Origin of the sequence: Exiguobacterium abrahamii (assembly GCF_015645365.1) — a bacterium.
Classification (GTDB): Bacteria; Bacillota; Bacilli; order Exiguobacteriales; family Exiguobacteriaceae; genus Exiguobacterium_A; species Exiguobacterium_A abrahamii.
The window spans coordinates 1,255,602-1,311,629 of sequence record NZ_JADOYC010000001.1; the positions used below are offsets into that span (position 1 = coordinate 1,255,602).

At 50.3% G+C, this 56,028-nt stretch carries 63 protein-coding genes and 1 riboswitch (2 of these 64 running past the window's edge); of the genes, 28 read left to right on the forward strand and 35 right to left on the reverse strand.

Annotated features, from left to right (window positions below; all coding sequences use genetic code 11):
- Positions 1-402, forward strand: partial view of a hypothetical protein gene (locus ITJ88_RS06415; RefSeq protein WP_195865021.1) — the 3' portion only. Its footprint begins 126 nt before the window's first position; 402 of the gene's 528 nt are visible here — the last part of the coding sequence; its start codon lies off the left edge, out of view; its stop codon occupies positions 400-402.
- A gap of 17 nt (positions 403-419) precedes the next feature.
- Here the strand turns inward: ITJ88_RS06415 and ITJ88_RS06420 are convergent, their stop codons facing one another.
- Entirely contained in the window at positions 420-803 is a 384-nt protein-coding gene (locus ITJ88_RS06420) for a hypothetical protein (protein WP_195865022.1), read from the reverse strand.
- Between the two features lie 145 nt (positions 804-948).
- Here ITJ88_RS06420 and ITJ88_RS06425 point away from each other — a divergent pair, with 145 nt between their 5' ends.
- Entirely contained in the window at positions 949-1,356 is a 408-nt protein-coding gene (locus ITJ88_RS06425; protein ID WP_195865023.1) for a hypothetical protein, read from the forward strand.
- A 25-nt stretch (positions 1,357-1,381) separates the two neighbouring features.
- On the opposite strand, the gene ITJ88_RS06430 is transcribed toward ITJ88_RS06425, so the two are convergent.
- Entirely contained in the window at positions 1,382-1,948 is a 567-nt protein-coding gene (locus ITJ88_RS06430) for a recombinase family protein (RefSeq protein ID WP_195865024.1), read from the reverse strand.
- 199 nt (positions 1,949-2,147) lie between these two features.
- Between ITJ88_RS06430 and ITJ88_RS06435 the strand changes: the two genes are divergently transcribed.
- Together ITJ88_RS06435 and ITJ88_RS06440 are read left to right on the forward strand one after the other, a co-directional pair.
- A complete protein-coding gene (locus ITJ88_RS06435) occupies positions 2,148-2,621 on the forward strand; it encodes a hypothetical protein (protein ID WP_195865025.1) in 474 nt (157 codons plus the stop codon).
- Complete coding sequence (locus ITJ88_RS06440; RefSeq protein ID WP_370567768.1) at positions 2,542-3,333, forward strand: nucleotidyltransferase domain-containing protein; 792 nt, start codon at positions 2,542-2,544, stop codon at positions 3,331-3,333. The genes ITJ88_RS06435 and ITJ88_RS06440 overlap by 80 nt, the downstream gene beginning before the upstream one ends.
- 67 nt (positions 3,334-3,400) lie before the next feature.
- Here ITJ88_RS06440 and ITJ88_RS16460 read toward each other — a convergent pair whose 3' ends face one another.
- Together ITJ88_RS16460 and ITJ88_RS06450 are read right to left on the reverse strand one after the other, a co-directional pair.
- Positions 3,401-3,703, reverse strand: coding sequence for a pentapeptide repeat-containing protein (locus ITJ88_RS16460; protein WP_195865026.1), 303 nt, complete (start codon positions 3,701-3,703; stop codon positions 3,401-3,403).
- Entirely contained in the window at positions 3,627-4,187 is a 561-nt protein-coding gene (locus ITJ88_RS06450; RefSeq protein ID WP_195865027.1) for a hypothetical protein, read from the reverse strand. Before ITJ88_RS06450 ends, ITJ88_RS16460 begins: the two co-directional genes overlap by 77 nt.
- Positions 4,188-4,232: 45 nt before the next feature.
- Here ITJ88_RS06450 and ITJ88_RS06455 point away from each other — a divergent pair, with 45 nt between their 5' ends.
- The 4 genes from ITJ88_RS06455 (at position 4,233) to ITJ88_RS06470 (ending at position 5,999) form a co-directional block, all read left to right on the forward strand.
- Complete coding sequence (locus tag ITJ88_RS06455; protein ID WP_195865028.1) at positions 4,233-4,661, forward strand: GNAT family N-acetyltransferase; 429 nt, start codon at positions 4,233-4,235, stop codon at positions 4,659-4,661.
- Entirely contained in the window at positions 4,661-5,284 is a 624-nt protein-coding gene (locus ITJ88_RS06460; protein ID WP_195865029.1) for a hypothetical protein, read from the forward strand. Before ITJ88_RS06455 ends, ITJ88_RS06460 begins: the two co-directional genes overlap by 1 nt.
- 32 nt (positions 5,285-5,316) lie before the next feature.
- On the forward strand, positions 5,317-5,646 hold the full coding sequence (locus tag ITJ88_RS06465) for an antibiotic biosynthesis monooxygenase (RefSeq protein WP_058703391.1): 330 nt from the start codon (positions 5,317-5,319) through the stop codon (positions 5,644-5,646).
- 116 nt (positions 5,647-5,762) lie between these two features.
- The gene (locus ITJ88_RS06470; protein WP_195865030.1) at positions 5,763-5,999 is read left to right on the forward strand and encodes a hypothetical protein; all 237 of its coding nucleotides are present in this window, start codon (positions 5,763-5,765) and stop codon (positions 5,997-5,999) included.
- Between the two features lies 1 nt (position 6,000).
- Here ITJ88_RS06470 and ITJ88_RS06475 read toward each other — a convergent pair whose 3' ends face one another.
- Both ITJ88_RS06475 and ITJ88_RS06480 read right to left on the reverse strand, forming a co-directional pair.
- Complete coding sequence (locus ITJ88_RS06475) at positions 6,001-7,266, reverse strand: hypothetical protein (RefSeq protein WP_195865031.1); 1,266 nt, start codon at positions 7,264-7,266, stop codon at positions 6,001-6,003.
- Positions 7,263-8,525, reverse strand: coding sequence for a hypothetical protein (locus tag ITJ88_RS06480; RefSeq protein ID WP_195865032.1), 1,263 nt, complete (start codon positions 8,523-8,525; stop codon positions 7,263-7,265). The genes ITJ88_RS06475 and ITJ88_RS06480 overlap by 4 nt, the downstream gene beginning before the upstream one ends.
- Before the next feature lie 154 nt (positions 8,526-8,679).
- On the opposite strand from ITJ88_RS06480, the gene ITJ88_RS06485 reads away from it, so the two are divergent.
- Positions 8,680-9,498, forward strand: coding sequence for an alpha/beta fold hydrolase (locus tag ITJ88_RS06485; protein ID WP_064299866.1), 819 nt, complete (start codon positions 8,680-8,682; stop codon positions 9,496-9,498).
- Between the two features lie 71 nt (positions 9,499-9,569).
- On the opposite strand, the gene ITJ88_RS06490 is transcribed toward ITJ88_RS06485, so the two are convergent.
- The 9 genes from ITJ88_RS06490 to ITJ88_RS06530 form a co-directional block, all read right to left on the reverse strand.
- Positions 9,570-10,601, reverse strand: coding sequence for an NAD(P)/FAD-dependent oxidoreductase (locus tag ITJ88_RS06490; RefSeq protein WP_195865033.1), 1,032 nt, complete (start codon positions 10,599-10,601; stop codon positions 9,570-9,572).
- A gap of 55 nt (positions 10,602-10,656) precedes the next feature.
- On the reverse strand, positions 10,657-11,379 hold the full coding sequence (locus tag ITJ88_RS06495) for an energy-coupling factor transporter transmembrane component T family protein (RefSeq protein ID WP_195865034.1): 723 nt from the start codon (positions 11,377-11,379) through the stop codon (positions 10,657-10,659).
- Positions 11,351-12,880: an ABC transporter ATP-binding protein gene (locus ITJ88_RS06500; protein ID WP_230088537.1), complete on the reverse strand. Its 1,530-nt coding sequence runs from the start codon at positions 12,878-12,880 to the stop codon at positions 11,351-11,353. Before ITJ88_RS06500 ends, ITJ88_RS06495 begins: the two co-directional genes overlap by 29 nt.
- Positions 12,877-13,449: an ECF transporter S component gene (locus ITJ88_RS06505; protein WP_195865035.1), complete on the reverse strand. Its 573-nt coding sequence runs from the start codon at positions 13,447-13,449 to the stop codon at positions 12,877-12,879. The genes ITJ88_RS06500 and ITJ88_RS06505 overlap by 4 nt, the downstream gene beginning before the upstream one ends.
- 99 nt (positions 13,450-13,548) lie before the next feature.
- Positions 13,549-13,648: riboswitch (TPP riboswitch) on the reverse strand.
- Positions 13,649-13,744: 96 nt separating this feature from the next.
- Positions 13,745-14,422, reverse strand: coding sequence for a 50S ribosomal protein L25/general stress protein Ctc (locus tag ITJ88_RS06510; RefSeq protein ID WP_195865036.1), 678 nt, complete (start codon positions 14,420-14,422; stop codon positions 13,745-13,747).
- Between the two features lie 317 nt (positions 14,423-14,739).
- The gene (locus ITJ88_RS06515) at positions 14,740-16,263 is read right to left on the reverse strand and encodes a GNAT family N-acetyltransferase (RefSeq protein WP_195865037.1); all 1,524 of its coding nucleotides are present in this window, start codon (positions 16,261-16,263) and stop codon (positions 14,740-14,742) included.
- A gap of 12 nt (positions 16,264-16,275) precedes the next feature.
- A complete protein-coding gene (locus ITJ88_RS06520; RefSeq protein WP_195865038.1) occupies positions 16,276-16,806 on the reverse strand; it encodes a glycerol-3-phosphate acyltransferase in 531 nt (176 codons plus the stop codon).
- Positions 16,803-19,412: a DEAD/DEAH box helicase gene (locus tag ITJ88_RS06525; protein WP_195865039.1), complete on the reverse strand. Its 2,610-nt coding sequence runs from the start codon at positions 19,410-19,412 to the stop codon at positions 16,803-16,805. The genes ITJ88_RS06520 and ITJ88_RS06525 overlap by 4 nt, the downstream gene beginning before the upstream one ends.
- A 30-nt stretch (positions 19,413-19,442) precedes the next feature.
- Positions 19,443-20,483, reverse strand: a complete 1,041-nt coding sequence (locus tag ITJ88_RS06530; RefSeq protein ID WP_195865040.1) for a tyrosine-type recombinase/integrase — start codon at positions 20,481-20,483, stop codon at positions 19,443-19,445.
- 429 nt (positions 20,484-20,912) lie between these two features.
- On the opposite strand from ITJ88_RS06530, the gene ITJ88_RS06535 reads away from it, so the two are divergent.
- The 9 genes from ITJ88_RS06535 (at position 20,913) to ITJ88_RS06575 (ending at position 30,047) form a co-directional block, all read left to right on the forward strand.
- Positions 20,913-21,314, forward strand: coding sequence for a CoA-binding protein (locus ITJ88_RS06535; protein ID WP_195865041.1), 402 nt, complete (start codon positions 20,913-20,915; stop codon positions 21,312-21,314).
- Between the two features lie 178 nt (positions 21,315-21,492).
- A complete protein-coding gene (gene parE, locus ITJ88_RS06540; RefSeq protein WP_023468335.1) occupies positions 21,493-23,463 on the forward strand; it encodes a DNA topoisomerase IV subunit B in 1,971 nt (656 codons plus the stop codon).
- Complete coding sequence (gene parC / locus ITJ88_RS06545; protein ID WP_195865042.1) at positions 23,456-25,861, forward strand: DNA topoisomerase IV subunit A; 2,406 nt, start codon at positions 23,456-23,458, stop codon at positions 25,859-25,861. Before parE ends, parC begins: the two co-directional genes overlap by 8 nt.
- A gap of 298 nt (positions 25,862-26,159) precedes the next feature.
- Positions 26,160-26,630, forward strand: a complete 471-nt coding sequence (locus tag ITJ88_RS06550; protein ID WP_230088538.1) for an NUDIX domain-containing protein — start codon at positions 26,160-26,162, stop codon at positions 26,628-26,630.
- Positions 26,631-26,916: 286 nt separating this feature from the next.
- A complete protein-coding gene (locus ITJ88_RS06555; protein WP_195865043.1) occupies positions 26,917-27,564 on the forward strand; it encodes a hypothetical protein in 648 nt (215 codons plus the stop codon).
- On the forward strand, positions 27,561-28,355 hold the full coding sequence (locus tag ITJ88_RS06560) for a DUF3307 domain-containing protein (RefSeq protein ID WP_195865044.1): 795 nt from the start codon (positions 27,561-27,563) through the stop codon (positions 28,353-28,355). Before ITJ88_RS06555 ends, ITJ88_RS06560 begins: the two co-directional genes overlap by 4 nt.
- A gap of 46 nt (positions 28,356-28,401) precedes the next feature.
- Entirely contained in the window at positions 28,402-28,953 is a 552-nt protein-coding gene (locus tag ITJ88_RS06565) for a histidine phosphatase family protein (protein ID WP_195865045.1), read from the forward strand.
- Positions 28,947-29,810 (forward strand): ComEC/Rec2 family competence protein, encoded by an 864-nt coding sequence (locus ITJ88_RS06570; RefSeq protein WP_230088539.1) that lies wholly within the window; start codon positions 28,947-28,949, stop codon positions 29,808-29,810. The genes ITJ88_RS06565 and ITJ88_RS06570 overlap by 7 nt, the downstream gene beginning before the upstream one ends.
- A gap of 21 nt (positions 29,811-29,831) precedes the next feature.
- On the forward strand, positions 29,832-30,047 hold the full coding sequence (locus tag ITJ88_RS06575) for a DUF3006 domain-containing protein (RefSeq protein WP_195865046.1): 216 nt from the start codon (positions 29,832-29,834) through the stop codon (positions 30,045-30,047).
- A gap of 34 nt (positions 30,048-30,081) precedes the next feature.
- Here ITJ88_RS06575 and ITJ88_RS06580 read toward each other — a convergent pair whose 3' ends face one another.
- The gene (locus ITJ88_RS06580; protein ID WP_195865047.1) at positions 30,082-30,309 is read right to left on the reverse strand and encodes a hypothetical protein; all 228 of its coding nucleotides are present in this window, start codon (positions 30,307-30,309) and stop codon (positions 30,082-30,084) included.
- 225 nt (positions 30,310-30,534) lie between these two features.
- Between ITJ88_RS06580 and ITJ88_RS06585 the strand changes: the two genes are divergently transcribed.
- From ITJ88_RS06585 to ITJ88_RS06595, 3 genes are read left to right on the forward strand one after another with little or no spacing between them, the layout of a single operon-like run.
- Positions 30,535-31,443 (forward strand): AAA family ATPase, encoded by a 909-nt coding sequence (locus tag ITJ88_RS06585; protein ID WP_195865048.1) that lies wholly within the window; start codon positions 30,535-30,537, stop codon positions 31,441-31,443.
- A gap of 2 nt (positions 31,444-31,445) precedes the next feature.
- Complete coding sequence (locus tag ITJ88_RS06590; RefSeq protein ID WP_195865049.1) at positions 31,446-32,492, forward strand: DUF58 domain-containing protein; 1,047 nt, start codon at positions 31,446-31,448, stop codon at positions 32,490-32,492.
- On the forward strand, positions 32,489-33,463 hold the full coding sequence (locus ITJ88_RS06595) for a hypothetical protein (protein ID WP_195865050.1): 975 nt from the start codon (positions 32,489-32,491) through the stop codon (positions 33,461-33,463). The genes ITJ88_RS06590 and ITJ88_RS06595 overlap by 4 nt, the downstream gene beginning before the upstream one ends.
- 14 nt (positions 33,464-33,477) lie before the next feature.
- Here the strand turns inward: ITJ88_RS06595 and ITJ88_RS06600 are convergent, their stop codons facing one another.
- Positions 33,478-33,831 carry a winged helix-turn-helix transcriptional regulator gene (locus ITJ88_RS06600; protein WP_195865051.1) on the reverse strand — a complete coding sequence of 118 codons (354 nt, stop codon included), beginning with the start codon at positions 33,829-33,831 and terminating at the stop codon, positions 33,478-33,480.
- A gap of 114 nt (positions 33,832-33,945) precedes the next feature.
- Between ITJ88_RS06600 and ITJ88_RS06605 the strand changes: the two genes are divergently transcribed.
- Complete coding sequence (locus ITJ88_RS06605) at positions 33,946-34,668, forward strand: SDR family oxidoreductase (protein WP_195865052.1); 723 nt, start codon at positions 33,946-33,948, stop codon at positions 34,666-34,668.
- A 70-nt stretch (positions 34,669-34,738) separates the two neighbouring features.
- On the opposite strand, the gene ITJ88_RS06610 is transcribed toward ITJ88_RS06605, so the two are convergent.
- The 3 genes from ITJ88_RS06610 to ITJ88_RS16465 all read right to left on the reverse strand — a co-directional run bounded on the left by ITJ88_RS06610 (position 34,739) and on the right by ITJ88_RS16465 (position 37,074).
- Positions 34,739-35,257: a hypothetical protein gene (locus ITJ88_RS06610; RefSeq protein ID WP_195865053.1), complete on the reverse strand. Its 519-nt coding sequence runs from the start codon at positions 35,255-35,257 to the stop codon at positions 34,739-34,741.
- A 326-nt stretch (positions 35,258-35,583) separates the two neighbouring features.
- Complete coding sequence (locus ITJ88_RS06615; protein ID WP_195865054.1) at positions 35,584-35,910, reverse strand: hypothetical protein; 327 nt, start codon at positions 35,908-35,910, stop codon at positions 35,584-35,586.
- A 159-nt stretch (positions 35,911-36,069) separates the two neighbouring features.
- On the reverse strand, positions 36,070-37,074 hold the full coding sequence (locus ITJ88_RS16465) for a helix-turn-helix transcriptional regulator (RefSeq protein ID WP_069940698.1): 1,005 nt from the start codon (positions 37,072-37,074) through the stop codon (positions 36,070-36,072).
- A 113-nt stretch (positions 37,075-37,187) separates the two neighbouring features.
- Here ITJ88_RS16465 and ITJ88_RS06625 point away from each other — a divergent pair, with 113 nt between their 5' ends.
- Entirely contained in the window at positions 37,188-38,039 is an 852-nt protein-coding gene (locus ITJ88_RS06625) for an alpha/beta fold hydrolase (protein WP_195865055.1), read from the forward strand.
- Here the strand turns inward: ITJ88_RS06625 and ITJ88_RS06630 are convergent.
- Positions 38,027-38,695 (reverse strand): hypothetical protein, encoded by a 669-nt coding sequence (locus ITJ88_RS06630; protein ID WP_029341707.1) that lies wholly within the window; start codon positions 38,693-38,695, stop codon positions 38,027-38,029. The two genes, ITJ88_RS06625 and ITJ88_RS06630, sit on opposite strands and share 13 nt — an antisense overlap.
- A gap of 145 nt (positions 38,696-38,840) precedes the next feature.
- Between ITJ88_RS06630 and ITJ88_RS06635 the strand changes: the two genes are divergently transcribed.
- Positions 38,841-39,377 (forward strand): flavodoxin family protein, encoded by a 537-nt coding sequence (locus tag ITJ88_RS06635; RefSeq protein ID WP_195865056.1) that lies wholly within the window; start codon positions 38,841-38,843, stop codon positions 39,375-39,377.
- A 79-nt stretch (positions 39,378-39,456) separates the two neighbouring features.
- Positions 39,457-39,774, forward strand: a complete 318-nt coding sequence (locus ITJ88_RS06640) for a hypothetical protein (protein ID WP_050677938.1) — start codon at positions 39,457-39,459, stop codon at positions 39,772-39,774.
- Between the two features lie 112 nt (positions 39,775-39,886).
- Here ITJ88_RS06640 and ITJ88_RS06645 read toward each other — a convergent pair whose 3' ends face one another.
- The 10 genes from ITJ88_RS06645 to ITJ88_RS06690 all read right to left on the reverse strand — a co-directional run bounded on the left by ITJ88_RS06645 (position 39,887) and on the right by ITJ88_RS06690 (position 50,546).
- A complete protein-coding gene (locus tag ITJ88_RS06645) occupies positions 39,887-40,252 on the reverse strand; it encodes a YciI family protein (protein ID WP_195865057.1) in 366 nt (121 codons plus the stop codon).
- 93 nt (positions 40,253-40,345) lie between these two features.
- On the reverse strand, positions 40,346-40,807 hold the full coding sequence (locus ITJ88_RS06650; RefSeq protein WP_023468312.1) for a YflT domain-containing protein: 462 nt from the start codon (positions 40,805-40,807) through the stop codon (positions 40,346-40,348).
- 86 nt (positions 40,808-40,893) lie between these two features.
- Positions 40,894-42,567, reverse strand: coding sequence for an FTR1 family protein (locus ITJ88_RS06655; RefSeq protein WP_195865524.1), 1,674 nt, complete (start codon positions 42,565-42,567; stop codon positions 40,894-40,896).
- The gene (gene efeB / locus ITJ88_RS06660) at positions 42,551-43,783 is read right to left on the reverse strand and encodes an iron uptake transporter deferrochelatase/peroxidase subunit (protein WP_230088541.1); all 1,233 of its coding nucleotides are present in this window, start codon (positions 43,781-43,783) and stop codon (positions 42,551-42,553) included. Before efeB ends, ITJ88_RS06655 begins: the two co-directional genes overlap by 17 nt.
- A gap of 2 nt (positions 43,784-43,785) precedes the next feature.
- Entirely contained in the window at positions 43,786-44,604 is an 819-nt protein-coding gene (gene efeO / locus ITJ88_RS06665) for an iron uptake system protein EfeO (RefSeq protein WP_195865058.1), read from the reverse strand.
- A gap of 134 nt (positions 44,605-44,738) precedes the next feature.
- Positions 44,739-46,460, reverse strand: a complete 1,722-nt coding sequence (locus ITJ88_RS06670) for a DUF2339 domain-containing protein (RefSeq protein ID WP_230088543.1) — start codon at positions 46,458-46,460, stop codon at positions 44,739-44,741.
- A gap of 121 nt (positions 46,461-46,581) precedes the next feature.
- On the reverse strand, positions 46,582-47,658 hold the full coding sequence (locus tag ITJ88_RS06675; protein WP_058703424.1) for a C39 family peptidase: 1,077 nt from the start codon (positions 47,656-47,658) through the stop codon (positions 46,582-46,584).
- A gap of 184 nt (positions 47,659-47,842) precedes the next feature.
- On the reverse strand, positions 47,843-48,892 hold the full coding sequence (locus ITJ88_RS06680; RefSeq protein ID WP_195865059.1) for an oxidoreductase: 1,050 nt from the start codon (positions 48,890-48,892) through the stop codon (positions 47,843-47,845).
- A gap of 73 nt (positions 48,893-48,965) precedes the next feature.
- Positions 48,966-49,451: a GNAT family N-acetyltransferase gene (locus ITJ88_RS06685; RefSeq protein ID WP_195865060.1), complete on the reverse strand. Its 486-nt coding sequence runs from the start codon at positions 49,449-49,451 to the stop codon at positions 48,966-48,968.
- 222 nt (positions 49,452-49,673) lie between these two features.
- A complete protein-coding gene (locus ITJ88_RS06690; protein WP_195865061.1) occupies positions 49,674-50,546 on the reverse strand; it encodes an SDR family NAD(P)-dependent oxidoreductase in 873 nt (290 codons plus the stop codon).
- Between the two features lie 160 nt (positions 50,547-50,706).
- Here ITJ88_RS06690 and ITJ88_RS06695 point away from each other — a divergent pair, with 160 nt between their 5' ends.
- Both ITJ88_RS06695 and ITJ88_RS06700 read left to right on the forward strand, forming a co-directional pair.
- On the forward strand, positions 50,707-52,170 hold the full coding sequence (locus ITJ88_RS06695) for a potassium/proton antiporter (protein ID WP_195865062.1): 1,464 nt from the start codon (positions 50,707-50,709) through the stop codon (positions 52,168-52,170).
- An 84-nt stretch (positions 52,171-52,254) separates the two neighbouring features.
- Positions 52,255-52,665 carry a hypothetical protein gene (locus ITJ88_RS06700; RefSeq protein WP_195865063.1) on the forward strand — a complete coding sequence of 137 codons (411 nt, stop codon included), beginning with the start codon at positions 52,255-52,257 and terminating at the stop codon, positions 52,663-52,665.
- 46 nt (positions 52,666-52,711) lie between these two features.
- Here the strand turns inward: ITJ88_RS06700 and ITJ88_RS06705 are convergent, their stop codons facing one another.
- Positions 52,712-53,896, reverse strand: a complete 1,185-nt coding sequence (locus ITJ88_RS06705) for a hypothetical protein (RefSeq protein ID WP_195865064.1) — start codon at positions 53,894-53,896, stop codon at positions 52,712-52,714.
- 21 nt (positions 53,897-53,917) lie between these two features.
- Positions 53,918-54,514, reverse strand: coding sequence for a DUF1129 family protein (locus ITJ88_RS06710; protein ID WP_029341691.1), 597 nt, complete (start codon positions 54,512-54,514; stop codon positions 53,918-53,920).
- A gap of 148 nt (positions 54,515-54,662) precedes the next feature.
- Between ITJ88_RS06710 and ITJ88_RS06715 the strand changes: the two genes are divergently transcribed.
- Entirely contained in the window at positions 54,663-54,809 is a 147-nt protein-coding gene (locus ITJ88_RS06715; protein ID WP_195865065.1) for a hypothetical protein, read from the forward strand.
- 35 nt (positions 54,810-54,844) lie between these two features.
- Here ITJ88_RS06715 and ITJ88_RS06720 read toward each other — a convergent pair whose 3' ends face one another.
- Together ITJ88_RS06720 and ITJ88_RS06725 are read right to left on the reverse strand one after the other, a co-directional pair.
- Positions 54,845-55,636, reverse strand: coding sequence for a PP2C family serine/threonine-protein phosphatase (locus ITJ88_RS06720; RefSeq protein ID WP_195865066.1), 792 nt, complete (start codon positions 55,634-55,636; stop codon positions 54,845-54,847).
- 18 nt (positions 55,637-55,654) lie between these two features.
- Positions 55,655-56,028: the 3' end of an alpha/beta hydrolase gene (locus tag ITJ88_RS06725; protein ID WP_195865067.1), read on the reverse strand. The gene runs 547 nt beyond the window's last position; the window shows 374 of its 921 coding nt (coding positions 548-921); its start codon lies off the right edge, out of view; the stop codon is at positions 55,655-55,657.

Below are 56,028 nucleotides of genomic sequence, written 5' to 3' on the forward strand. Positions count from 1 at the left end.
CCGGTCATTGATATCGTCTTACTGCTCTTAACAGTGTTTGATTTAAGTCGCGGCAGTACTGCAACGCTCGCGCACGGACTTGCTGCGATCTATATCGGTGTCTCACTCGCTTTCGGGAAGCAGATGATTGCCTGGGCGGACGGGATGTATCGCCGGTTCATCCTGAGAGAACAAGTATCACGGGAGCGAATTTCAAAGGCACGTAAAGAGCGCAACGGGTTCTATCGGCACGTGCTGGCCTTTTTGATTGGTGGGGCGTTACTCGGAGCGATGATTTTGTGGCTGGGAGATGCTGAGCAGACGGAGAGTCTCTTACGGACGTTACAATTGTGGGGACTCGTCCTCGTGATCGATGGGGTCATCTCAATGAGTTATACAGTTTTTCCGGCACGATCCAAATGAAAAACGAACCTTGTCTGTCAGCGGTCGACAGTGAAGGTTCGTTCCCGAATCGTATTCGTATGGACTTGTTTGCGGGCGTCGATCGAATCCCGAATGTGGATGATGTAGCGGCGTCCTTTTTTGTATCCCGTGCGAGGCGGTTTGATTCGGATCTCTTTGCCGTCAAGGACTTCAATCTCCGTTTGCATCCGCTCACCGTTCGAATCCGTCACGGTGACTGTTCGGTTCGAGACTTGCTCCTTCCGTAATCCTTTCGCATATTCAATGTCGAAGGTATGATACGAGGAAATGGAGCGGGCACGCGATTTGAAGTGTGGCTCGTCCGTTTGTTCGTCGAGGGTGCAGTAGCAACCCGTGAACAAAAGACTCGCCGAGAGGAGTATTGAAAATAGATGTTTCACGAAAACGCTCCTTTATGTATTTGGTAATTTTAGTATAAGACAAATTTTAGGTTACGACAATCCTTCTTGAGACCGAGTCGTTGACAGCTATTAAAATCGAGCAGGTCCATGCTATAATCGACCGAGAGAAAGGAAGCGATACACCATGTCAGTACAACCAGACCAACGCGAGATCATCGTCTCGATCCGGACGAGTTATGATTTTAAAGCGGATACCGGTCGCGCGATCCGCGTCATCGAGTTTCACGGACGCCGGACGACACTGTTCGATACGTTTGAAGCGTCATCACCGAAACGGATGATCTTAATCGAGATGATTCGTGCCGTCCAATCGTTCAAGGAACCGTTCCACATCATCTTCAACGTCGAATGTAACTTCGGTTTCAAGTATTTGACGGATCAGCGGAAATGGGAAAACCGGGACGTCGGGAATACGTTCCTCGACTTGATCGAACAAGGCGGTCATACGTATGAATTACGAGATTGCTCGTTCTATGAAGGCGGAAAAGCCCTCCAAAAATGGCTCGGCAACACCTTAAAGCAAAATAGCTGAAAAAAAGGCTGACTCCATCATGGAATCAGCCTTTATCTGTATCGATTGTCTCGCTTTCGAGATATCGGTACAACGTACTTTTACTAATACCGGTCTGTTCGCGGATATCAGCGAGCGAATAGTTTTTACTTTGATACATCGCGATCGCGCGGCGGACATTTTCATCCGGCTTCCGCGGTCGACCGGTCTGCTTTCCTTGTTCTTTTGCTTTTGAGAGTCCGGCACGCGTCGACATGCTGATGACATCACTTTGCAACTGAACGAGGTGGCGTGCCGTCTCAAGAAACGACAACGAGGCACGCTCGCTCGTCCGAATCTGTTCGCGGAGTGACCACAGCGTCGCACCGCGTGTCTCCATCTGCTCGAGCATCTCGATCAAGTGCCGCGTTGAGTCGGCTAAGACATAAAGGTGCGTGACGATGACTTCGTCTCCCGCCTGAAGGGTTTCGAGCATCTGTTCTAATTCCGTCCGTCGTTTCGCTGAATCATGCGTCTCGATGACACGTGTCGTTACATTCATCTGGTCGGCTTCCGCTTGTTGCATAGAACAGTCTGGATCATCCGGATAGGGTCTCATGTAGAAATATTGCATGGATGGAGCTCCTCTCTGTCGATCACGATCGACGTCAGTTCCTCATCAGTATACCGTATTCTCACCTCCGTGCCGCAGAAAACCGAAAACATGCCTTTCTTCTCATGTTCGTATCGACTAATTTGTGGTAAATTGAGTGGAAGTAAGTTTCTCGGACTCATCCCGATACCATTCATTCTTTTTAAATGAGGTGCTCATCATGAACAAAGAAGATCATCAACTCGCCCGTCAGCTTTTGACGACCTATTTCATCGGCACACAGTTAGCGACGGTCCATGTCGCAGGCTACGTCACACTCGAATTCATCAATTTGTTCGATACGACTGCGCCTGAACTACGACTTCGGATCGAGACGGATCGTCTGTTTTACGGCGATGTCGAGACGACACAGGACTGGGTCGTCCGCCATGCGACGAAGGAAGAGATGTTACACTTGATCGTCTCACTTCACGCAGAACGCATCACCGGTGTCCGGATCGGAAAGACGGCACCCCACTTATTCCTAACGTTTAGCAACGGACAAACGCTCGTCTTGAACGGATCGGATACATATTATGAATCGTGGGCGATCGATATTGGTCTCGCGCCACACCGTGCCGACGCAACAATCGTTGCTGTACCGGGTGACGAACTGGCTGTTTTCTCCGGAATTGGTGAACAAATTGAAGACTGAGTGGACTCGCCTTGAGTGGTGCGACTGGATCATGCCGCTCGTTGCGTCACGTTACCCGGATCACTGTGCCATTTTACTTGCCGGCAGTCATACGCGAGGGCAAGCGACCGCTCAATCAGATGTCGATGTGATCATCTTTGAAGTGAGTCGAGGTCAGGCATACCGGGAATCGTTCATTCATGATGGAGTCCCGGTCGAAGCATTCGTCCATTCCTTTGAGACGATTCAGTCGTTTTTCGAGAGTGACCGGGAACGTGGTCGCCCGTCCCTGCAACGAATGATTGCTGACAGCTGGACGATCGAGGATCATCCGCGACTTGCATCTATCCGTCAGGAAGCCGTTCAACAATTGGCGGACGGACCTGTCGCGTGGACGACTTCGGAACAAGAGCGCGCACGTTATTTTTTAAGTCATGTGCTCGACGACTTCGAGAGTGTGACGAACCGCGCGGAAGGTTTAGCGATTGCGTCACGTTTATATGAACAGAGCATCGAGTTCGTCCTTCGTGCCAATCGTCGCTATATCGGACAAGGGAAGTGGGCGATTCGTGCTCTTGCGGAGTTTGACGAAGACTATGCCAGTCGACACACAACGGCATTCGAGTCGTATTATCAATCAGATGACCGACGAGAAGTGATCGCATTAGTCGACGATTATCTCGCACCATTCGGCGGGCGTTATTTTGACGGGTTTACGCTCGGTAAACGATAACAAGCAAAAGGAGGTACGCTTTCGGATCAATCGACCGAAAACGTACCTCCTTATCGTTCGCTTCTGTTTAACGCCAATGGGACGGACGGAGTAAGCGACGCGGTAACTGTGTCGCGGCATTACCGATTGCCGCATTGATTTGTGCCTGTGTCAAAAAGAGCGCGTCCGTCAGATCGGCGTCCTTGACGTTACAGTCTCGCAAATCAGCCCCAAGAAAGTTGACCCCGCGCAGGTTACTGTGTGACAAGTTCGTCGCGAGCAACCACTGATTCTGAACACTGGCACCTGAGAAATTACGTCCTTGTAGCTGTTTTTCCGACCCAGTCGCGTGGTGTCTGATCGCGTCTTCCGCTATACTGAGCTTGAACACGCGATGCAATCATTTCAAGGAGTGGTCGGACGGTTTGACGAACCGGTATCAAGTCAAGTCGTTCAAATTGATCGGCTGGTAATGCCGCGTACCGAGTCAGTGCGGCAAGCGTCTCATCGAGTTGATCGTGAATGTCACGCGTGACATCACGTTTCCCGTCGGTTATGTACCACATCATTTCAAACAAATGAACCATCTTCGGGAAGGCAGCATAGATCGCTTGGCGTCGCTTAGGTGCATCATCGCCTTCGAATGTCCGCTGTGACAGATGCTGTCCGGCACCGAAACAATCATAGACGGTACAGCCTTTGTAGCCGCTATCGCGTAACCGGTCATGGATGCGACAGCTGTAATCGGCGTCAAGATTACGACACGGTGTTGCTTCCGGTTTGTCATGACCAAAATCACTGGATTTCGAAAAAGCGAGTGCGGTACAACATAAACCAAAACACTTCGTACAATCAATCTGGAACGTAGGTTCCATCGGATTCACCTCCACTACTACTATAACAAGAAAGGGGATTCGTAAATGTTGAAATTTCAACTCAAGGAAAATGAGGACGGACAAGACTGGATTCGACAACAAGTGCGTCAATATAATGTCGAGCGTTCACCGCTTCATGCGACGAAACGCTCCGATGGTACACAAGCCGTCACATTACTTGCGACGCGTGACGATCAACCGATCGGCGGCATCTCAGCGGAAATGTACTGGGGCTGGTTACATATTGAATGGTTCTTCATCGTCGAAGAGGAACGGGGAAGTGGGCTCGGTACTCAGTTATTCCGTCAACTGGAAGAATGGGCACGAGCAGCGGGTGTTCAGCGAATCCGCGTCGAGACGTTCTCGTTTCAAGCGCTTCCATTTTATGAGCGACAGGGATTCGTCGAAGTCGGACGAATCGATGACTATCCACCAGGGATGAGCTATCATTTGCTCGTCAAACAGGTCGACTGATGAAACGGCGTCTTTTCCTCATCTTATTGTTCGGTCTCGTGCTCGGAACGCTGACGGGGATGCATCCACGTCAAGAGACCGTTTCCTTTACGGCGAAGCAAGTCGCCCAGTTATATACACAGATGACAAACACTCCAGTCGAAGCGCGTGATGTCTACTTCGTCGAACGACTATCTGACCATTATGCCGTCGCGTACCTTGAAGCGAAGCACGACCGCTTGTTTTTGCTCCTGCAACAAACCGATGAGTCACAACGAATCGACCGAATCATTCGCTCAAAACAGACGAGGGAGTCGGATTGGTTTGAAGGTCGTTTGTTGACGACGGACGAAGGTCGATACCTTGTCGCCTACGGCATGAATGCCTCAAAACAAATGAAAACGATCCGGTTCGAGCCCTATAAGACGACGGCTGATGGGGAAGCACCACTTCGTCCGATGCGACGATTACTATCAGTCGCAGGTCAGGAACGTTTTCATACCGTCCAACCGTTACCGGACGCCTTCCCGCATTCGCTCTATTTTGAGATGATCGCGACGAGTGTAGACGGAAAAGAGACAATCCAGCGCTTGACGTCATCAAGCGATAACGCATCCTTATTTTCTAAGAACCGTGACTTTTAGTATACTGAAGACGAAAAAAGGGGGAGAAGAACATGTGGATCGTCATGAACCAGTTACATGTCGTCAAAGGTGCGGCAGATCAGGTCGCAGCGCGTTTTAAGACGACGAAAGGAATTGAACGGATGGAAGGGTTCCACCGGATGCAAGTCCTCGTTGATATCAGTCAGGAAGAAGAAGACATCGTCACGATCATGACAACGTGGTCGAATCAAGCAGCATTTCATGCATGGCAAGAGAGTCAAGCGTACAAAGGCGTGCACCATAAGCGGGATAACGGAACGTCCGAAGTTAAACCGCTTGTGACGTCGAATACCGTTACGGAATATGCGATCGTCGCTGATCACAGTGCCGTCGTGGAATAAATACTAACACCCCTGAGAAGATTTCTCTCAGGGGTGTTGTTTGTAATGATAGATTAGATTGTTTTTCCGTAATCTGGGTATACTTTAACAAACTAGATGAAACGAGGTGACACCGCATGGTCTATCGTAAACCTGTCGTCTCTAGCCTGTCCGTCCTCTGTGGTATGATCCTGCTCTTTGGTTTCTTGACGAGCGGTGGCTTCATTTATCTCTACTTCTTCGTCTTACTATTCGCTTGCGTGTCCTTCTTACGTGAACCGTTGACGCGTAAAGAGTGGTTACGCGAGGGGATTGCTTTCATCTTCTGGTGTTCCTTGATTTATTTGTTGCAACATCTCGCCTTCATGGCGTGAATCATTTTTCATATTGTTCGAACAAAGGAAGAAGGATGTCACGACCTGTCGCCGATAGGTGAATCGACACTTCACGCTTCGGATCTTTTAAATAAACATCGGTCTTTTTGACACGCTTATCGAGATAAACTTCGTATTGTTGTCCTTTCACTCCATCTCGGAACGTCAAGTATTTCCACTTCGCCCGTTTTCCTCGTACGTCAGCCTGTTCACTTGTCTTGATTGCTTTTTTTAATTTCCCGGATTCATCACTGGTCATCATGATCATATGGTCCCAATCGAGACCTTTCTCCGAAATACGATTTCCTTGATCATCTTCTTCAAAACGGACATGCGAGAACTGTCTTTGATGGATCAACGTCATTTCTTCATTATCCACAACTAGATCATCTGTTGTTTGATTCGGTTCTTGGAGTTCAGTTGGTTGTTCAGTCGTGTGTCGAATCGATAATTCGTAGCGGAATTCGCGTCCGTTTTTCTCCGTTGCGATGACCGTTCCATAATGCTCGGGTGTTCCGTCACCCGGAATGAACCGGACCTTTCCTGGATGTTTCATTGAATGGATCGGGTGTTCCGCACGCCGTCCACCATACAACTGTGGTATTCGAACCGAAACGTCGTATGTCGAACCGAATTGTTGATTGTAGACGAGATAGAGATCGACATCACGGGTGAACGGTGTCAAAGAATTCGTATATACGAAAGACGTCGTACGTGTATCTTTTTTTGTGACATCCGTCGCCTCGATGACGAGGTAACCTGATCCTGGAAGTTCTAATGTTCGAGCAGAATGATTTGCAATCTTCTCATCAGGATTAAACCAGTCGTCTTTTTTTAATACAGTAGGCTTCACATTAAAGTTCTTCCGTTGTTGAGTCAGAGCAGTCTTCTTGAAGACATCGTCTTTCTTTGCTAACGGATAGTACCCGCCTTTAAACGATGTCTGACAATATAAATACGTCTTTTTTCCAGCTTTCACGTAACGAACGGTTTGACCTTCATAATCCTCGAACGGATTCGTCATCATGACGGAATAGATATCGCCGACAGCGTAATCGGTAGGTGCATCGCTCACTTTAGACGCGCACGTTTTTTGGATGACAGTTCGTTCTTTAGCTGACAAGGTGCGAGATTCTTTTTCGTTGAATTGCCCTCCGTCATACATTTGCGATAAGTAACCCCATTTGAAATTCGGCGCATCGCTTTGACAACCGCTTAAGGCTAGCGTTGCACCGAGTGTGAGTCCGATCCAGTAACGTTTGTTCATTGATTAAGCACCTCACTAAGTGCTTCACTGGTCGTACTTGACAGCTTCGCACCATTCTTTGATCCTGGTTTAACGACATAGATTTCAAGTTTTTTGGCGCGTTTGCGTTCATACAACTCAAACATCTGGCTTTTCCCTTCGCGCATCAACGTCAATTTTTTCTGCTTTAGTTTTGTGCCTTGCGGCTCCATCACTTCGGTCTCTTTTAATTCCTGAGCGATTTTTTTCGCTAGCTTGTCAGGAATCGCTGAGACGAACTTATAATCGCTATCAACAAGCTGTTTCGGTGATTGATGGATGAAACCGACATAACCGGGTTGATTTGTATTGATAAAAGCATATTTGAAATTTGAAGGTTTTTTATATGACTTATTGAGACGCATATAGATTGGCGTTTCCTGGACAACTTTATCTTTTTCTAGTTTTTGAACGGTAGCAAAGTGAATCATTTGATCGGGTGAGAGGACATCAGGTAATTCTTTACGTTCAATCTGGTAGGATTGCCCTTGCGCATACTCTTGAATGACTGAAGAGTTTCCCTCGCGTGTTCCGCTTACTGTGAGATCAATTATGGCGGACTGCATCCCGTTTTTTGGGCTGTGACGGAAAGAGATATTCAAGTCGGATCTGGACAGCGACTCGGTCGTCTCGAAGAATGTGCGTTCTTTTCCGTCTTCTTCTCCAAAAATAATGAATTGACCTTCCGGTGGTAAGGACAGTTGATAGGACGGGAAGAGATAACGTCCGAGCGTTTTTAATTCTTTCTGATCTTCGTTTTCCTGTTTTTGTTGATCCGTGATTTCTTTTGGAACAGGTTTAAAGCGAATGACTGTCGATTTAGCTTTAAACGGTTGTTTTGACCAATCGACGAATGGATAATCACTTCGCTTGATCTGATGAACCGTATAATCTGCGTGGCGAATCGGCTGACAGGCCAGATAGTCCTTTTTTTCGTCTGACAGGAAACGGACGTGTTGGAACTCGCGTCCTTGAACACTCTGGGGCAGGAAGTATAAGTCAAATCCTTCGTGTTGCACATACCGATCAGGCAAGCGCTTCATATCAGGTTTTTGCTGACAAACCTTCAACAAAGCAGCGATTTGTTTTTTCGGGAGATCCGGTATCTCTTGCCCATCAAAGGTAGTCGAAATACCGCCCCAGTAATTGGCGTCATATGTAAGATCTAAGTATTGTTCTTTACCACATCCTGCAAGTAGAACTGCACCTGCGAGAATACCGGTATGTATATAGCGTCTCATGAAAAACCCCCTTCATCTTAATGACTATATTTTACCATAATTTCAAGAATAGACAGAATTTTCTATAACACTTTAACATCAAGATGTTTGACATCTCTTGACTCGGGAATAATAGATGCATGCACGGTCAATCTATTACTATGGGGGTTTTATGATGGGTACATTCATTCAAGCAGTTGATGGCACGAAGATTTACGTCGAGGATGTCGGGTCGGGTCAACCGGTCGTCTTTTTACACGGCTGGCCGGCAAACAACAACATGTTCGAGTATCAAAAGAATCTGCTCGTCGAAGAAGGATACCGTTACGTCGGGATCGATTATCGCGGTTATGGCAAATCAGATGCGCCGGCAACGGGATACGATTATAAGACGATGGCGTCCGACATTAATGAAGTCATCGAACAGTTGAAATTAACGAACGTCACGTTGCTTGGCTTCTCGATGGGAGGAGGAATCGCCTTGTCCTATCTCTTGCAATACGGGGATTCAAAAGTCAGTAAACTTGTCCTCGCTGGAGCCGCAGCCCCTGTCTTTACACAACGCGACGGCTATCCATACGGGATGACAAAAGAAGAAGTCGATGCGTTGATTGCCGACACGAAACAAGATCGTCCGTCAATGCTTAAAGGATTCGGGGAAATCTTCTTTGCGAAGGAACATCCAGAACCACTTCAACAATGGTTCCATGGACTTAGTATCGCCGCTTCGTCCCACGGTACGATTCAGTCAGCAATTGCCTTACGTGATGAGGACTTGCGTGGAAAACTCGAAAACATCAAAGTCGATACGTTAATCATCCATGGTAAAAAAGACCAAGTCTGTCCGTTCGAGTTCGCGGAAGAAATGCAAAAGGGAATCCCACATGCACGACTTGAAGTCTTCGAAGAGAGTGGGCACGGTATGTTGCTTGATGAACAAGAGAAGTTCAACGAAACGTTACTGTCGTATGTTAAAGGAAATCAAACCGTCTAATCCAACAAGCCATGGACACCTGTCCATGGCTTGTTTTTGTGTACAAAAAAAGTATGCGCCGGCGCATACTTTTAAGGACGATACTTCCGCATGAACCGTTGATCGATCCAGCGCTTCAGGTACCAACCAAGTCGATTAGTTGAGTACGATTTACCATACAGGGAAACCGCATGACGTGGTCCCATCGATAAAATCGTCAAGTAGTTCGTTTGCGGACGATACGTTTTCAGTGCCTCTTCCTGGACGTACCGCAAGAGGTTTTCCAGTAAGATCGGTGCTTGCCGGACAGCTGTGACGCCGTTCTTTGGAATATCGGGATAAGCGACGAGGGTCGCCGCGTCACCCGCAGCAAACAGACTTGGATGATTGAGCGCTTGCAACTGCTCATTGACGAGTAGGAACCCGTCTTCCGTGAAGAGCTTACTGTCTGCAAACAATACAGGTGCTTTCGCACCCGTCAAGCGGATGATCGCATCTGACTCGATTGGTGGGTGATGCTTGAAGCGGAGTAGTGGTTCATCATCTATTGGACGTTCCCGGATCCAATATACATCGAGTTCTTTTAACCGTCTCGCAATCGCTTCCGCTGCAGGGTGCCCTGAAAGTAACTCTGGATCCGTGATCAGTGTAATCGGCACATCCGCCACTTTCAAGGACGCCGCCATCTCGACGGCCGCTGCACCGCTTCCAATCAAGACTGGACGCTTTGCTTGTTGCAGACGCTTTAATGTATCCGGTAACCGGTAGTTCGGTTTGATCGATAATCGTGTCGTATCTTCCGACCAATCGAACGAGCCGATATTCGTCGAGACGACGTCATAGGTATAGTGTCTGCCGGATGCACCGAAGACGACTTTTTCAACGGGGTCGATTTTGATGACGGTCTCCTCGATGAATTGTTTATCATAGGCGCGACATAAGGCGGCGACGTCGATACGGATCTCATCAATGTCGTATGTTCCGTCAGCAAGTCCGGAGTACATGCCCGAGTAATATTGGTACGTCGAGGCGCTTAAAATCAGCCACTCGACGTCTTCTGTCGGTCCGTGTGTAATGCAATGCAGGTGAGCGTGTCCTGCACCAATCAAGAGGATTCGTTTCATGTTGTTCTCCTTCAATCTGTCTTGCTAGAATGTACCCGGATACGGGTGGCGGTAATCATAACCAAAAGACAAGACTGATGAACAGGAGGATGACCCCGAGGTAGATCATATCCTCGCGCTGAACGACTGGCACTTCATAATATGTCCGTTCCGCTGAAAAATGACGGGCTTCCATGGCGATTGCCATCCGTTCTGCCCGCTGGATCGATCGCGAGAAGAGCGGTAAGCCGATCGATAGTAACGCATCACCAGGAAAGCGACTGTGCACGTTTCGAATCATCCGTACTTGCCGCAAGACTCGGACTTCTTCGACCAGTTGCGGCAAAAAGCGAATTCCGGCAAGGAACCCATACGCGAAGCGAGGCGACACCTTTGCCTGGTGAATCAAGCTCATCACGAACCGGGTCGCATCGGTCGTCGTGACGAAAGCGAAACTCAAGCAGACGAACGTCGCCATCCGTAAGGCAAGTAACCAGCCATGTACGACACTTTCCGACGTGACATGAAACCAACCGAACGACCAGAGCGTGTTCGTACCTTTGCCAAACGCCGCCATCATCCAGAACGTCAATAAGAATAATAGACTGTAAGGTGCGAGCCGTTTCAAGAATTCGACAGGACCCCATCCGGAGAGAATTAGCAAGGCGATAGCAAAACTCAGGAACACCAACGTCTTGATCCAGTCATTCGTTGCAATTAAGGCAAACATGATCAAAAACAATCCGCTCCCCTTGATGACAGGATTGAGTTTAGCGAACGGTGACGCGTTTGTTTGCATTGCGCTTCACCTCCTGGAATTGGTAAGAAAGTGGACGTTGCAGCTGACAGCGTTCGAGTAACGGAACGTCAGCGAATAACTCGCTCGGACGCCCGTCAAAAGCAATACGACCTTGCTCCATGACGAGGACACGATCCGCGTATCGGGCGACGAGTTCCATATCGTGTGTTGCCATGACGAGCGTCGTTCCGTTTTGTTGTTCCGTCAACAACTGTTCCATGAGCCGCCGCGTCGTCAATCCATCCTGTCCGAACGTCGGTTCATCGAGCAACAACACATCCTTCGACTGCCCGAGCATCGTCGCGACGCTGAGCCGTCGTTGTTGCCCCGTACTAAGCGCAAGCGGTGACTGCTGTTTGACGGATGCGAGTTCCAGCCGTTCGAGCAACGTCGTGCGCTCGTCACTCGTCGCTTCCCGGTGACTCCAGTCAATTTCCGCTTCGACCGTCAGCTTGAGAAACTGCAGATCCGGTTGTTGGAAGACATAGCCGACGTGCTCATAAAAGCGTCGCCGGGAGTAACGCTGAGCTGAACGTTCCTGGAACCGATATGTTCCTTGATGCGAGAGCAACCGACCGAGTGTTGCAAGCAACGTACTTTTCCCGGAGCCGTTTGCCCCGAGCAGCATCACCCATTCTCCTGTCTGCAGGGAAAATGTCGCATCGGTCAGCGGGTAAGGGGCTTTCGTCGATAATGCAGTGACGTGTAACAAGGCAGTGCCTGCTGTAGCGACTGAGGGAAGCACGTGAAGTCGCGCTGCTTGTGGTCCATCTATGGGTAACGTCTCTAACGTGTACGGATACAAAGAGGGAACAGCAATCCCTTTCGATTGAAGCTCTGTATACGCCTGCGGGAACAAATCCTGCGGATGCGCCGTTGCAGTCACCGATCCGTCCTCAAGTAAGACGATCTGATCGACATATGGCAAACAGACATCGAGTTGGTGTTCGATCAAGACGATCGTTAAATCATGTTCTTTCTGAATCCGAAAGATCAACGCCATCAGCTCGTGTTGCCCGATCGGGTCAATCTGAGCTGTTGGTTCATCGAGTAATAAGATCGTCGGCTCGAGCGCCAGGACCGCAGCGAGCGCGAGGCGTTGTTTCATCCCCCCGGATAGACTCGCGATTGGTGTCGAGAAGGGGAGAGGGAGACCAACAAGTGCGAGTAAGCGTTCAATGCGTTCCTCCATCTCTGCGCGTGGAATCGACCGGTTTTCTAAGCTAAAAGCGATTTCGCGTCCGATCGTTTCCATGCAGAACTGTTCTTCTGGGTTTTGGAACAGCACTCCGACCGAACCGGACCGGGTAACGGTTCCCGTCTGTTCGACTTCAATCGTCTCTGGTGTCAGTCCGGCTAGGGCATGAAGCAGTGTCGTCTTGCCACTCCCGCTTCGTCCGAGCAGAAGGGTCGTCCCGTGCTCGATCGTCAGCGATACATGATCGAGCACCGACTTCATCTGACCGGGGAAGCGGATGCTGAGATCATCGACAGTAATCATGCGACTTCCCGTTTCGTACGTCCTGCCGCAAACCCGTTCAAGACACCGGTCGCAACAAGGCGACGGACGAGAATCGCTGCAAGCAAGCCGCCCAGTAATGCGCCACTAATTAATTGTAAGCCAGTTGTCGCAAGCAACGTCGTCGTCGTGTAGTAACCGAATCCGTTCGCGATCAGACTATAGACGATGCTACCAATCGCGGCTCCAACACCCGATAACATCAATGTCCAGGTGTCATAACGGCGATAACGCGTCATCGCAAAGACGAGTTCCGCACCAAGCCCTTGGCAGACCCCGATCAGTAGAGCCGATAAACCAAAGTGACTACCCGTGAACAGTTCGACGGCTGCCGCGACGATTTCCGCGATGAGGGCGGCACCTGGTTTTTGAATGATTGCCGCGACGAGCGGGCTCGCGATGATCCAGATCCCAAACATCCAGTTGGCACCGACTGGTCCGAAGATTGCCGACATCGGTAACCAGAGTGTTGACCAACCGAGATAGATGACGCCGCAAGCGACGGCGAGCATCATCATGACCATGATTTCTTTCATTTTCCAGTGTTGCATCGTGTTCGTCCTCCTTTAAGTGGGGGAGACACCAAAAAAGACCGCCCTCCGTAAAAAGAGAGCGGTCCTCAGAAAAACTGCGCGCAGCAGGAGTCATTGGATGTGATCGCTCCACTTTCCTACGCTAGTATGAACTAGATCAGGTTCGAAGGGTCCGAAGTGAATCGTCTCAGCCAAATGGGCTCCCCTAGTGGATATGGTAATAGATGATACGCTGTTCACTTTAGGCAATCTTCTGTCTATTGTCAAGACACAAAAAAAACGATACGCCACAAAGGGCGTATCGTTAAACGACTTATTTGTTATCTTCGTTCTCTTCTTTTGCTTCTTCTGAAGACTCTTCCGTAGCTTCCGCTTCGTTGTCTTCACCAGCTTCCGCTTGCGCCTCAGCTTCTGCTTCTTCGATTTCCTCAAGATCCTGCTCGAGTGTAGATTCGACGACAGCTGCGACTTGAATGTCGCCTTCTGTGACGATACGGAAATCTTTTTGTTCCGGAAGATCAGCTACAGAAATCGAATCGCCGATTTCGAGGTTCGTGACGTCGATTTCGACGTTCTCTGGTAATTTATCTGGTGTTGCTGCGACTGTTACTTTAAAGAGTGTCTGTGACAGGAATCCGCCGACTTTAGCGCCAGCTGCTTCACCAACGAGTACGACGTCTGCTTCGACTTCTGTCTCTTCATCCATTTTAACGGCGATGAATTCAACGTGATCGACAGTTGGTGTGAAGACATCCATATCACGACGGTTGATCAAGACGTTAATATTTTTACCGTCGAGTTTCAGTGAAATCAAGACGTTCTCACCGTTTTCTCGAACGATTTTAAGCAATTCTTTTTCTTCAAATGCGATCGGTGTACTTTCCACTTTGTAACCATACACGACACCAAGAGCTTTTCCTTCATGACGTAATTGTTTACGGAGTGAGCGTGGACGTACCTCACGTTTTTCGGCTGTTAATTTAACTGACATGTTCATTTCCCCCTTGAATTTGGTATAGCCCTCAAAAGGTAATGAATGTAGGAGCAGGACAAGTCCTGAACAATTTAAATATGCTAAGACAATCGGTTTCAGACTCTTTTGAATCTGACGCTTTCGTGACTTTGCATTTCTCTCCCAGGTCATTACGCTGATATTGAGAAACATGTGTGAGTAAGTCACCGTTTGATGCGGTGCTAGTGAGTTTATACCCCTATGTTTTAAATCCTTAAACCTCTATTTTTTATTTTTTAAAGTCGAAAGACCTCCAAACCGCTTGAAATCAAGGGTTAAGAGGTCTTTCGTTTTTTTCATTTTTTTACGGTGATGCGTTGGTTTTCACGGACTAATACACGGATGAGACGTTCGATGTGCCGCATCGTCGTATGTCCCATCGTTGAAATTTGGAGCCATTGATTATGGACGAGATAGTCGCTTTCATACTGGACGTGATAGCCCTGGATCCGGAGAGCGTCTCCTAAAGTGGTTGCCGACGGATGGACGATCGTCAGAATTCCCGGCGCTTGTGCTTCTTGCGTCGCAAGCAGGTTAAAACCAGTCGCGCGAACGGCCTGTTCGAGATAAGTCATCTTGATGGCGGCTTGATCGAGATCAAGGGCATCGAGCGCTGCCTGACAAGCCAGCAACAAGTTCGATGAGCCGGAAAAGGCGACGCCTTCCGCATAAAGTCCGAGATCCAGATAACGTGGAATACGTGGAGAAGGTAGGACGCGATCTACGTGACCGATGAACGCAAGACCCGGTAAACCACCAATTGCTTTTCCGGAGACGGTCGTGACGAATCTGCAGCCGGCATACGAGAAACGCCCGGTTCCGACGGCGCTGATCGCATCGACGATGAGTGCGGTTTGTTGATCCAGCAGTGCTTTTACCGCATCGAGATCGTAGAGAACGCCCGTAGACGTCTCACAATGTGTCAACCAGATCCAGTCGTATTCCGTTTGATGCAGTTGACTCGCGAGTTGTTCCAAGTCGATCGGGTGACCGGGTGGAAGCGAGTGGACATCAAAGGACTTTCCAGCCCGTGCCGCGTGATCGATCAAGCGTTGACCGAACTCACCACCGTTTAGGATCAACCCATGTCCACTCAGTTGTTGTGCGACGATATCGTTGGCGAGCGTACCACTGCCGACAGCCATCGAGACATGTGTCAAATCCAGCAACTGACACATTCGGTCCCGTAAATTTTGATCGAGCTGACGCATCGATGCCGTCCGATGCGGGCGCGGTGCTTGTTGCGCCGCTTGGCGGACTGTTGGTGCAACCTCGACCGGACCGGCTAGAAAATGCAGAGGACGTAAAACGTCCGCGATGACGGACCGTTCGTATGTTGCGCGTGACAACAACATCGGTACGAACTGGGCATCGCCACTACCGAGCGTCGCTGCGATTGGTGTGAAGCCGAACCGCGCATATAGTTTAGCTTCCCGCGTCGTACCACTGATATAGACATGATCAATCGTTTCCCGTTCCAAGTAGACCATCAAAAAGCGCATCAATTGCATGAACGTACGACTATTGCGGTATTCGGGACGAACGCTGAGTAAACGGATTTCCGCTGGGTCCGTCAGTGTCTCATCTAACATCACACCCTTTTCTTCAAGCGAAAAAGGACGATGCTTTCGAATAGCAATCATCGCGACGAGTCGATCGTCTTCCTTGCCGATCAGATAGGTATTTTGATCATGAAACCGGTCAATCCGTTTCCGTTCGGTGTTCGGTTGATGTTGCGGAATCTCTTCCGTGAAGGTGAGGTAGTTCAGTTCATGGATTGCTTCCGCGTCCGAAGCGGTGGCAATGGAAAAGTCGATCATGAGACGTCCTCCTTATGTAATGACTGGCTTGTGAAGTGCATCATGAGCCCACAGGACAAGTAGACTTACGGCAACGGTACACAAGATATTGATGGGTCCCGCGTCAAAGTAGATGGGGAGTAACGGGAGCAGAACAACCGGAATCAGCCCTGCTTTGACGCTATCTTTCGTTACGAGATAAGACAGACCGAGTATGCCTAGTCCGGCAAGATATGCCCATGGCGTGATGGCGAAGACGATTCCGGAAAATACGGCATACCCTTTACCGCCGCGTCGCGGATGAAACAATGGAAACAAGTGACCGATGAGCACGGCAAGAGCGACTGGATAAAATGCGTCTGTGATCTGTAGTGCAAGAACCGTCTTCGTGGCATCAAACAGATACACGAATAAAAAGGCCGGGAGCCCACCGGCACGATGGGCGTTGCGGGCACCGATGTTTCCGGAACCGACCTGAGCCAAATCGGTACGACTGACGTACTTCCAGAGCGTACCGCCAAGAATACTGCCGATAAGGTAACCAAGCAGGAGATCAAGGATCACCGATGTTCCTCCTTTGTTTCTACGAGATGAACGAGTTCTTTGACGGTCAAGGCACCACTGTCTGGAGCCGTCAGGACGGCATCGACCATCTGGGCTTTTCGATCTTGTAATTCCGTCATCTTTTCTTCGATCGTCCCGCGTGTCAGCAGTTTGATGACCGTCACGTCGGACTGTTGTCCAAGCCGGTGGGCGCGATCGGCAGCTTGCTGTTCGACGGCCGGATTCCACCAGCTGTCAAAGAGGATGACGGTATCAGCAGACGCGAGATTCAGTCCTGTTCCACCGGCTTTCAGGGAAATCAAGAAGAGATCGACTTCACCGTCATTGAACCGGTCGCATAACGTTACCCGGTCTTCAAGCGGTGTCTCACCCGTCAACAGGAAGTGGGGGAGATGACGTTGCGCGAGATCCGAGCGAATGCGCTCGAGCATTTGCGTATACTGCGAGAAAATCAAGATTCGCTTTCCGGCGGCCCGTTTTTCGGCAATCAGTGAGAGCAGACGCGTTCGTTTTGTTGCTTCCCCTGTGTATCCCTCGACGAATAAACCTGGATCGTTGCAAATTTGCCGCAAACGCGTTAACCCAGCCAGTAACTTCAAACGATCTTCGCGTTTCGTCTCGTCTAAGTGTTGCAGCGTCTCCAGTTGCAATTTGGCAAGATACGACGCATATAAGCGTTTTTGGTTCGGACCGAGCTCGACATAATGATGCTCGATCTGTTTCTTCGGTAAATCCTGTAAGACATCTTGTTTCTCACGCCGTAATAAGAACGGTTGGATGAACTGTTGCATGTCATCAAACGACCATTTCTCAAACGTCATTAGATCCGGCAGTAGCTCTGGAAACAGGACATGGAAGATCGACCAGATATCACGCGGCCGATTCTCGAGCGGTGTGCCCGTTAAGGCGAACCGTCGTTTTGCTTGCAGGTGCCGCAGTTGACTGACTGTTTGCGACTGCGGATTCTTCAAGTGCTGTGCTTCATCAAAGAAGACGACGTCATATACAGGGTGGCGACGGACGTCGGTCCGAAGCGTCGTATAGGAGACGATCGTCACCGTATCGTCAGGTAAGTGCTCCAGTTCGCGGAGTCGGCTGGCTTGAGAACCGGTGACGACATGAACCGGTCGATTGGGTAAAAAGCGTTTCAGTTCTGCTTCCCAGTTGCGGAGCAGTGACGCCGGCGCGACGATGAGCGCACGACGGTCAGGAATCGTCGCGATATAACCAATCGCTTGAATCGTCTTCCCAAGCCCCATCTCATCGGCTAGGATCCCGTGACATCCTTGTGCGTCCAAATTCTTCAGAAACTGGATGCCCGTCCGTTGATACGGATAGAGTCGTGACTCTAACGAATTCGGCAAGTCGAGCCGGAATCCTTGTCCCGATTTTAATTCAAGCCATTTCTCGAGCAAATCAGCGTGAAGATGGAGGACGGAGGCGCCAATCAGATGCTTCATGTTCCGGACGGCAGGTAAGACGATTCGTCCATCGCGTAAGTCGCGTTCACTTGCTTCCATCTGGGCGAGAACCCGTTGCAACTGCTGAAAGGCCCGTGTCTCTAAAGATACGAACTGTCCCGATTTCAAGCGATGATAGCGTTTTTGTAAGACGAGCGACTTCAGGACACGTTTCAGCTCATCTTCCGGAATCCCGTCCATCGAAAAGTTGAACACGAGCCAATCGAGACGGTCCGTTACGTCGACTTCGATCCGCGGATGGAACGGACCTTTAGGTAAAGTCGTCCGGATCGCTTGTGTTGCAAATAACTCCAGTTGACCGAGCGCAACCCGTTCGTCAAACAGACTCCGCAGAAAGGCATACTGTGCGGCGTCACGCGTGATGATGTAGCGCATGTCACGTGGCGTTGCTTGGAATTCACGTAAGAAGCGTAAGACACTTTGTTCCGTTACTTGATCGCGCCCAGCGTAAATCGTCTCGTCGAGCGGATTCAGCTGAATCCCTTGATAATCGAACAACACGCGGACTTCGACTTCCTGAGCCGTTCGGTCAAGATGCAACTTGACGATCGGCGTTCCGGATACGATTCGTTCCTGCAAATCAGGACTGAACGAAACATCGGCGACTCGCTGCAAATACTCTATCTGTCCAAGCAAACGATCGAAGTAGGGCAGGGACAGTTGATGCTGTTGATTGTCCGTCAATCGTTTAAGCGTCACGACGGGTCCGGTCAGTTCGAAATGAATCGCTACCCGACGATCCGGTGTGAGACTGCGTAAATAATGGCGCGCGCCGGCGTCATCGACTTGAATCGCCGAGAACGGACGAATCTGCGGTGACAGCGGCGCCGGTGTACCGTGCGCCTGCACATGATGCATCGCCAGTAAAACGGCGACGATATGTCCACAAAACGATGTATCCATCGCAAGAGACGGACAGTTGCATCCGGCGTCGACACCGTGCGCCTTGACGCGAACCGTCACCGTGAATCGTTCCTCACCGTCGACGCTCGCTTCGATCAGCTCGTCACCCATCCGGTAATTGTGCAATGTGACCTTGCGGGCGGCGACATACTTCTTTCCCCGTCGAAAGGCGTAGGCATCAGACATCTGTTTGATTTTGCGTTCACTGAGCCCGTAATTCATGTTATTCCCCCTATAGTTGACATAATATGATTATCGTTCACCATCAAATAAATCGACGGCGCGTTTTTTCTCGGAATCACCGATATGGGCATAGACTTGTGTCGTTGCGACGGATTCGTGACCGAGTAGCTGCTGGATCGTCAGGACATCGACCCCACCGGTCGCAAGTCGTGTCGCGAACGTATGCCGCAATTTATGTGGTGTAATTTTTTTGCGTTCTAAAAAGGGCAGGACCGGCTTCAATCGTTCCGTGTGCCGCTGCAAAATATGCTGGACTGCCCGTGGGCTGAGTGGTTTCCCATGTTTTTGGAAGACAGGCACGGCGCCGCTCGTTGGCATCTGATAATGAATCGCATATTTACGTAAGGCGATCCGGGCTGGTTTTGCGAGCGGAATCAGTCGTTCTTTGTTACCTTTCCCGATGACGCGGAGCGTGTTTTCGTGGAAATCAACATCGTTCCAGACGAGTTGGGTCATCTCACTGAGGCGCATCCCGCTGTAGCCGAGCAGTTGGAACAACGTCACGTCGCGGACGCGGTCTCGTTCATAATGTGATGCTTCCCGGGCATTCATCTCGACGTTTGACGGTAACAACTGAATCAATTCATCCCATTCGCGTTTCGTCAGATAAACCGGTTCCCGTTTTGCTTGTTTCGGACGATTGACTTTGGCAACTGGATTTTCCGACAACTGCCCTGTATCGACCAAATAACGGAACAACGACTGTAATGCTGATAACTTCCGGTTGATGACGCTTGATGCATTTTGTTTCGTTAAGGCAAGGTATTCAGCGTAAGCTTCGATTCCTGCTGCATCGATTTCGACGAACGCTTCGAGTGGAATATCCCGCGCCGTTACTTCTTCACCTGACGCTGCAGCGACAAATTGAAAGAACGCTTCGTAGTCGTAAACGTAGCGGCGCATCGTCGCTAACGAGAAATGTTTTGCTGCTAACTGATCCAAATAGGACTGAATGAAGCGTGGCATCCGCTCATAACCCGGAATCGCTGGTGCTGTAGCTGAAACGGTCGTTTTATGTATCGTTTTTCCTAGGTTTTTAAATAAACTCATCCGACAATCACCCCTCTAGTGGTAGTATACCAAACGTTGGTACATCAGACACTTGTTTGCGTGAAATAGTTATTTCACGCAACGTTAAATTGTCAGACAGGGAGCGCTCAGTTGCATCGACAACGCATCAGACGGGTCGTTGGTCAACTCGATGCACGTGAGAATTTAATCTATTTTTATCGTTTTTGAGCTACAATATTCTCTTTAATGACAATAATATTATTATGTCAACTTAATCATCAAAAAAGAATGAATATTCAATTTCGCTCTCAGTTGCATTGAGAAGTTGTTCGACGGGTCATCGGTCGACTCATTTGATTTCAAGACGATTTCTGAAAAACGTCGAAAACGCGCTCGATTTCGCATACTTCATCTTGGTTCGGGTATAGAGTGTTAGGTAAGAGTTATTTTCATAAGGGGGAGTTCTAGATGATTACCGATCAACAAGCACGTCAATATTTGAAGGATGCGAAACGGATCGCCGTCGTCGGCATCTCGAGTGATTCTGGAAAAACGGCGAACTGGATTGCGGATTACTTAGTCCAGCACGGATACGAAGTCATTCCGGTCAATCCGACGTTAAATGAGTGGAACGGTCAAAAAGTCTACCCGAGTGTCGCAAGCATTCCAGGACACATCGATATCGTCGACGTTTTCCGTCGGTCTGAGTTTTTAGCGGATGTCGCGAAAGATGCTGTCGCTCACGGCGATGTCGGGATGATTTGGAATCAGCTCGGTCTCTCAAGTGTCGAAGCCGAGAGCCTCGCACTTGGCGCTGGAATTCCATATATTGAGAATCGTTGCATCAAAATCGAGCATCAATATCTGTGAGTCATCGCATGATTTCAGGCATCTTCACCCGTTCGTGAAGGTGTCTTTTTTCATGCGCTTTACAGGTTATGCTTGTCAGGAAGCAAGAAGATGCCTACAATTAGAGACAGACTACTTGAAATGACGAACGAACGTTTGTGAAAACGACGTCGTCATTTCGAATTTTGAGGTGAAATGAATGGCGACAGACTTAAATAACTACAATGATGATGCCATACAGGTGCTCGAAGGACTCGAAGCAGTCCGGAAACGCCCAGGTATGTATATCGGTTCAACCGATCACCGTGGACTTCACCATCTCGTCTACGAGATCGTCGATAACGCGATCGATGAGGCTCTCGCAGGATTTGGGGAACAAATTGACGTTACGATCCATAAAGATAATGCGATCACCGTCCGTGACCATGGACGTGGGATGCCAACGGGGATGCATGCATCGGGAAAGCCGACTGCTGAAGTCATCTTCACCGTTCTACACGCCGGTGGTAAGTTCGGTCAAGGTGGCTATAAGACGTCCGGTGGCTTACACGGCGTCGGGGCGTCGGTCGTTAACGCCTTATCAACGGATTTGAAAGTAACGATCTTCCGTGACGGGAAACAATATGAGCAAACGTTCGAAAACGGCGGGATGCCGAAGACGACGTTGCTTGAAACGGGTACGACGCGTCAAAAAGGAACGAGCGTTTACTTTAAACCAGATGGCTCGATCTTCAGTACGTTGACATACAACTACGATACGCTCGCAGAACGCTTACGCGAATCCGCTTTCTTGCTGAAAGGTCTGAAGATTACGCTGACGGACGAACGGTCCGATAAACAGGATATCTTCCAGTACCAAGACGGTGTCAGCGAATTCGTCCAGTACTTGAATGATGATAAAGATACACTTCATCCGACGGTTGCGTTCGAAGGGACGGAAAACGAGATCGAAGTCGATATCGCCTTCCAGTTCACGGATGCCTACTCGGAAAACGTCCTGTCGTTCGTCAATAACGTCCGGACACGCGACGGTGGAACACACGAAGTCGGTGCAAAGACGGCAATGACACGGGTCATGAATGAATATGCCCGGAAGAACACGCTCTTGAAGGAAAAGGATAAGAACCTTGACGGAAACGATATCCGTGAAGGCTTGACGATGATCGTCTCGATCCGGATTCCGGAAGAATTCCTCCAATTCGAAGGGCAAACGAAGTCGAAACTCGGTTCGCCGGAAGCACGGACGAGCTGTGACGCTGTCATCAGCCGTCGTCTTTCGACGTACTTGGAAGAAAACCCACAAACGGCGACGCTGTTGATCAAAAAAGCGATCCGCGCAGCACAAGCGCGTGAAGCAGCGCGCAAAGCCCGCGAAGAAGCACGAAACGGGAAAAAGAAGAAACGTTCGAGCATCTTGAACGGAAAACTGACGCCTGCTGCTTCAAAAAACGCGGATAAGAATGAATTGTTCCTCGTCGAGGGTGATTCTGCCGGTGGTTCCGCGAAACAAGGACGGAACCGGACGTTCCAAGCGATTCTTCCACTCCGTGGGAAGGTCTTGAACACGGAAAAAGCGAAACTCGCTGACATCATGAAGAATGAAGAGATCAACACGATCATTCACGCGATTGGTGGCGGTGTCGGAGCCGATTTCGACTTGTCGGATTGTAATTTCGACAAAGTCATCATCATGACCGATGCCGATACCGATGGCGCGCACATCCAAGTCTTGCTATTGACGTTCTTCTTCCGCTACATGCGTCCGTTGATTGACGCTGGGAAGGTCTTCGTTGCCTTACCACCGCTCTACCGCGTCTCCAAAGGGAAAGGCAAATCGGAGAAATTCGAATATGTCTGGGACGAAGAGACGCTCAAGAAAACGACGAAGAAGTTCGGTAAAGGTTATATGATCCAGCGGTACAAAGGACTTGGGGAGATGAATGCACCACAGCTCTGGGAAACGACGATGGATCCTGAGACACGGACGTTGATTCGGGTCACGATCGACGATGCTGCTGTCGCTGAAAAACGCGTTTCAGTCCTCATGGGCGATAACGTTGGTCACCGCCGGACGTGGATCGAGGACAATGTCGCCTTCGGTCTCGCGGAAGACCTCTCGATCATCGAGAATGAGCACGTGACGAAAGAGAGTGTGAACGAACATGTCTAATCTACAAAACATCCTGAACCTGTCGCTCGAGCAAGTCGTCGGCGACCGGTTTGGTCGTTATTCGAAATATATCATCCAAGATCGTGCCTTACCGGATGCCCGGGATGGTCTGAAACCGGTTCAACGCCGCATCTTGTATGCGATGCATACGGAAGGCAACCTGTTCGACCGGGCCTACCGGAAATCAGCGAAGACAGTCGGTGTCGTCATCGGTAACTATCACCCGCACGGTGATTCATCGGTCTATGAAGCAATGGTCCGCTTGAGCCAAGAGTGGAAGCTTCGTTACCCGCTGATTGATATGCAAGGGAACAACGGGTCAATCGACGGTGATAGCGCGGCAGCGATGCGGTATACGGAAGCCCGTCTTTCGAAAGTCTCGAGCTTGATTCTCGACGGGATCAACAAACAAACCGTCGATTACACGCTCAACTTCGATGATACGACGGAAGAACCGCTCGTCTTACCGTCACTCCTACCGAACTTGTTGATGAACGGTTCGACGGGGATTTCCGCTGGTTACGCAACTGAGATTCCACCGCACCACGCGGGAGAAGTCCTCGATGCTGCGATTGGTCGGATCTCAGGGACGGTCCAGAACGTCGATGACTTGTTGACGCACATGCAAGGTCCGGATTTCCCGACGGGTGGTGTCGTCCAAGGGCTTGATGGCATCAAGAAGGCGTTCGAGACAGGACGCGGGAAAGTCATCATCCGCTCGCGCTCAACGATTGAGACACTGCGGGGCGGTCGTCAGCAAATCGTCATCACGGAGCTCCCGTATGAGGTCAATAAAGCCAATCTTGTCAAACGAATGGAAGAACTCCGTCTTGATAAAAAAGTCGAAGGGGTTGCTGAAGTCCGTGATGAGACCGACCGCGACGGCTTACGGGTCGTCATCGAGTTGAAGAAGGAAGCGGACGCAGAAGGTGTCTTACACTTCTACCTCAAACAGACTGACTTACAAATTGCCTATAACTACAACATGGTCGCAATCCATGAACGGACACCGCGGCAAATGGGCGTCTTGACGTTGCTTGATGCCTATCTTGCACACGTCAAGGAAGTCGTCATCCGCCGGACAGCGTTTGATCTCGAACAAGCGAAACGTCGTCAGGAAGTCGTTTCTGCCTTGATGACAGCAATCTCTGTCCTCGATGAGACGCTTGCCTTGATCCGTTCTGCGTCGAACAAAGCGGACGCGAAAGACAAGCTGATCACGCGCTTCAACTTCACGGACCGTCAAGCGGAAGCCGTCGTCATGCTCCAGCTGTACCGGTTAACGAATACCGATATCGTCGAGTTGCAGGAAGAAGCTGCGAAACTCGAGAAGGAAATCGCTCGTCTTGAGAAGATCCTTAACGATGAAAAGACACGGAATCGTCTGATCATCAAGGAATTGACAGTTTTGAAGGAGCAAGTCGCGGACAAACGTCGCTCGACGATTGAAGCGGAAGTTGAAGAACTGAAGCTGAAGACGGAAGTCATGATCGCTGTCGAAGAAACGATGGTCTTCCTGTCGAAAAATGGTTACGTCAAACGCTCGTCACTCCGTTCATTCGGTGCCTCGAACGACTTGCCGGACTTGAAGGAACAGGATCGTCCGTTGCTCCAAGGGCAAGCGATGACGACCGACCACTTGATCGTCTGGACCGTTCGCGGGAATTACTTGCTGATTCCGGTCCACCAATTACCGGATACGAAATGGAAGGATGGCGGTCAACACGTCGCGAACCTCGTCCCACTCGAACCGGGCGACCGGGTCCTCTCAGCGGATCTCGTCCGTTCGTTCGACGAAGCACACCATTGCTTGTTCGTCACCCGTCAAGGGATGGTCAAACGTTCGAAACTAAGTGACTACAACGCCCAGCGGAAGTCAAAACCGCTCCAAGGCGTCCGTCTGAAGGCAGACGACGAAGTCTTGTACGCGCAGGTCTCAACGGGTCAAACGGAGCTGTTCCTTGCGACACAGAACGGTTTCGGGCTTTGGTTCACGGAAGATGACGTTCCGGTCGTTGGTGTCCGGGCTGCTGGTGTTAAAGCGATCAACCTGAAGGATCAGGACGTCGTCGCGGGTGCGATCGGCTTCAAGGAAGCGCCACAGATCGTCCTCTTGACGCAACGCGGTGCCTTGAAGAAGATGCGTCTCGCGGATCAGTTCCAAGTCTCGAGCCGTGCGCTCCGTGGTTTACAGTTGCTGCGTGATTTGAAATCAAAACCACACCAAGTCGCAGCATTGATCGATGTCACGCAGGCGAAGGAATTGGTTCTTAGCGGCAAAGAACAGGAGAAAACGATCCAAATCGGTTCGTTATCGTTCCTCGACCGCTTATCGAACGGTTCATTTGCCTACGATGAAGAGAAATTCGGTCCCTTGCTCGACTGGTATACACGATAAGACGAGGCTCCTCCGGATAACGGGGGAGCTTTTTTAGATCTAGTGGGGTAGGAGAAGGGGATTTTGAGACGAACGCTCCGAATTTTGAGATTTATCGCTATAAATATCGTTTACAAATTGAAACACTGACCAATAACGGCTACAATAGAGGAAATAGTCAGGTCACGATTCGTCACGAACAAGCGTCGGGTCACGCGTCTCCGCAGCTTTGCTTATAGCGTCAATTGATCAAGCAGCTACGGGACCGTCCCTTTAGCTGCTTGTTGTGCAATCTGCCGACCTTGGAGAGGTGATGAAGATGAAATTCAGACGTCGCGAAAAAGTAGCAATCTATATCACTCGGGAAAAACCTAACGGATGGGAACTACTTGTTTTTCATCCACAATCGGCTCCAGAGAGTGATTGGCAGATCCCCGCAGGTACGATCGAAGATGCTGAAATCGCTAAGGAAGCGGCTGTCCGTGAGACGCTTGAGGAAAGTGGTCTCTCGTTAGCATCCGTTCAGTACATCGGCGAAGAAGAGATGCGGTACCCAGAGCGAATGCGGGTCCATTACACGTATTTCTACCATGCGCACATCGAATGCCAAGAGAACCGCTGGACGCATTGTGTGGCTGGTGACGGTCAGGATTGCGGTGATTTCTTTGATTTCGCGTGGTTGCCACTTGAACGGATCACGCAACTCGAACGCCGCCATCATATTTTCTTGGATCGTTTGATTCATCGATTGGAACGGACACGTCCGTATGATTGTCGAAAACACGGTTAATCCCGTGTTTTTTTGTTTTGTCTCACTATCTTAAGTTTACCTTGATTATGAGACAAAATCTTATAACTATTGATAATATATGTTATGTTAACTTAAATAAAAAAATCATTTTTTGATCAGATGCATGCATCCCCCCTGTCATCTAAAAATCGGTCTATCGTCCTGTTGGTCTTCCTCTTCATTCTTTGTTACTCTAATAACAGTAACACCGTGAATGTTACCTTTTTATCGGTAACAAATAAAATGTTTCCATGATTGTGGCAACAAATGAACAGGAGGAATCGTCATGCAGGCTGTTGCCTTGTCGTTTGATGTCAAAGGCTCCCGCGATTATCCGAGCAAAGAAGCGTTACTTCAAACGCTCCGAGAACTCGCGAACGATCTGAATACGGCATTTCCTGCGAGTATCGTTCCGTTCCAAATCAAATCCGGTGATAGTTTACTAGCGGTATTTGCGGATTATCCGGTTAGTTATCCGGTCGTGCTGCACTTATTGAATCAAGAATTGCCGGGTTACATCGGGATCGGATTTGGTCAATATGAGACGATTTCAACGACACAAGCAGAAGAAGCCAATGGTAGTGCGATCATTCATGCCTTTGAAGCACAGGAAGTGGCGAAGACACTTCCGTCACGGATCGCCTTTGCTGGACCGCCCTACTTACCGACCGCCCTGCTGAATGGCTATCTCGAGATGCTGTATCCAGCGTATTTCGGGAAGACGGACCGCCAGATTGAACTGCACCGGTTGATGGATCAATATCCGGATGATACGTATGAAGAGATCGGTCTGAAGATGGGCTTTAAGGAACAAGATGCCCGCGCGAATGTCGCCAAACTCGTCTCCCGCTCGCAGCGTAAGCAACGCAAGCGACTTGAAGCTGCCTTGGCACAGGCACTGGAGCAATTCCAAGTCTGGGAGGCGATTCGGTGACTGTCTTACTTAGCCTTATCCTTGTCCACCTACTTGCTGATTTTCCATTACAGACGAGACGGATGGCGCAACTGAAACATCGACACCGACGCATCTTGGTCCAACATCTTGCCGTCCATGCGGTTCTGATGCTCCTTGTCCTTGCGTTCTTCGTCATTCGAGGGCAGTTGACCCTCGACATCGCCGGATGGCTTGGAGGGAGCATTCTCGTGTTTCACGCCCTACTCGATGCTTCCCCGCTTAAACGTCGCGTCAAGCAAGCAGCGGCGTACTGGATCGATCAAGCGTTACATATCGCTGTCGTCATTGCCTTGACATGGGTGTTTGTTCCGATCGATTGGTCGTTGTCGTTCTCGCGACCGGAACAAATTCTGTGGATTCTATGTTTTAGTTTAGTGACGACGGAGTTGCTCGGTCATGGGATTGCTTTGATGCTCGCACCATTCGCTCCGCGCTTGATCGAAGCGCATTTCGAGCGGAAAGTGACACGTAAGGAGCAACTCGACGGCGTTTCGCGGACTGTCACACATGAAGTCGAAGATTCTGCCCGCAGTTATACGACGGAATTGAACGGGATCGGGCGTTATATTGGTCTCGTCGAACGGGCGATCATCACCCTGCTCGTCGTCACGAACGCAACCGGAGCCATCGGCTTCATCATTGCTTTGAAGGCACTGGCCCGTTTTAAACAGTTTGAAGATCGCCGCTTTGCGGAATATTATATCATCGGGAGCTTGCTCAGTATCTTAGGTGCGATTTTATGTGGACTGGCGATTCGCGTCGCGCTCTAAACGATGAATGAAAGTGAGGGAGACGGTTTGGACCGTCGCACGAAGCATGAAACAAATTGGATTAGTGAGACATCACCGGGTGACGGAAGGATACCCGACGAAAGGCTGGATCAGCGCCAGCGACATTGAAAAATGGATTGAACGCTATGATACGTCAGACATCGATATTCAACCGGTCGAGCTCGGTCAGATCGACTGGACGGTCTGTTATGCCAGTAGCATGCCACGCGCTGTACAGACGGCGAAGAGCGTCTACGATCAAGAGATCATCGTGACGGATCTACTGCGGGAAGTACCGTTTCCGACGATTCGCTCGAATCTCCGGTTACCGTTTCTTGGCTGGGCGGTCCTCGGTCGACTGGCAGCCCCGTTCAGCAAACGGATTCAAGCGGAAATCAAGGATGCGAATGAACGGATCGAGGTCCTGTTGAATCAATTGATGTTCGAGGATGATGAACGGGTCTTACTTGTTGGGCACGGCGGCATGATGATTCTGATGCGGGCTGCCTTGAAGCGTCGCGGTTACCGGGGACCCCGGTTCGGTCATCCGCGCAACGGTATGCTCTATCTGTTCGAGAAAGAGGAACCGACATGTTGAAATGGGGCTCAACGATTCTGTTAGCACTCTGCCTGATCGTCATCTTCTACACGACCCGGGATGAAGAGCCCCCTGCCTCAACGGCGGGACAAATGGAGGTCTATGGTTTTGATGTCGGTCAAGGAGATAGCACGTTCATCCGGACGAAGGAAGACGCGATCTTGATTGACGGTGGGAATAACGGTAAAGGCGAGGATGTCGTCCGCTACCTGCAAGAACTGGGTGTCAAACGCTTAACAGCAGTTATCGCGACACATCCGGACGCCGATCATATCGGTGGACTCGATACCGTCCTCGATGCCTTTCCAGTCGACAGCGTCTATGCCCCGCGTGTCACGCATACGACGGAGACGTACCGCGATTTCCTTCTAGCCGTCAAACGCGAAGGAGTGACGATCAAGTCGGTTAAGGCGGGTCTTGAGATACCGAGTACAGCCGCACGCTTTACGTTCCTTGCACCCCTAACGGACAGGACACAGGATCTTAACAGTTGGAGTGCCGTCCTGCGGGTCGAACATGGACAGGATCGGTTCCTCTTCATGGGCGACGCACCAATCCGGACGGAACGACAATTGCTTGAGTCGGACGAAGATCTCCGCGCCGATGTCCTGAAACTGGGGCATCACGGAGCAGACACATCGTCCTCCCTGCCCTTCCTACAAGCCGTTAATCCGAAGCGAGCGTTGATCTCAGCCGGGCAGGATAATGCTTACCGTCACCCGCGTCCCTCCGTTTTACAGGAACTGAAAGCAGAACAGATCACGATTGACCGAACCGATCAAAGTGGAACGATTCAGTATATCTCGACCGGTGACGGTATCAAGGAATCGAACCGGACCGATTTACGACCGGAATAACGAGACGTGGAGGTGCATCAGATGCGATTGACCCTAGCTGATTTTGAAGACGATCTAGCGATTTGCGAAACCGACGACCGTGAGACGATCACATTACCGAAAAGTCGTTTGCCGCGCCAGGCGACGATCGGCGACCGACTCGACTGGAGTGGGCGTTCGATTCGGATCTTACGCGATGAGACGAATGCACGTAAAAAAGAGATCACCGAGTTGATGGATGATCTCTTTGAAAAATGATGGGACTTCCTCAGTACGCTGAGGGAGTCTTTTTTTAACCGAGTAGACTGATGACGAGACCAGCGATGATGCCTGCTGTGAATAAAGTACCTAATGTATAAGCGAGTAGTCGTAACCCGATCGGGAGCCGACGAATCGCGGCAAAGGCTCGGCGATTCGGGGGTCCCCCAGCGACGATACGTTGGTAATCATCGAGCGGACTATGGGCGATGTCATGTCGATTGATTGGAGTAGTAGCGGATTCCGTAGTATGGCGTTTCATGAGTCCATTCCCCCTTCTCTTAACAACCTTATATATTTTATTCGCTAAGTGACTTCATAATCCTTTTTTCAATTTTTTTGATATTTCACGAAACTTTTGGATGAAACTGGTAGTATAAAAGATAGACGTATTTCTTTATGCGTGATTCCTGGAAAATCACTAGCGGTTTTTTCTGAATTTTCGTACACTTTAGAAATACGATGCATCTTAAAGGGGGAATCATCTATGTTTCAAACGTTACGTACATCACTCAAACAATCTGTCCTTGGTCAGGACGATGTGATTGATCATTTATTGATGGGCTTGCTTGCTGAAGGCCATGTGTTGCTCGAAGATCGCCCGGGGACCGGTAAGACGACACTAGCAAAAGCACTGGCGCAGACACTCGAAGCGAAGTTCTCACGTATTCAATGTACAGCGGATACGTTACCGACCGATCTACTTGGGATGGAGCTGTTCAACCCGCTGACAGGATCGTTTGAACAACGGTTTGGTCCGCTGTTCGCGAACATCGTCCTCGTCGATGAGATTAACCGGACGACGCCACGAACACAATCAGCATTGCTCGAGGCAATGGCGGAAGGACAAGTGACGATCGGGGATACGTCTTATACGTTACCGCAACACTTTCTTGTCATCGCGACACAAAATCCGTTTGATGGACACGGTACATTCCCGCTGCCGCATGCCCAACTTGACCGTTTCTTGTTCAAGTTGTCGTTCGCTCCGCTGACACGTCAGGCGGAGAAGGCATTATTACGTGGAGCACACTTAACAGCTGCCGAACTACAAATTCCACTCGAACAACTCAATGACTGGAAAGAGGAAGTCACCGCCGTCTCGATCGACGATAGCGTCGAAAACTACTTACTCGACGTCTGTGACGCACTCCGCGTCCATCGTGACGTTGAGATCGGACCGAGTCCACGAGCGACGCTCGCACTCTTAAAAGCAGCAAAAGCACGGGCCTGGATGCAGGAGCGGACGTACGTCACACCAGAGGACGTCAAGCACTTGGCAACGCCATTGCTTGCCCACCGTCTCGTCTTGACGCTCGAAGCGACGCTGAAGCTCTCGAACGAACGACTCGTCGAGCAGGTTCTCGATTCACTCACTGTTCCGACTGAGGTGTAATCATGCAATTGATCATACCAAAAGGCTTTAACCTCATCATTCTTACGATGACAGGTGCAAGTGGCGTCATCGTCGGGCTCTATGGTCCTGTCTGGATCGCGGCTTTACTACTCGCCTATACACTATATGGCTGGGTGATGCCGTATTATCTCGAATACGTTGCAAAGCGGCTTCGCGTCCGCCTCCTTGAGACCGTTCGCGCTTTTCGAGAGGAAACGATCCAGATACCGTTCGAGTTATCGAACCCAACGAAGTTACCACTCGGTCGCATCACGATCTCTGGGTTGCTCGGGGATCAGATCAAGCTTCCTGATGCGAGTAGTCAATTTTGGCGTCAACACTTATATGTCAGCAAACAGACGATCGTGCCATTTTCAATCGATGTCATTGCCGCTCACCGGGGAACGATTCGGATTCAGTCGTTTGACGTCATGATCTCGGATCCGTTTCATTTGATCACAATCTATGTGACGCTTGATATCCAAGAGCTGGGTCATGTCTTCCCTGACTTTGCACCAGCGTCGGTCGAGTGGAATGAGCGGATGATTCCCGGTGAGACGATTGATCGCTCGAGTCCGTTCACCGATCGCTCGAGTTTCCACTCCGTCGTTCCCTACTCCGGAGATGCGAAGTCGATCTACTGGTCCGCTTATGCGAAGACGAATGAGCTGTACTCGTATCAATATGACCGGAAACGTAACCATGATTATGCCGTCATCGTTGATGGCTTGTCCGCAGACGGACTCGCCCTCCGCTCGGACTTCGAGAAACTGTTATCGCGTGCCGCGACGATCATCCGTGAACTCGAGAAACAAGGAGCTTCCTACAGTCTCTGGATTTCGATGGTCAACCGATCCGGGCAGTGGTATCATGTTCCGTCTGGGACGGGAAAACATCAATTCCTACGGACGATGGAATGCCTTGCCCGGCTTTCCGAATACGATCTACCGCTCGAACGCCGGTACTTCACGAAACGATTGCAACGTAGTGTACCGTCGACGACGGCGGAGATCCATCTCGGTCACCGGCAGAAAGGAGTGAGCGCATGATTCTCTGGTGGATATTCCTTGCGAGTCTGTTACCGGTTCCGTTCTATCTCGCGGTCGCTCTTCCGGCACTTGCCTTCGTGCCGCATCGTTCGCTTCGCATCGGATTACAGCTACTCGTAGCGGGCTCCTTATATTTCCTCTCTCCCGTAGCTAGCGTCTTAGCGCTCGTCTTCGTCGCCTGGTCCGCGTTTCTTGATACGGTCGATTCGGCGTGGCGATACGCTACGAGTGCGATGGTCATCGGCGTCGTGATGGTATTGTTTCCGGGAGTGACACCACCGATTGGCGCCTTTTTACTTCTGCTCTTCGTCGTCGCGTATCCATTCGTCGTCACGTACATGACAGAATGGCGGCGTATCTTCCCGACGGTCGCGCTCGTACTTAGCGCGGGGTTGATCATCGCTGTCATCTTCCGGCTTACGAAAGAAGCGCTCATCGGATCCGTCACGAGTGCGATTCGTCCACTATTTGAAGCATTTGGTTCATTGTTCCTTTGGACGGAGCCACTTGGTCGGGAAGCGGACACGATGACGAACCGGGCAATGGGACTTGAAAACATTAAAGGCGTCAAAGAAGTGAAGCAAGCAACGGTCCAGGCAGGAACACCGGATTGGATTTGGATTGCGACGACGCTTCTGACTGTCATCTTAGTTGCAGTTACACTTTATGTCATCCGGAAGCGGAAAGTCATAGCCATCGAAAGAGAGCAAACCGTCAAGCACTCCAAGCAGGCACGGGCGCATGTGCCAAAGCGGCATAGTCATCATCCGTTTCTGAAGATTGCCTCACAACTCGAGCAAGCCTTCCCAAGACGCCATGAAGAGACGACGCTTGAATGGCTGACACGGATCGAGTTCCCGGATGCGTCATCAAACGCGCGTCTGATTGACGGAATCGAGTTCAGTCCAAGTGAACCGGCTTACGACATTCAGACGTTTCGCCGTCAAGTACGGGAACAAATCGAACGCTAACGAAAAGCCCCTGCTCATGGAGCGGGGGCTTCCTCGTCGCATAATGTGCGGATCAATTGGTTGCGTGGTGTCGTCGCGAGTCCCCAGTCGCAAATCGCATCAAGTAAGGGAATCAAGGAGATTCCTTTTTCGCTCAAGGCATATTCGACACGGGGTGGAATCTCTGGGTAGATGGTCCGCGTAATCAAGCCATCTTGTTCGAGTTGCTTCAGTTGCTGTGTCAGCGTCTTCGGTGAGACGTCCTGGATATAACGCTCGAGTGTATTAAACCGCACCGCACCTTCCTCATGCAGCTCGTACAAGATCATCACTTTCCACTTGCCTTGAATCTGACGCATCGTCGCATCGAACTCATTTAAATACGGCATACCGTCCCCTCCCTTACCAAAAGGTAACCGACTGACCTAAAAGTGCGTACTTCTCGGATTGGGTTCCCTCTGTTATCTTCAATCTATCATACCAAATAATAAGGAGACGATATCATGAAAACAGGATTCATTGCCATCACAGGTGCTACGTCAGGAATCGGGCATGCGATTGCGCGAACGTTCATTCAAAAAGGGTACCGCGTCTTATTACTCGGACGCCGCATTGACCGTCTTGAAAGCCTTGCTTCAGACGATGTCTTGGTTCGCCAAGTCGCAGCCACCGACCGAGCAGCCCTCGATGCTGCTTTAGCAGACGCGACGGAAGCGTTCGGACCGGTCGAAGCCATCATTAATAATGCAGGACGGATGTTACTCGGTCAAATCGAGACACAAGACGCGGAAGAATGGGAAGAGATGTTTGATGTCAACGCACTCGGTGTCTTACACGGCATGCAAGCCGTCCTTCCGTCGATGGTGGAGCGCAAGACCGGCACAATCATCAACATCAGCTCGATTGCCGGTAAAAAGACGTTCGCCGACCACGCCGCGTACGTCGGCACGAAATTCGCCGTCCACGCGATGAGTGAGAACGTTCGAAGTGAAGTCGCGTCTCACGGTGTCCGCGTCATGACGATCGCACCAGGAGTCGTCGAGACGGAATTACTCGGTCATACGACAAGTGACGCGATCAAGGACGGCTACAACGAATGGAAACAGTCGATTGATGGTGGACTCGATCCGCAAGTCGTCGCGGATACCGTCTTATTCGTCTTCGAGCAACCACAACATGTCAACATCCGGGAAATCGTTTTAGCTCCGACGAAGCAACTCGATTGACGAATAATAAACCGAAGCGCTCGGGAAGTGGATGTACTTCCGAGCGCTTCGGTCTATTTTCATATACGTGTTACTTTGTCAGATGACTCTGTTCAATCGTTTGAAAGATCGATTGATAGATCTGCAGTTGCTCTGACCGATTCGGTCGTTCGATCCCCTCACCGAACAACCAGGTCGTCTCTTGTGTATCGTCATAGAGCATACCAGCCGCAAACGTCGGATTCGGCACCGAGATGCTTTCCTCATAAGAGAGACTCGGATCAAGAAACGGTTCGACGGATTTCTGAGAGCCGATGAAGAAAAACGGAATATGTGCCTTCCGGTAGACGGTGGCATAGTCGCGTCCCGATGCCTGATGTAAGTACTCCGGCATGACCATGACGGCATCGTAGCGTCGTAAATCTCCTTTGATCTCGTGCAGATCAATCGAGTGGAAGTCCGGAGATTGCGTAAGTACTGGAGGCGTTCCGACGACGGCGATGGTAAGATCGATGGTACTGGCTTTTGGCGTCAACGTCGGTTTTTTCATCATAGATACGGTAAGCAATAGACTGAGTGCGAGTAAAGTCATGACGGTTCTCTGTTTCATCTGTCCCTCCATGATTTCCTGATATTAGGTCTTTCACCTAGTTCCTTTATACCATAAAAATGGGTGACGTTATGTTTTTGTACAATAGGGAAATCGTGCGAATAAAGTATCAACAGAATCCAATAAAAAAAGACTCCCTGATTGGAGTCTTCTTACTTTTCAGCATCGATTTTTGAAGCCTTGCGTGCAATGACGACAATAAAGACGATGGCACCGACAGGAATCACGAGCGGCATCCAGTCGAGGATATACTGTGCGTTCATCGTATCCCCCCTTACCTAGCAAGCTATAAGCGTAGCATATGCCAATTGCTTAGGAGTTGCAAGTCACAGTCGGGGCAGAAGCGCGTTGGCAACTGAGTAATAGATTAAGATACTCGTCGAGAGCGTGTAGCCGATGAATAATAGTGGTGTGAACTTAGGCTTCATGCGTCGTTCAATCAAGCGTAGTGAGCCGATGGTGACGACAAGAGCGACGACCGGACTGAATCCGAACACGACGATATCTAAGGATGTCACGACATCTTCTGGAAACACGAGATGAAAGACAAAAAGTGAGAATAAGTACCACGATGTATAGGATAGACAAACGAAGAAGAGGAAAGCAGCTAGTTTCCGCATCCCGTTTGATTGGCTTTTTTCCATCTGTTGCATGTCGTTCCTCCTACATAAGTATCAGATATCCTTAATAGTAACTGGAACTATTCGCTTAAAATATTCAAATATGAATATCCGACAAAAAACGACAAAAAGTTTTTTTCTCGACAATTAAAAAAAGCAAGATCCACGGTCAAGTGAACCTTGCTTCAGCCCTTAAAGAGCAGGTGTTTCGACTTGGTACATCGTCGCAAGACCTGCCACCTTGTTCTTGAATGTCTCCCGGCGTTCGACAGGTGCGATGATCTCCGCCTGGTTGCCGAATTGAATCAGCCACATCATGAACCCGTCGGAAAAGAGCGCATCGACCTTGACCTCGAACCAGAGGTCATCGAGGCGACGGCAGCGGATATCTGTCCCGAACCGGTCGACGACGGTTGGCATCAGACTCTCCTGGAATTTAAGCGTCAATTGCTCGTTCTCTCCCCCGTACATGTTGAACATGTTACTTAAGTAACTCGGCTCGACATGAACCGGTTCTTCCATCGGTTCGAACGCTTTACAATCGACGATTCGGTCGACCCGGTACGTCCGGATCTCTTTGATCCGCTCATCGCGTCCAATCAAATAGTAATTTCCGTTATCCATCAACAGGTGAGCCGGAGAAACGAGGTAATGCTCGCCATCCTTCCGTAACTCGAACTTCCGCGTCCGTTCATTGAACTTTCCTTGGTACTGGAAACTGATGACGAACCCATCGCTGATGGCTTTCTGGATCGTATCAATCGAGCGCGACGTCATTCCTTTTGGTTTTTTGACAGTATGTAGCACCGGTTGGAGTGACTCCGCCATCTTGTCACTCGTCAACGACTGAATCGTCTGAACGAGCGACGTCGTCTCACTTTCCGAGATGAACTTCGCACTGGCGATGGCATCGACGAGCAATCGGAGCTGATGATGCTCAAAAGGACGACTGACGAGATGATACGGAATGGCAAGTCCATTCTTCGTCTCTTCCGCCACGACGTCAAAACCTGATTTGGCAAGTGCCGCAATATCATCCTTCAACGATTTTCGGGATAGCTTCTCGATCAGTCCTCGTTTCGAGAGTTCCATGCTCAATTCCTCAAGCGTTAACGTATGGTCTTCATCCGACTGACGTTCGAAGATTTCTCGTACAGCAAGTAAGCGGTCACGGTTCGTTAATTTTTCGTTAGACACTACGCATCCTCATTTCCTAAGTCACAATAGTTTGGTTATACTTTACAGTATACATGAAAACGAATATGAAATTAACAATAAAATGGTAAAAATTAAGAGATAGGAGAATTTGGATGCATTATATCGCAGAATGGAATGGTCAGCGCTTTGATTACCGGGATAGCGGGAGCGGTCCCGTCATTCTTTTGATTCATGGCACGCAGTCGGATTACCGAGAAGTCTACCATGTCGAGAAGTTAATCACGGCAGGATATCGTGTCATCGTACCGTCACGTCCGGGATACGGAAGAACGCCACTTCAGCTCGCAGATAGTCCAGAGACGCTTGCGACGTTCTACGCTGGCTGGCTGGCTTCCCGACAGATTAAACAGTACACCGTTTACGGCATCTCTGCCGGCGGACCGACGGCAATCGCGCTTGCGGGAATGGATCCAGGCGTCCATGCTCTCGTTTTAGCGTGTGCGATGACGCACCGGATCTCGCTGCCGTATCATCGTCTTCTGATCCAACCGGTCTTACAACGTCCCCTGCAGTTCATCCAATGGGGGCTTTGGACGTATGTGAAGGATAAGATGCGCAAGTTTCCTGAAGAAGCTGCGGTGCGGATGGTCGAGATGACGAGTCTGTTACCACGCGAAACGATCCGTACCCACATTAGTGAGACGGATGCGTCATTATTATATGAGGTTGGTCTCCAAAATGGTCCTGGACGAGGTGTCTTGTTTGATATCACACAAGACATCGAACGAGAACGGCTTGAAGCCGTCACGTGTCCCGTCTTGATCGTCCATTCGAAGTCAGACCGTGCTGTTCCGTTCGAGCATGCGGAACATGCACGACGGAGCATTCCTCACGCGCAGTTCATTGAATCGAAAAGTCCCGGTCACCTGATTTGGATCGGTCCATCCGCACGTCGGGATGAACGGATGATCGAACGGTTCATCGCCTTCAATCAGATGACTTGAAGACGGAGCCGCATTTTTAGCTTCTCATCATCCTCTTCGATTGCGATCAGACCACGACGCGTCAATTCACCAATCGCACGACGTGTCCGGTCTTGATTAAGTCGGGCACAGCGGGCAATCTCAGCGATGCCCATTCGGCACGACAGTTGGTTCGCCTTAATCTTTGAGGAAGGCTTCGCGACGGAGCGTTGTAAGAGACGCCAAAAGACGTGACGGGCATCCTCTGATAAAGCATAGGCATTTTTCTCGATCACCGGTGGCATGTAACGAACGTCTTCTCGAATCCGGCGAATCAGATAGAGACTAAGCCATTCTTCGAGCTCCGCTTGAATTCGTGAGAATTCGAACCACCAAAGCTGCTCGAGTGCCTCTTCTTCTTTCGTCGCCAGTTGCCAGCTAGCAGGAATCTCATCAAACTCTTCCTCGAGCCAGTCTTCGTAGTCGAGTGCCGTCTCATACAAGACTTGTGACGGAATCTGCTCGAGTGACGTCCGATGTTTATAGATATCAAAGCTCATCCGTCGAAAATGTTCGACGGATGCAGCCACTTGGCTCAAATGAATTAATTGTTTCGTAATGAGTCGCGCCAGTCCATCCATCTCGAGGTGGATGGCATATAAGTGTTTTTCTAGCGCAATGAGCGTACTTCTCTCCATTCGACCGTTCCTCCCCTATTTGTTTTTCGTCTTCTTGTCTTTTTCCGCAAAACCCTTATTCAAAACCAATTGTGAGCATATCGGTGTATTGACAGTGCAGTTTGGAATAGAATAGAACAATCGAATTCAAAAGGAGATGCACGTTATGTATACGATTTTTGGTAGCTCACGCAAAGGAAACAGTGAATGGCTCGGGGAACAAGCATTGAAAGACATCTCTCATGTTGCTGTCGATTTGGCAAACGTCTCGATTCAGCCGATTGAAGACCGCCGTCATCATGGAGGCTTTTTGCCGATTGGCGATGACTATCGTCGGATCGTCGAAGAAATGCTTGAACACGATGACATCCTGTTCATCACTCCGATTTATTGGTACTCGATGTCGACAAAGATGAAATTATTCATCGACCGATTCAGCGAGTCACTGCGCGACGAAGAGCTTGACTTCAAACGTCGGATGGCGGGGAAACGATTCCACTTGATCGCAGTCGGAGGAGATAATCCACGCGTTAAAGGACAAGCGCTCGTCACGCAGTTCGAGCATATCGCATCGTTCCTTGGCGCAACGCTTGAGACAGCGATTCTTGCCGAAGGGAATGCACCGGGAGAGGTCGAGCACGATCAAGAAGCGGTTGCGGCAATCGCGGCGTTTCGTGAAAAAATGTCAGGAGCACGTGTTTAAGCACTGTTCGTGAAGGGAAATAACTGAAGCAGAGCGCACGACGATCTAGCGTACGACTCAATTCAGGAGGTGGTCAGCCATGTTCGCATCTAAAAAACGATCGAATCGCAAGTGGAAACAACTGACTTCACGCCAGCATATCCTTCATCTTGAGCATCTGTATCAATCACGCGAAGAGACGATCGTTCGTGATCGCCTCTCCTTACAACACATCATGGAACGTGCCGTCCGGACCGGACAGACAGTCCACGTCCGATTGAAACAACTCGATACGGTATCCGGTTCGATCCAAGCGATTTTTCATGACCGCGGAACGATCGAACTCGTCACATCGACAGGTATGCGCCGCATGGTGCGAGCGTCAGACGTCATCGATATCGAGTGGAAGACAACTTAACAGCAAATAACCCCTTCTCGACTAGAGGAGGGGTTTTGGTTTACATGAGCCCTTTGCCACCGAGTGGTTGATCTGTCAGTACAAATCGTAAACGTCGTCCATAACCCATACATTAAGAAGTACCTGATAACGGTCGGACTTCCGCGCGCCACCCGTAAGCTTCCCCTTCTGCGACTTGGGTCGTCGGGTGAAGGGAAGCCAGTTCCATCGCCTGATCGAAATCACGTGCTTCAAAGACGATTAAACTGCCGATCTGCTCCCCATGCGTTCGATCCGGTTCTACTTTTTTCTGTACGACCCCATCCTGCCAGTAAAATGCTTGTGTCGTAAGACCAGGGTGCCACTCTGATAGGACGTTGACTTGTTCATTGAAGGTGATCATCAATTCATCACAACGGGACATCAACGCATCGATTTCTTCCTTCGATAAAGCATCCATCCGTTCTGCGTCATAATAGCCGGTATATAAAAATTGCATCGTCTTTCCTCCTCTCATTTTTCCCATTCCCTTCCATGATCAGACTAAACAAAAACCTCCTGTCTCTAAACTAAGAAACAGGAGGTTTACGTATCATTCATCTTTTAACTTCACGTTTTGGTCCGCTGGTAACGTCGTCGTCGTTTCCTCGTCTTCGAGTTTCGGTACGCCAGCACCATAATCGGTTGCTTCATCCGTCACGTACGACGCCGCGAACGCTGGATTCAGTAAATCGGATTTCGAACCGACGATGACGATCCGACCGTGTCGGACTTCATCTTCTAAGTCCTCAGCGACATCCTTCGTCATGCCAAGCTCGGACAACTGCGCGATCCGGTCATTTCGGTTACTCCGGACGGCTGATAATAACGTCTCGAAGAACGACTTCTTTGTCACGCGGTACGGTAACGTCTGTGTGTCATTCGCGATCCGTTCCGCGAGTTCTTCATCTTTCGCAAAGATATAAATCTGTTTATTCGAATAGCCACTTGATTTGAGGCTCGTCACTTCTGCGTCGACAGCGGTCATGTTTCGTACGATGCGTGTTTCAAGCATAAAAATCCCTCTCTTTCATGCAGCAAGCTGCTGATAAGAAGTTATACCCGAAACATAATAGTTGAAACCTGAAATTGAAAAATGGATTAAGCAGCAGTCTGGATTGAAGACGCACGCCGCTTTTGCCAAATTGTAAACAAGGCAATCAGAATCATCAGGACGATTTGCGGGAGAAGCGTCTCGAGCGTCGGATAAAAGCCAATCCACCCGGCAGTTCCGAGTCCATTGATCGGATGAATCGGTAAGACGTTCGTCAGCTGCAACGCGTGCAGACTCGTACCAAGAATCTTGAACGCCATTAGATAGATTAACCACGACGCGACTTGGAACAGGCGATGAATCGGTAAACGGACACCAATCTGAATGACCGCATACGAGACGAGTCCGATGATGACGATCGCAAGACCAATCCCGGATAACAAAGCAGTTTTCGTCATCGCTGGTGCCATTCCGATATAAAATAACAACGTCTCGGCGCCTTCTCGGAAGATCGTCAAGAAGCTGACGAAGAACAAGGACGTCGTCGAAAGCGTCGACAAAAAGTGTTTTCGTTTGGCGACGGCGCTTTTCGAGTGCAACCAGTAGCCGACGAACAACATGACAACGACCGCGACGATGCCCGTGTAGCCTTCGATTTGTTCCCGACCTGTCGCTGCGAACGAGGCCTGAAAAACGGTCTGGAGAATGAGCGCTAACAGACCGCTTGCGATCAGACCAAGCCCGGCGCCTGCCCAAACCTTCCCTTCTTGTTTCGATCGACTTTTCCGCGCGAAGGCAACAAGCGCACTGACGATCAATAATGCTTCGAGACCTTCCCGCAGCATGACGAGCATTGCGTCAACAAACGTATAATGCGTCTTCGTTTGTAATTGTGCAATAGCATTCTCAAACGACTGGAGTTCTTGTGCCGTTTTTTCCCGAGTTTCCGGCGTCAGTCGGGCAAGTAACAGTGGTACGTCTGATTCAAGCTGGGAATAGAGCCCTTCATTACGTGTCCGGACCTCACCTTCCGCTCGCGGCCAAGTCTTCAGAAATGCTTCTAGCGCTTCTTTTGCTTCCGGCAGATCATTTGCCGTAAGTGCGGTTTGTGCCTTTTCAAGTGGCGTCAACAGCGACTGCAGTCCCGTTTTCTTTGCCTGGACCTGCTTTCCGTCGAGGAAAGACTGGACAGCCGTATCGAACTGATCAAGTGCGGCTTTCCATTCCTTCGTATCCGCGGAATCACGCGCCGCCGCGATCCGGATCGACGCGAGCGCCATCTCGATATTGCCATAGTGACCGACACTGTCATTGCGAACAAGACTCTCGTGCGTCGCCCATGCGGTCAACAATCGTTGCTCCGCTGCCGGACGGTCGCTCGCTTTGACCTGCCGCATTTCTTTCGTCAACGAAAGCAATTGCTTCACCTTTGCTTTCGCGACCGGATCCGTCTTCGGTTTCGTTGCTTCTTCTTGATTCCGGACGGCAGCAGAGAGTGCTGTCAGTTGCTCGCGGACTTCCGGAAACGTTGCCGACCGTTTCGCATCGACCTGTTTGACGGCTTTCGTGATTGCCGCTTGTTGATCAGGTAAATCTTGAGCAGCTTGTCCTAGTTCATCGATTGCTTGATTCAGTGCTGCGCGATCTTCACTTGCGACGGCAGACAGGGCTTGTCCGATTGCGACATAAAGATCATCCGTCGATGCAGCATGGACGGGCACCGCGTGTTGACCGGCTATAAGGAGTACAAGTACAAGGACGAGATTACGCAAATAACGCATCACCGATGTAGCCTCCTTTCGAGATTCCACCGAAGCAGGCGAAGATGGCACTTCCGCGGTGCGTGATGTATTCATTCAATCGGTCCTGTGCGGCAAGACGACGCTGAATCTCGATGAATTGTTTCGGTGAACGCTGATACGATAAAAAGAGTAGTCCAGCATCAAGGGCACCTGTCTTTTCATCGATACCATCCTGATACGAGTAGGAACGGCGTAAGATCGCTGTCTTTCCGTCCCCGTGCGCGACAGCGGTATGCGAGTCAACCGGTAAGGCGGCTTCGCCACGAGCTTGTCGTTTCGCTGGTGTGACGGAAGCAAACTCGTCGTTTGAACCGAGCGGTGCCCCAGAAGCGCGCTCGCGTCCGAAGGTCCGTTCTTGCTCTTTTAGAATCGTCCGGTCCCAGACTTCAAGATGCATCTGAATGCGACGGACGACGAGGAACGAGCCGTTCGTCAACCACGGCGTTCCGTCTTGCCACTGGCAAAAGAGTGCTTCTTTTCGGACCTGTTTCTTCGAGACGTCAGGATTTCCCGTACCGTCCTTGAAGCCGAACAGATTGCGCGGTGTCCCGCCAGAGGCATCTGCTGCTTTACTGCGCTGGAAACCAGCTTGGGACCAACGCATCGCGACCGTTCCGCGACCGACACGGACGAGGTTACGGATCGCATGGAAGACGACTTGCGCATCATCACCGCACACTTGGACGACGAGGTCGCCTCCGCTCCATTTTTCGTCCAAACGATCGAGATCGAACGTCGGCAACGCTTTAAGGGCATCCGGTCGTTTATGGCGGATGCCGAAGCGACCATCAAACAGACTCGGACCGCATCCGAACGTAAACGTCAAGTGACCGGCAGATAAACCATCCGCTTCCCCCGTATCTTCCGGTGGCACGTAACGGGAGTCGGAATCGCCGTATGGTAACCCAGCAGCGAGTCGGGCACATAACCGCGTCCAGCGTTTTAATAAATCAACCAGTTCGTCACGTCGCTCCGTCTTGATATCAAACGCCACGATTTGGACGTGATTTTGTGGGGGCGTCAGAATTCCCGCTTGATACGTCCCGTAGAACGGCTCTTGGTCACTGGCTTCAACAGTCAATGTCCGTGGAAGGAACTTCTCAAGACCACTGGCATAAAGGGCAGCTCCGAGACTCGTCAAACCCGCGACCTTCAGGACGTCACGCCGCGTGACACCTTCTTGGATTGGTTTCATGCTTATCCCTCCAGTACGATGCCCATCTTCGAGAGCGGTTCCGCGAGTTCATTGATGGCGACACTCATCTGTTTGACGTCTTGCTTCGAGAGACTCGTATAGAGGACATAGCCGTCACCCTGTTTCTTCGCATCGAGTAACGCGTGGACATCCTTGAAGCGAGCCGCAATCTCTTTTGATAACGCCGCATCTTGTTTTTTCAGCGCCGGGTTCAACAATTCGTAAATTTTTTCAGCCCCTTCGACGTTTGCCGCGAAGTCATATAAATCAGTATGCGAATAACGGTCTTCTTCGCCTGTCACTTTTGACGTCGAGACCTCGTTCAATAGATCCGTCGCCCCCGTGACGAGTAATTCTGGTGTCACCTCGACCGTCTCGACCTTTGCCCGCAGTAAGTGGACGTCCTTCATCAATTGTTTCGCGTACGCTTCATAACCTTTTGTCGTTCCCTTTTCAAATAACCCTTGCTCGATCCGGTGATAACCGCCCCACTCCGACGCTTTCACGTCGCCTGCTCGCGCATCGATCTTCGGATCAAGGTCACCGAATACTTCCGCGATTGGTTCTGCGCGTTCGTAATACATCCGTGTTGGTGCGTACAATGCTTTCGCTTCTTCAAGCTTCCCCGCTTGTACGGCATCCGTGAACTTTTCCGTCTCGCGGACGAACGTATCGATTTCGTTGATCGCATACGTCCGGTAATCCGTAACGACCTGTTCAAAATTCTCTTTTTTCGGTGCTGGTGTCTCCGCTTGTTTCGCTTCACTGCAACCTGCTAAAACGACGGCGAGCGCCCCTGTCATCAATAATGCTTGTTTCATGTATGGTTCCCCCTGTTACTAATTAAGTCAGTTCCTTAAATAGTATAGACGACAATGATAATCGTTATCAATAAAAATTTTTACGCAATAAAAAAAGCTTGAACCGGTTCATTTCAACCGATTCAAGCGCTGTGTCAGGCTTGTTCTTTGCGTTTTTTGAAGTACGTCCGTGAAATGATGAACGTGACGATTCCGAAGCTAATGAAGACGAATGCTTTTTGGAATAAGCTCAGGAACGACAAATCGAATAGTAAAAGCTTGACGGCACTGATCGTCAGTAACAACAACCCGGACAATCGCCACGTCGACGACGTCCGCATCCGACCGATTGCGACAAGGACGAGTGCGAGGACGATATAGGCAGCGGACAACGTCGTACTACGCGCCGTCTCTTCAAGACCGCGGTAGAATGGTAACTCCATGATGATCAACGTATAGGTCGTAAAGACACCGATCGCGGCTAAGACGAGGACAAGTTGCCATGACCCTTTCCAAACCGGATCACGATGTGTCTGAACGAGGAGCAAGACGAATGCCGTCGAAGCAATGACCATCGCGAGCACCGTCAGCGCATACGACAGGCCTATGCTTTGATAAGATTCATAATCAACGACGGCTGAAAAGATAAAGACGACATACAACCCGACGTTAAACAACCGTTGATGCGGCATTCTCGCCCGTGGAACGAACCAAAATGCGGCGATCAACCCGGCAATCAAGAAGTAGCGCAGTTGATACGTCCAGCTGAGGGCATCTGCCGGAATCAAGAGGACGGCGACGAGTAAGGCGACGTGACCGACGCCGTTTTGAGCGGGATCCTTTAATCGATCCGCAAGCACGTAGGCAATTCCGGCGAACAGAATCGCTACAAGCGTCCCGAACGACCAATCGAGGATCAGCAACGTCAGTAAGACGACAATCCCGGCAAGCCAGCTTGGCACGTTTGGCTGAAACTGGATCCGTCGTCCGACGAACGATGTCGCACCGTAACCGAAGAATGTCGCAAGTAAGAGAGACCATTCATCAAGTCGTGGTACCTGTTCATCAAGCCAGTAGAGCTCTAACGAGAGTAGACCGAACGCGAGTGCGATCGTAAAGATCACCCAAGCGAAGACAAACGCTTTTTTGGCCTTCAGTCGGTCAACCGCAAAGAAGATCGCTGCGAACAAGACGACTTCGTATAATAAGAAGAGTGGTAAGTTCGGGTCGTCCGATAATTGTAGATATGGTAATAAGAAACCGGTGATGGATACAAGGACGAGTAAGGCTTGCGATCGCATCCAGAGCATCAAACCGTACGCGATGAAGACGACGACGAGCTCAAGTAAGAAGGCTAAAGACGGTGGATAGAATTGATATAAGGCCATCCCGGCGAACAGTGCCGCCAACGCGACGATCGTACCGGTCGCGACGAGTCCGACCCCGAGCTCACGTCGTTTCTTCTCATACTGGTATTCTCCGAGAGCGATGACGAGTAGACCAATCAAGACCCCACTTCCGATGCGGACAGGCGGACTGATCAGACCGGCAACCGAGGCGTAGGAGAAAAGGAATAAAGCCCCGAGTGCAGCGAATATCGCTCCAATCCGGGGTAACCAGACGGTCGCGATGACCTGTTCCCATTCTTCGCGGGAGCGTTTTTCCTTAAATGTTGGTGGAGGAACAACCGGTTTTCGTTTCGTATAAGCAGGGCGCGGAGCTGGGCGAGCGACTGTACTTACTTCTGGTTCGCTCGGTTCAGGTGCGACAGGCGAAGTGTGCTGTCCTTCAAGGGCAGCTACTCGTTGTCGTAACGCCGCGACCTCCTGCTCGAGACGCGTGATCCGTGGATCTTCCATCTCTTCACTTCCTTTCATGGATACATTGTCATTCTTTTACACACCTAGCAGGTGAACTCCTTCATTTTACAGTAGATTTCGTATCGATATGCCTGAAAATGACAAAAATCCGGTCGCGTGGGAGCGACCGGATGAGGGTTTAACGAACAGATAACGCATATTGTCCCGTTTGATTGAAAACGGATGTGAACTGCGAGCGACTGACACTGTACTTGCCGCGGTATGGGTCCGAGACGTAGAACGAACCACTTGAGACACCTGTCACGAGCATGACGTGATAGTTCCGGTAACCTGTGAATGTTTTACCGTCCGGTTTGATCCAAGAGAAGTAGCCATATGGATTCTTGAAATCGACCGTTGCCCAGACGATGACCGGGTTACCGCTACGAATCTCACTCTCAATTTTCGAGACGCCTTGTTTCGAGATATCGACGGCACCACTGCGGTATTTTTTCGCGAGTGGTAGGATCCCTTTCGGATAGATGCCCCAGTTCTTGTAGTAGTCGAGCGTTCCGGCTGGATTCCCCGTGAACATTTTTTCCGGATCTGCCCAGTAATACTTTCCGTTCTTATACGTCGCGTTCTTCATGCTTTTCGGCATTTGATTGTAGAGTGACGCAGCAGAGACGGCTTTTTTCTTGTATTCGAGTGCCATCTTCAACGAGACGAACTCACAGCCAGATGGATACCCGAGTGAATATTGGTTGTAGTACGGGACGTTCAGCTTCTTCGTCGTCGTCGATGGTTTCGACTTCGAGACGTATTGTGTCGAGATATAGCGGTAGCTTCCCTTATAGAGAATCCGTGTCCAGCTCCCTGACGTGCCGTACGTCGCGACGGCAACCCCTTTGTTCAGCTGCCCTACGACCTTATACTTCGTTCCGGCACCCGTCCGGACGTTGAGCGTGCCGACCGTCGTATACTTCGTACCCGTCGACGTGTATTTCGACGAGGACGATTTGACGTAGTTCTTGTGTATGTAGCCTGTGCGGGATTTGTAGCTGATTTTATACCAGCTGCCGGACGTTCCCTTTGATGTGTAGACATTCCCTTTGTAGACGTTACCGAGAATCTTACTCGATGTCGACGGTTTTTCGCGGACGCGTAAGACATCCGTCGTAACGGTCAACTTCGTCGCGGCCTCAGCGATCAACGAAGGGCTGAGTACCCCAACGATGACAGCCGCTACGAGCAAAGCGGATAAGAATCGTTTCATGATAGACCCCCTATGTTTTGATTTGGTGAGACATTCCCTTATTCCCAACTTTTTGAAAAAATAATCAACATTTCTTTAGAAAAATCTGAAAAATCAGGAATACACCTGTTCTTTTATATCAAAAAAACCCGACCGTGCCTATGGGCACAGTCGAGTTGTCATCAACCTGCAATCAAATTAAAATTTAATTTTGGATCGTCAAGATATAAGGAGACGGTTGCGCAAAAGCTTGTTCGAGCAGGTGGGCAACAAACAAGGTATCCTCTTCTTTCACCGGGAGCGGTGCATCTTCGACGATACTGCGGTAAAAGGCGCGATACATTTTACCGTAATCGCCAACAGGACTCGGGATCCGGACGTCTTGCAGATGACCGTGTTCATCATGATAGATCAAACGCCCATAATCGTCTTCTGAATCCTCACCGAACCCCTCTTCTCCTGGGAAGTAGTTCGCTTTCAAATCGAGCTCTTGCCGGTCGACGTGTTGCTTGATGAACGTACCGTTCGTGCCGTGTAACATCCACCGGGGTGCTGGGGCGAGCGCGACGTGACTCGTCCGGACGCTGACCTTCAGCTCCGGATAATAGAGATCGATTGCAAACGCGTCGTCTGGATTGTGCGGCAGGCGAATACTGCGCACGTCAAAGGCGACCTTGTCCGGTTTTCCGAACAAGGCGATGATTTGGTCGAGCGTATGGACGCCGAGTCCGTAGAGCGCACCGTTCTCGTGACGTGCATCAGCTGAAGCCGCTTCCGGGCGGAATAGATCAAATTGCGAGACGACCTCGACGAGACGACCAAGTTTTCCGGAACGGATGATTTGCGCGACGACTTGGAAGTCGCTGTCGTAACGTCGATTTTGATAGGCGAGAATTTTGACGCCTTGTGCATGTGCTTCTGCAAATAGACGCTTCGTCTCCTCTTCCGTCACCGTAAATGGCTTTTCGACGAGAACGTGCTTTTGATGTTGCAGCGCGAGCAATGCGTATTCGAAATGAGTCGCCGGTGGTGTATTGATGACGACGACATCAAGTGCCGGGTCAGCAAGCATTTCGGACAAATCCGTCGTAAAACGGGCATCCGGCAGTCGATCCTGATAAGAGGCGAACAGCTCCGGTTTTTCCTTCCGATTGTAAATCCAGGTGACGTGATAGTTGTCCTCGATCATCACGTACGGTAAATGGTAACGGGTCGTACTTTTGCCAAAGCCGATGAAGCCGATATTCAATCGCATCCGATCACTCCTTGAACCGTTCTTTTTCTATTACCATACCAAACGAAACGACCGTTGTCTTGATTGAACCGCTTCAGGCTGTCGCTTCGATGCGTTCATACTCATAAATCGAGAAGCCGTCCCGTGTTCCTTGAAGGACGAATCCGAATGACGTGTAATACGCGTTGAGAAACTCGTTTGAAGCGACACAATCGAGTCGTAGGATTTCTCCTTCATCCTCCGTCACAGCAATCGCGTGTTCCAGCAGTTTCCGACCGACCCCGCGTCCTTTGGCGCGGTCGCTGACGACGATTCGATGGATATACAGACCTTCTACATCATCCCACAAGGATTGATCCCATTCGAGCGAAGGAAGCAGGGCAACGGAACCAAGCAGCTCGTTCTGATCCTCAAAGACATATAAGCGACCTGCTTCTAAATCTCGCGCGACGAGTTGCTCGATGTCTTGCTCCAGATAAGCAGACCACTGGCTACTGCCACTGGCTTTGAGGGAGAGCGCTTTTTGCTCAAGTAGGGTTGCGATGTTTCGAACGTCTTTTGATGTAGCTTGTCGTATCATGTTATTCCTCCTGTTACAAAAAAATTCTTCTCTATCCTAACGAATGTACAGCGAGAAGAAAACCTTTTTGCTTCAAGATTTCATCGTTCCCCATTATTTTGTGATTTTTTTCATATTCCACAATTTTATTTCAATGTAACGTATCCTTTAGGAGTGATCTGACCCCCAGTCGTCACAACGGTTAAACGACCGGCTTCCCACGAGCCGGTCGTTTTTTGTCGTTCAGGCGAGTTCAACCCAGCGACGCGACAAATTCCGTGCTTGCGCCCGGTACTCGTCGTCCTCGACGATCGGATTGCTGAGTCGTGGAGCGGAGTCCGCATAGTAGCCGCCGTTATCGAGCGGATCGTCGGTCGTTGCGAGATAGAGTGCCGTCTTTGCGCCGTATTCCGGTGTATAGAGTTTTCCGGTCCAGTATCCGACTTGCGCGACTGGCTTGAGTAACGTCTTCATCACTTTCCCGTACTTGCCGCGATAGAACAGATCCGTATTGACGATCCCCGGGTGGACGCTGACGAACGTGATTCGGTCACCGTGCTTCTCAGCCAGTTCACGCATATGAATCATTTGCAGGAGCTTGGATTCGCGGTAAGAACGCATCGGGCTATAGTGTTCTTTTTTGACGTGGGCGATCGCTTCGAGTTCGACGTCGGTCCGAATCAAGCCGCCTTCACCTGCGAGCGACGAAATCGAGATGACGCGCGGGTTGTTCCCTTTCTCAAGTAACGGCAATAAGCGCTCGATCAAATAGAAATGACTCAAGTAGTTGACCTGGAATTGTGATTCGAAGCCGTCCTTCGTGACATGATACGGCGGTACCATGACACCGGCGTTTAAAATCAAGCGGTCGATACGACCGACTAAATCAAACAGACGATCCGCGAAGCGACGGACGGAGTCCAGTTGATCGAGTTGAACGATCTCGATTTCCAGGTGCGTATGCGATACACCATGTTCCCGCAGTAGTTGCACGAGTGCCGTCGCTTTTTTCTGCGAACGGACGGTAGCGATGACCCGATCTCCTCGCTCCAATAATTCTTGAATCGTGACCATCCCCATACCGGAGTTGGCACCTGTGACGATACAGATGTTCATCCCTTTTCCTCCTTGTGTTCCATTTTGAACGCAACTAGTTCTGTTTCTAGTTTTCCTTTTTCTTTTCGTTTGTACACCTCGTTTTGACGTTATTTTTCGAAATTTTCAAAAAGTAACGTATACTAATAGGAGAACATGTCATCACGAAAGAGGTGGTCGGATGGAAGAAGGGACGATCTTATTCGTCGCAGGAACGTTACTATTGATTGCGATCATCACGACGAAGTTTGCCGTCCGGTTGAATGTACCGACGTTGATCCTGTTCGTCGTCGTCGGGATCGTGGCAGGGTCAGATGTCACAGGAATCATCAACTTTGGTGATTTCGAGCAAGCCCGTCTCTTTGGGACGATGGCGCTCGTCCTGATTCTGTTTGACGGTGGCTTGCATACGAAATGGGCACACTTCCGGAAAATTCTCCCCGCTGCCCTGTCGCTTGCGACCGTCGGGGTCCTTGCAACGACCGGGATCATTGCCATCGTTGCGTATCTACTACTTGATTTTTCTTGGCCGGTCGCGCTGTTGATCGGCGCGCTCGTCGGCTCGACTGATGCGGCGGCTGTCTTTTCCCTGCTCAGTGGACGACCGGTTGATGCCAAAGTCAAACATACGCTTGAAGCGGAGTCCGGAACGAATGATCCGATGGCCGTCTTCCTGACGATCTTGTTCACATCGTTTGCGTTAGCGCCGGAATCGTTCTCGATCGGTGCGGGTATTCTTTCCTTCATCTACGAGATGGGACTCGGGACACTAGTTGGTCTTGCGATCGGGTATCTCGTCACGCAACTGCTGAACCGGATCGAGTTGCCATCGTCCGCCTTGTATCCAACGCTTCTGTTCAGTGGAGCGCTCTTCTCGTATGGTCTCGCGACGATATTACATGCGAGTGGATTCCTTGCGGTTTACTTGACCGGAATCTGGATCAACAACCATGACATGGTCTACCGCGAGACGCTCAAACGATTTAGTGGCAGCTTGTCGCATTTAGCAGAGATCGGCATGTTCATCATGCTCGGATTGCTCGTCTTTCCAAAACAATTGCTCGATCCCCGGACATTGTTCGTCTCGGCTGTCATCGTTTTGACGTTGATCCTGCTCGCTCGTCCACTTGCGGTCGTCTTGTCGTTGCTGCCGTTTCGATACACGGTCAAAGAACAGAGTGTCATCACGGCAGCCGGATTACGGGGTGCCGTTCCGATCATTCTCGCGACCTATCCGCTTTCGAGTGGTCTTTCTGAAGCGCCGCTTCTTTTCAATATCGTCTTCTTCACCGTCATGACGTCTGCTCTTTTGCAAGGAACGGCCTTGCCGTGGATCGTCCGGCGAATGGGGCTAGAGACACAGCCCGACACGACGGTCGAACCGTTCTTGAAATTCATGACCGTCACCCATCCACAAGCGGAAATCATCGAGGTCAGGGTCTCGACAAACAGTGTGATTGCCGGGAAGACACTGCAGGATATCGAGATGCCGCAAGATGTACTTGTCGTCGCTATCATTCGTGAAGATGAAATTCTGACGCCGCGTGGTCAGACACGTGTCCTCGTAGACGATCAACTGTTGATTTTGACACCTAAACAAGCGGATCAGGACGTTCGACGGCTGATCGCGTCGCTCGGGTTATAGGTCGCTCTTTACACATCCTCCAGGAGGGTGTGTTTTTTGATATAGATTGGTATACTCAAAAAGGAAAATAAAGGAGGAACCTTGATGTTGAAACGATTACTTGCCGTCATCTTGACCACCACCCTCGTTTGTACCGTCCTAGCATACATATCCTATACGCCGATTACTGAGAGGGAAGCAAATACGATGTATGAATCGCTTAGTTCGACGTTCATTTCCTATACCTTATTCGCGTTACCCATCATCTTGCTGTCCGGCTTCTTACTCGACTTCATCATCGGCATGATCATCAACCGGTCATCGACGACATTAGCGTATGTGCCGACAGTCCTCGGTTACGGAGTGTACGGCATCGTGATCGCGAGTCTTCTGATTCTCTTGACGACGAAGGACGCATTTGACCTGCCGCTTTCTTTTACGATCGCTGCTCTGACAGCAATGATTTATTACAGTCTGTCCGTCGTCTTTAATCGATTGTCACAGCACGCGCACTAAAAAACGAACAGGCACGTCTGCTTACTCGCGGACGTGCCTGTTCGTTTTATTCTGCTTCCGTTCGTTCAATCGTGACGACACCCGGCGGACGATGCGGGAAGGTCAACGTCAGACCGGCAAAGCGACAACTATCATCTTCGTTCGGTGCCCGGTGCACCCACTCGATCGTCTCTTGTCGTGCTAGCGCGTGGCGGATCCGGTTATCGGCTTGTGTACGCGAGATGCCGCGGCAATCGACGTTCGTGATATACGTCGCTTCGTCCGACTCGATCTGTTGCCAAATCCCGAGGATCAGTTGACCAATCGGACTGACGGATTGACCATCCGGTTCTTCACTGCTGACGGCATCATCGAGCATTTCAATGACAGCGTCACACGTCTCACCGGAAGCAAGCAATCGCGTCGACCCTTGTTGTAGAATCCGGTATCGCGTCACGCCGTTCTCGAGCCACAAGCGCTGTGCGAATGGATTGACCGGAACACCGTGGAAAAATGTCTGCGTCCCGCGCCAAGCAAAACCAAATGATGGGTCGTACGCCCGAATCGTTGCCATGGCGCGATCATGGAACTTAGCAATCGTCTGTCGTTCCGTTTCCAGTAAAGTCCGGATCGCGTTATCGTCTTCTAACGATACCGTCTTTGGTGTCACGGTGAATAATTCCGACTCCGGTAAGCGGTGTGGGGACAAAATCGTTCCGTCGAAACGATAATCGTTCGCCGGACGTCCGGTACGCCCGACGGATAAGCGCCACGTCCGTTCTTCTGGCATGAAGGCATAACTTTGATGGGCGAAAGGTGGTGCGACGAACAGTCCCGGGAACGGATCGAACGTTTCGACCCGAAGAACGTCACCGTCATACCAACACTCTTCGATCAAACGGACGAGCCGGCCAACGGGTGCATTACGGTCCGTCAGGTAACGACCGGTATTTGCATGAAATCCGAGTAGGAACTCGCGCTCTTCTTCTTGGAACGTCACCATCAAGAGTTGGAACAACGACGCAATCTGCTGCTCAACGAGTTGTGGCTCCTCCTCCGTCTTTGCCTCGAAGGCGACCATCTTCCAGCCGGACCGCTCATACAGATGGATCGTCACCGGAAAGAACAAGAAGGCACCATGTGTCGCTTCGAGCTTGACCATGTCCTGCGATGCTAATCGTTCCGTCAGTAGGGAAAAGCCCATTCGTTCGAAATGATCTTGCAGTCGTCGTTTCCAATGTGTGAACTCCACGCAATCCTCTCCTCTCGCGAATTATGCGCCGCGCTTTCGTAACGGATTCTTTGACCAGTAGATGTAGAGACCAACGAGTCCCGCGATGCCGATGATATAAGACGGCGTGCCGCTGACTTGAATCAAGACGTCCGGTGCCGGGAAGACCGTCACGAGCAGTGCCTTGTAGGTCGAAAACAAAATGAAGCTGATGACGAATTGAATCCACACCCGCGGTTTGACTTGTTTAAGCTTCGGTGCCGTGATGACTTGTGACATCGCGTCGATCAAGAACAGAGCGATGATTGAGAAGAATAAGTAATCAATCAAAGCGAATTGGAATAATCCATCGATTCCTTCGATGAAGATGAACATCAGGATCGACGAGACATAGTTTCGCGTCCAGCGTTTTTGTGTCTCCATCCGGTGTCGTTGTGGTAATTCAGCGATCATCTGATCGAGGCGTGCTTCGACCGATAGACCATGAATCTCTTCGAACGGTCGTTGTTTCCGCTGGGCTTCATAGATATCTGCCCGCAGACGGTCTTCAATCTCCGTCCGGTCCGGTTCTGCGACATTCAGATTCAAGCGTGGTAAAACGGTTTCTAATAGACGTGTGTTGGCTTTCGTTAATTTCAATCGATTTCCCCCTTTTTCATGTTTAAGTATACTGGGTTTTTGGGAAAAATACGTAGTGGAAGTAAAAGATTGCTTGACGAAACGATGAAGAATGTTCAGAATTATTAAAATATAGTGTCGGAATCAGACAGAAAGGACGTGTCGGACCATGCGTCAAACATTGACGAGCGCCGCCTTAATCACCTTGCTGACAAGTGCGGGCATCGCCTTCCCGTTGGCTGAAGCGAAGTCACCCGTGGACCAAGAACCGGTCGAACTCGATCAACCACAAGAACAAACGCCTGAAACAGAATAATAATAACCCGCGCTCATGCTTGAGCGCGGGTTATTTCATGTATCACTAGGTTGGGTGACACATTCGTCAATCGTGACGGTCCATGTAACGACCGTCGTACTGTCACGAACACCCTGTGCCTCGATTGTCGAGAGAAGTTCTTTGACACCACCTGATCGTAAAGATTCCTCCAACTGTCTCGCGTCAGCATATGGGGTTCCCGGGCACTCAAGCAACCCATCCGTCGTCATGAACAACTGATTCTCGCCTTGCCGCAACTCGCGGACGCCACGCGTATAACTCGGGACCGGTAACGCAAACGTGTTCGCGCGTCCAATCCATTCATAAAACTGCCGCTGGTTCAAAGCGGCTTGTCCCATCTTCATCAAATCGGGGTGAAACAGATACAAGACGACGTCACCGACCGAGAACCACCAGATGAAACGTCCTTTCCGGACGGTGATCAGACACGCCGTCTCCCCTTGCAACGTCGCACACGCCGCTAAAAAGTCCGGATCTTGAAAGAAATCCAGCACGGTCGTCTCGATTCGTCGGAATGCGTCCGTAAGTGGTGCATCAAGATCAGTCCGAATGTGCGACTCGTGTCGTGCCAACTGCTGTAAAACAAGTGCCGCACTATCTGCTGTCTTATGAGCGTCTAAGACGACGGTCATCTCCCAATCGTCGCCGATCAAGATGGCAGCCCCGTCTTCATTTTTATATTGACCGCTTCTTGAGCAGCCTCCGAATCGCCCGAGCGTTATCCGACCAATCTGGTCGATCTGCTTCGTGTCGACGAATGGTTCGTCGTATCCGACCCAGAAGTAGGATGGATGTGTCGTCTGCATGCTTTAGTCTTCCCTTCTTTACATCTCCCGCAAGTACGGTTGCAAGAATAAGCGTAATCGTTTTTCGTAGTTATCCGGGTCCATCGTATACGTCTCGTCATGACCGGCATCACGAACCGGATACAATTGTTTTAATCCTGTTTTTGCTTGATACAGTTCATACATCATCCGAACCGGGACGAGTTCGTCCTTCATTCCATGAATGAACATCGTCGGAACCCGACTCTTCGTTGCTTGACGCGTCACCGAGACGTCGCCATAAAAGAAATCTTGCTCGCCTTTGTTCCACATGCTCGCGACCGTCAGAGACGGCAGTGCCGGGTAACGGATCTGTTCGTCCGCAAGTAGACTGAACCAGTCGTCGAGTCGGGCGTAAGCTCCTTCAGCGACGA

Excerpts from the sequence above, each read along its gene's own strand:
- ITJ88_RS06435 (WP_195865025.1), top strand. The coding sequence starts at position 2,148 with ATGAACAAAGAAGATCATCAACTCGCCCGTCAGCTTTTGACGACCTAT.
- ITJ88_RS06685 (WP_195865060.1), bottom strand. The coding sequence starts at position 49,451 with ATGATACGACAAGCTACATCAAAAGACGTTCGAAACATCGCAACCCTA.
- ITJ88_RS06500 (WP_230088537.1), bottom strand. The coding sequence starts at position 12,880 with ATGATTACTGTCGATGATCTCAGCATCCGCTTCCCCGGTCAGATGAAG.
- ITJ88_RS06655 (WP_195865524.1), bottom strand. The coding sequence starts at position 42,567 with ATGCGTTATTTGCGTAATCTCGTCCTTGTACTTGTACTCCTTATAGCC.
- ITJ88_RS06635 (WP_195865056.1), top strand. The coding sequence starts at position 38,841 with ATGTATACGATTTTTGGTAGCTCACGCAAAGGAAACAGTGAATGGCTC.
- ITJ88_RS06615 (WP_195865054.1), bottom strand. The coding sequence starts at position 35,910 with ATGCAACAGATGGAAAAAAGCCAATCAAACGGGATGCGGAAACTAGCT.
- ITJ88_RS06480 (WP_195865032.1), bottom strand. The coding sequence starts at position 8,525 with ATGAGACGCTATATACATACCGGTATTCTCGCAGGTGCAGTTCTACTT.
- ITJ88_RS06555 (WP_195865043.1), top strand. The coding sequence starts at position 26,917 with ATGCAGGCTGTTGCCTTGTCGTTTGATGTCAAAGGCTCCCGCGATTAT.
- ITJ88_RS06690 (WP_195865061.1), bottom strand. The coding sequence starts at position 50,546 with ATGAACATCTGTATCGTCACAGGTGCCAACTCCGGTATGGGGATGGTC.
- ITJ88_RS06670 (WP_230088543.1), bottom strand. The coding sequence starts at position 46,460 with ATGAAAGGAAGTGAAGAGATGGAAGATCCACGGATCACGCGTCTCGAG.
- ITJ88_RS06425 (WP_195865023.1), top strand. The coding sequence starts at position 949 with ATGTCAGTACAACCAGACCAACGCGAGATCATCGTCTCGATCCGGACG.
- ITJ88_RS06450 (WP_195865027.1), bottom strand. The coding sequence starts at position 4,187 with ATGGAACCTACGTTCCAGATTGATTGTACGAAGTGTTTTGGTTTATGT.
- ITJ88_RS06640 (WP_050677938.1), top strand. The coding sequence starts at position 39,457 with ATGTTCGCATCTAAAAAACGATCGAATCGCAAGTGGAAACAACTGACT.
- ITJ88_RS06680 (WP_195865059.1), bottom strand. The coding sequence starts at position 48,892 with ATGCGATTGAATATCGGCTTCATCGGCTTTGGCAAAAGTACGACCCGT.
- ITJ88_RS06675 (WP_058703424.1), bottom strand. The coding sequence starts at position 47,658 with ATGAAACGATTCTTATCCGCTTTGCTCGTAGCGGCTGTCATCGTTGGG.
- ITJ88_RS06650 (WP_023468312.1), bottom strand. The coding sequence starts at position 40,807 with ATGCTTGAAACACGCATCGTACGAAACATGACCGCTGTCGACGCAGAA.
- ITJ88_RS06505 (WP_195865035.1), bottom strand. The coding sequence starts at position 13,449 with ATGCAACACTGGAAAATGAAAGAAATCATGGTCATGATGATGCTCGCC.
- ITJ88_RS06695 (WP_195865062.1), top strand. The coding sequence starts at position 50,707 with ATGGAAGAAGGGACGATCTTATTCGTCGCAGGAACGTTACTATTGATT.
- efeB (WP_230088541.1), bottom strand. The coding sequence starts at position 43,783 with ATGAAACCAATCCAAGAAGGTGTCACGCGGCGTGACGTCCTGAAGGTC.
- ITJ88_RS06510 (WP_195865036.1), bottom strand. The coding sequence starts at position 14,422 with ATGTCAGTTAAATTAACAGCCGAAAAACGTGAGGTACGTCCACGCTCA.
- ITJ88_RS06515 (WP_195865037.1), bottom strand. The coding sequence starts at position 16,263 with ATGATCGACTTTTCCATTGCCACCGCTTCGGACGCGGAAGCAATCCAT.
- ITJ88_RS06475 (WP_195865031.1), bottom strand. The coding sequence starts at position 7,266 with ATGAACAAACGTTACTGGATCGGACTCACACTCGGTGCAACGCTAGCC.
- ITJ88_RS06455 (WP_195865028.1), top strand. The coding sequence starts at position 4,233 with ATGTTGAAATTTCAACTCAAGGAAAATGAGGACGGACAAGACTGGATT.
- ITJ88_RS06550 (WP_230088538.1), top strand. The coding sequence starts at position 26,160 with ATGAAATTCAGACGTCGCGAAAAAGTAGCAATCTATATCACTCGGGAA.
- ITJ88_RS06610 (WP_195865053.1), bottom strand. The coding sequence starts at position 35,257 with ATGAAACAGAGAACCGTCATGACTTTACTCGCACTCAGTCTATTGCTT.
- ITJ88_RS06580 (WP_195865047.1), bottom strand. The coding sequence starts at position 30,309 with ATGAAACGCCATACTACGGAATCCGCTACTACTCCAATCAATCGACAT.
- ITJ88_RS06600 (WP_195865051.1), bottom strand. The coding sequence starts at position 33,831 with ATGCCGTATTTAAATGAGTTCGATGCGACGATGCGTCAGATTCAAGGC.
- ITJ88_RS06470 (WP_195865030.1), top strand. The coding sequence starts at position 5,763 with ATGGTCTATCGTAAACCTGTCGTCTCTAGCCTGTCCGTCCTCTGTGGT.
- ITJ88_RS06525 (WP_195865039.1), bottom strand. The coding sequence starts at position 19,412 with ATGAATTACGGGCTCAGTGAACGCAAAATCAAACAGATGTCTGATGCC.
- ITJ88_RS06715 (WP_195865065.1), top strand. The coding sequence starts at position 54,663 with ATGCGTCAAACATTGACGAGCGCCGCCTTAATCACCTTGCTGACAAGT.
- parE (WP_023468335.1), top strand. The coding sequence starts at position 21,493 with ATGGCGACAGACTTAAATAACTACAATGATGATGCCATACAGGTGCTC.
- ITJ88_RS06625 (WP_195865055.1), top strand. The coding sequence starts at position 37,188 with ATGCATTATATCGCAGAATGGAATGGTCAGCGCTTTGATTACCGGGAT.
- ITJ88_RS06530 (WP_195865040.1), bottom strand. The coding sequence starts at position 20,483 with ATGAGTTTATTTAAAAACCTAGGAAAAACGATACATAAAACGACCGTT.
- ITJ88_RS06590 (WP_195865049.1), top strand. The coding sequence starts at position 31,446 with ATGCAATTGATCATACCAAAAGGCTTTAACCTCATCATTCTTACGATG.
- parC (WP_195865042.1), top strand. The coding sequence starts at position 23,456 with ATGTCTAATCTACAAAACATCCTGAACCTGTCGCTCGAGCAAGTCGTC.
- ITJ88_RS06495 (WP_195865034.1), bottom strand. The coding sequence starts at position 11,379 with ATGCAAACAAACGCGTCACCGTTCGCTAAACTCAATCCTGTCATCAAG.
- ITJ88_RS06645 (WP_195865057.1), bottom strand. The coding sequence starts at position 40,252 with ATGCAATTTTTATATACCGGCTATTATGACGCAGAACGGATGGATGCT.
- ITJ88_RS06575 (WP_195865046.1), top strand. The coding sequence starts at position 29,832 with ATGCGATTGACCCTAGCTGATTTTGAAGACGATCTAGCGATTTGCGAA.
- ITJ88_RS06630 (WP_029341707.1), bottom strand. The coding sequence starts at position 38,695 with ATGGAGAGAAGTACGCTCATTGCGCTAGAAAAACACTTATATGCCATC.
- ITJ88_RS06430 (WP_195865024.1), bottom strand. The coding sequence starts at position 1,948 with ATGCAATATTTCTACATGAGACCCTATCCGGATGATCCAGACTGTTCT.
- ITJ88_RS06535 (WP_195865041.1), top strand. The coding sequence starts at position 20,913 with ATGATTACCGATCAACAAGCACGTCAATATTTGAAGGATGCGAAACGG.
- ITJ88_RS06570 (WP_230088539.1), top strand. The coding sequence starts at position 28,947 with ATGTTGAAATGGGGCTCAACGATTCTGTTAGCACTCTGCCTGATCGTC.
- ITJ88_RS06565 (WP_195865045.1), top strand. The coding sequence starts at position 28,402 with ATGAAACAAATTGGATTAGTGAGACATCACCGGGTGACGGAAGGATAC.
- ITJ88_RS06460 (WP_195865029.1), top strand. The coding sequence starts at position 4,661 with ATGAAACGGCGTCTTTTCCTCATCTTATTGTTCGGTCTCGTGCTCGGA.
- ITJ88_RS06700 (WP_195865063.1), top strand. The coding sequence starts at position 52,255 with ATGTTGAAACGATTACTTGCCGTCATCTTGACCACCACCCTCGTTTGT.
- efeO (WP_195865058.1), bottom strand. The coding sequence starts at position 44,604 with ATGAAACAAGCATTATTGATGACAGGGGCGCTCGCCGTCGTTTTAGCA.
- ITJ88_RS06485 (WP_064299866.1), top strand. The coding sequence starts at position 8,680 with ATGGGTACATTCATTCAAGCAGTTGATGGCACGAAGATTTACGTCGAG.
- ITJ88_RS06490 (WP_195865033.1), bottom strand. The coding sequence starts at position 10,601 with ATGAAACGAATCCTCTTGATTGGTGCAGGACACGCTCACCTGCATTGC.
- ITJ88_RS06605 (WP_195865052.1), top strand. The coding sequence starts at position 33,946 with ATGAAAACAGGATTCATTGCCATCACAGGTGCTACGTCAGGAATCGGG.
- ITJ88_RS06585 (WP_195865048.1), top strand. The coding sequence starts at position 30,535 with ATGTTTCAAACGTTACGTACATCACTCAAACAATCTGTCCTTGGTCAG.
- ITJ88_RS06720 (WP_195865066.1), bottom strand. The coding sequence starts at position 55,636 with ATGCAGACGACACATCCATCCTACTTCTGGGTCGGATACGACGAACCA.
- ITJ88_RS06595 (WP_195865050.1), top strand. The coding sequence starts at position 32,489 with ATGATTCTCTGGTGGATATTCCTTGCGAGTCTGTTACCGGTTCCGTTC.
- ITJ88_RS06465 (WP_058703391.1), top strand. The coding sequence starts at position 5,317 with ATGTGGATCGTCATGAACCAGTTACATGTCGTCAAAGGTGCGGCAGAT.